Source organism: Actinoplanes regularis (genome assembly GCF_900188005.1).
GTDB classification, from domain to species: Bacteria; Actinomycetota; Actinomycetes; order Mycobacteriales; family Micromonosporaceae; genus Actinoplanes; species Actinoplanes regularis.
On the sequence record NZ_FZNR01000005.1, the window covers coordinates 451,384 to 506,691 of the forward strand.

Genomic DNA, 55,308 nt, shown 5'->3' on the forward strand with positions numbered 1-55,308 from the left:
GGCCAGCACCAGCCGCTGCGCCAGCCAGCCGGGCACGATCAGCGCGGAGAGGCCGACAAGCGCGTCCTGCGGGACGGCCCGGGGCAGTACGCCGGACGGTGCGACCAGATCCCACGTCAGCGACTGCCGGGGCACGAAGACCATGTCGTAGCGCAGCACGTAGCCGGCCCGGGCCAGCGGCGCCAGCACGGCTGTCACGACCAGCGCCGCGCAGCCGTAGATCGACCATCGCGGAGGCACAGTGGACTCCTCACCGGGCACCCGGGACTCCCTCACCGCTCTCGGCCGCGCGGGGCTCGCCGTCACCGCGGCCACCGCGACGGCGAATCTGCTGGCGTACCTCCCGCCGGTGCTCGGCGCCCGCCGGCTGGCCCCGGCCGACCTCGGCGCGCTCGCCGCCGCGCTGGCCCTGGTCGCGATCGCCACGATGCCCGGCATCGGGCTGCAGACCGCGGTCGCCGTCGCGGTGGCGCGCTCGGGGGGCCGGGTCGTGGCCGCCCGGCAGGCCTGGCTGACCGCGCTGATCTGCGGGGCGGGGGTGCTGGCCGCCGCTCCCGTGCTGCGGCTGCCGGCGCTGCTGGCCCTGCTGACCGTGCCGGCGGTCCTGGCCGGCCTGCCGCTGGGCGTGCTCCAGGGCAGCGAGCGCTTCGGCCGCCTGGCCGTCGGCACGGTCCTGCTCGCCGTCGGGCGGTACGCCGGGGTGCTGGTGGGCCTGGTCGCCGGGTTCGGCCTGACCGGCTCGTTCGCGCTCGGCGCGCTGGTGGCGTGGGCGGTCGTACCGGCGCTGTGGTGGTCGGCGCGGTCGCGGACCCGCGCCGGCGGGGTACGCGGGCGGGCGGTGTTCACGGCGGCGAGCGCGTCGCTGGCCATTCTGGTGGCCTCCTACGCCGATCTCATCCTCGCCCGGTGGCTGCTGCCGGCGGGCGAGTCCGGGGCGTACGCGGTCGGTGCGGTGCTCACCCGGGCCGCGATCTGGGGGCCGCAGGTCGTCACGATCGTGGCGCTGCCGAGGCTGGTGCGCGGCGGCGCCGCCCTGCGGGTGGGTCTCGCGTCGGTGGCCGCGGGCGGCGCCGTGCTGGTCGCCGGGGCGGCGCTCGCCGGTGACCTGCTGGTCCGTGCGGCCGGCGGTGACCGGTACGCCGCGCTCGGTGGCCTGGCCCCGTACTTCGTGCTGGTCGGCGCCCTGTACGCGATCACCGTTTTCCTGGTGAACGCGCTGATCGCCGCCGGTGCCCGCCGCCCGGCCGGGTGGGTGTGGGCGGTCGCCGCCGGCCTGGTGCTGACCGTCGTGCTCGTCCGCCCGGCGACCGTGGGCCAGTTGCTCGCGTGTGCCCTCGCCGCGGCGGCCACCAGCGCCCTGACGGTCGGCGTCACCGTCCTCACGGGATCCGCTCGATGATGGTCGCCGTCGACATCGCGCCGCCCGCGCACATGGTGATCAGCGCGGTCGAGCCGCCCGAGCGCTCCAGTTCGTGCAGCGCCGTGGTGATCAGCCGGGCGCCCGTGCTGCCGACCGGGTGACCGAGGGCGATCGCGCCGCCGTTGACGTTGACCCGGTCCGGGTCGGCCTTGTGCACGCTCAGCCAGGAGAGCACCACACTGGCGAACGCCTCGTTCACCTCGACCAGGTCGAGGTCCTCGATCTTCATGCCGGTGCGGGCCAGCACCCGGTCGGTGGCGTCGATCGGCCCGTCTAGGTGGTAGCAGGGCTCCGCGCCGATCAGGCACTGCGCCTTGATCCGGGCCCGCGGCCGCAGTCCCAGCCGCCGGGCCAGGTCGGCGTCCATGAGCAGCACCGCCGCGGCGCCGTCGGAGATCTGCGAGGAGGTGCCGGCGGTATGCCGGCCGTCGGGCAGCACCGGCCGCAGCCCTGACAGGCCCGCCAGGGTGGTGTCGCGCAGGCCCTGGTCGCGATCGACGGACCCGACCGGTGTCACCTCACGGTCGAAGCGCCCCTCCCGCCACGCGCGGGCCGCGTTGGCCTGCGACCGTACGCCGAACCGGTCCAGGTCCTCACGGGTGAGCCCGCGCCGGTCGGCGATCCGCTCGGCCGCGACGTACTGGTTCGGCAGGTCGAGCTCCCACGAGTCCGGCCGGGGCAGGCCGGCGTCGCCGAGATTGGCCCGCAGCGGGACGCGGCTCATCGACTCCACCCCGCAGGCGACGCCGGCCTCGATGGCGCCGGCCGTGATCAGCCCGGCGATCAGGTGGGTGGCGTGCTGTGCCGAGCCGCACTGGGCGTCGATGGTCGCGCAGCCGGTGGTGTACGGCAGGCCGGCGTGCAGCCAGGCGGTCCGGGTGATGTTGTTCGACTGCTCGCCGCCCTGCGTGACGCAGCCGCCGATGGCCTGCTCGACCCGCGCGGGGTCGAGCCCGGTGCGGTCGAGCAGCGCGCGCTGTGCCGCGCCGAGCAGCTCGGCGGGGTGCAGGCCGGACAGCAGGCCGCCGCGGCGCCCGATCGGCGTGCGCACCGCATCGACGATCACCGGAACGCCCACGACGCCTCCCGAAACTAGAACGTGTTTCCATATCAAAGCACAAGAGGCGTACCGATAGCGGGCTCTGGCGTGCTTGAATCAGTAGAACCTGTTATCTAGGAGGAGCCGTGATCGACCTCACCGACCCGGAGATCTACGTCCACGGCATCCCGCACGAGCAGTTCGCCGAGCTACGCCGCACCACTCCGGTGTGCTGGATCCCGCAGGCGCGCCGCAGCGCCGGCTTCGACGACGACGGCTACTGGGCGGTGACCCGGCACGCCGACGTGATGGCCGTGTCCCGGGACAGCGAGACGTTCTCCAGCTGGGAGAACACGGCCATCGTCCGATTCCAGGCGGACATGCCCCGCGACCGGATCGAGATGCAGCGGGCCGTCATGCTCAACATGGACCCGCCGCAGCACACCCAGCAGCGCGCCATCGTGTCCCGCGGCTTCACCCCGCGCGCGATCAACAGCCTGCGCACGGCGCTGACCGCCCGGGCCGAGCGGATCGTCCGGGAAGCCGGCGGCTCCTCCGAAGGGGACTTCGTCACCGAGGTCGCCTGCGAGCTGCCCCTGCAGGCGATCGCCGAGCTGCTCGGCGTCCCGCAGGAGGACCGCAAGAACGTCTTCGACTGGTCGAACTCGATGATCGGCTACGACGACCCGGAGTACGGCGGCACCGCCGACCCGCTCGAACCGGCCATGGAGCTGCTCGGCTACGCCATGACGATGGCCGAGGACCGGAAGGCCTGCCCACGCGACGACATCGTGTCCACGCTGGTGCACGCCGAGATCGGCGGGGAACACCTGTCCACCGACGAGTTCGGTTTCTTCGTGCTGATGCTCGCCGTGGCCGGCAACGAGACCACCCGCAACGCGATCTCGCACGGCATGCTGGCCCTGCTCGAACACCCCGACCAGTGGGCGGCGTTCAAGCAGAACCGGCCGCGTACGGCGGTCGACGAGATCGTCCGCTGGGGCACCCCGGTCAACGTCTTCCAGCGCACCGCGACCCGCGACACCGAACTCGGCGGGCAGCGCATCCGCAAGGACGACCGGGTCGCGCTCTTCTACGGTTCGGCGAACTTCGACGAGGAGGTCTTCGACCACCCCGAGCGCTTCGACATCACCCGCAGCCCCAACCCGCACCTCGGCTTCGGCGGCAGCGGCGCGCACTTCTGCCTCGGCGCCAACCTGGCCCGGCTGGAGATCGACCTGATCTTCAACGCGATCGCCGACCACATGCCGGAGATCAGCCTGACCGGTCCGCCCGAGCGGTTGCGCTCCGGCTGGCTCAACAGCATCAAACACCTGCCGGTACGGTACCGCTGACCCGATCGTGGAATCCTGGGCGGCATGACCGACCTGGACGCCAAGGAAAACCTCCATCAATACCTGCGCGAGGCGCGCGAGGCGCTGCTCGGCAAACTCGACGGCCTTTCGGAGTACGACGTGCGCCGCCCGCTCGTGCCCACCGGCACGAACCTGCTCGGGCTCGTCAAACACGTGTCCATCGTGACCGCCGGATACTTCGGCGAGGTGTTCGATCGGCCCTTCCCCGGTGCCCTCCCGGCCGTCGGCGAGTTCGCCGAGCCGAACGCGGACATGTGGGCCACCGCCGACGAGTCCCGCGACGACATCACCGGCCTCTGGCACCAGGCCTGGGCCCACGCCGACGCGACGATCGAGGTGCTGCCGTTCGACGCGCCCGGCTCGGTCCGCTGGTGGGGCGACGTGCCGGTGACGCTGCACCACATCCTCGTGCACGTGCTCGCGGAGCTGAACCGGCACGCCGGGCACGCCGACATCGTGCGCGAACTGATCGACGGCGGGACCGGCTGGCGGCACCCCGGCGACAACGTGCGCGACGTCGCCGACTGGCCCGCCCACCGCGAGCGACTGGAGTCCACCGCCCGATCGTTCGAGTCAGCTACCCGCCCTTGAACGGACGGGCTTGTGGGTCTCGCCTACTGGCTTGCCAACACCGACCAGCCGTGCAGCATCCCGGCCCGCCACTCTGCGAGTTGGTCGGCAGCGAGCCGGTCCTGCTCGGCCATGGCGCCGATCAGTTCGGCTTCATCGGCGCCGTGTGCCCAGCGGTAGTATCGGCGGCGCTGAAGATGCACGGCGCGGAAACTGGGCGTAGGCCCATAGATGCCAGCCGGGAGCCAATGAACAGCCCATCCAGGGTGCACGAGCTCGATTCGCTCGCAGTCCTCCAGGGAACCGGCTGGCCAGCGCAGCCGCTCAGCGATGAGCCGCCGGTTACGCCACGCCAGGCTGGTGCCTTCCAGCTCGGTCATCCGGTTCTCCAGTGGATACGGATCCAAGCCTCTACGTCGGCCTCCAGCCATACCCGCCCCATCCGTAGTTCCTGATAGGGCTCAGGGAAGTCTTCGCCTTCAGTCAGCTGCTGGACCCGCTGGCGCGAGCGAGCCAGGCGCGCGGCGATCTCGGCAGCAGCCATCAGGCGCGGGCGCCGCGAGACCGCGGTGCAGCCGGTGCACCGGACTTCGGAGACACAGCTTTGCGGTTCGGTCATCGCAGTACGACCGCTTGGAGATGTCGCCAGGCCGTGGGGGTCGCATGCGTCCGGCAGCTGATCGCTCGCCGATTGGACAAGCTGTTGCGCTGCCGACAGGTCGAGGTCTTGCTCAGTGCGCGAAAGCTGCATCAAGCCACCTCGCTCCAATGCTCCACCACTCGAGGGACACGTGCCCAGGCGTCGACGGTATTGAGAGGGCGCACGATGACCAGCTCACGTAGGTCCGGCAAGGCCATGGTCGGCAGGAGGCGGACTGCATCCTCAAACTGGTCCCAAAGGTGCGCGGCGAGTCGCCAGCCGTCGCCGTACATGGAGACCAGTTCGACGACCGCTACCCCGCAGGGCCATGAGGTCGCGTTGGCGTGAGCGGTGCAGAGTCCGAGCGGCCAGACCGGCCGGTGGTCGCCCTGGTGAGACGACGGAGTTGGCATGCCCTTCGCCGGCCCCTACCCGATCCCGGCGCGAAGCAGCTGGGCGACGTACGGCTGCCGCACGGCCGGGCAAGGGTAGGCGTCGATGCCGCAACGGCACCCGACAACCCAAGGGCGGCCTCGGCGCCATCGACGGCACTGACCGTGCCTGATCACCGTGCTGCGCATGCTCATCGCCTCCGATCGCGGGAACGTGATCGGAAAGGTACTCAGTGTGCATGGGCAGGCTATTGCTTGCTGCTATCAGTCCTTCACCAGCTGCCGCAGGCTCACGGCCACGGCAGCGCTGCGCATCTGCTTCGTGAGCGCATTCCGCTTGGTACGGCGGATGATCGATCCAATCGTGTCGCGGACGGTGGGGCGCAAACGCACCCACTGTGGACCGACCGCCTCAGCGCGCAGAAACGCCGCGATGGCCTCATGGTCGCGCCCCACCTGAGCGAGCGCGGTGGCCACATCGGCGAAGTACGGCGCCTGTCGGTTCGCAAGCGGGATCCACCCCGGGGCAACCAGTTCCGACGCCTCGATCGCGAGCTGCGGCTCCCCGAGCTCCAGTTGGACGGACACCGTCCAGAACCCCACGTTGGTCGGGCCGAACGCGAACCGTGCCAGGCCCAGATCTTCCGGCTCGCCGAGTGACTGAGCTGCCTCGCCCGCCTCTCGCAGATGGTCAAGCGCAACGTCGGAGCGCCGATCCACAGCGGCGCGGAGCGCGGCATGTAGATGCAACATCCCATATGCCTGGCGGGCCTGCGGGTCGCCGATGTGTGGCTGAATCTCATCGGCCACGCGCTGCGCAAGCCGTGTTGGTGCGCCGGGCATCTCCGGCGGCATTGCCAAGATCCGGACGAATTCTGCGATCCCGATCCAAGCCGGGTCTCCAAGTTCACGCGCCTCGGCGACAGCCAGCCGGGCGGCGTCGCGTGCCAAGTCGGCGTAACCGAGATGCTTGAGGGTGTAGGTGCCTACGTGTGCGACCTGGACCAGGTCGCCGCCGTGAAGGCCGCCCAGAAGGTTCGGGAGCATCGGCGCCGCGGCCGCGAAGTCGTAGGCGCCGCCGGCCGCCATCAGCTGGCGCACCTCGTGGTGCGGTTCCTCCAACTCGCCCACCTCGCGCCGGATCAAAGCCTCGCGGATAGCCGGCACGTGGGCGGCCGCAGCCGCGCGAACTGGATCGGTGGGATCGCCGGGCTGCCCGGTGAGGTCTGCGATCGACACGTCCAGGGCGCCGGCGAGAGCGACCAGGGTGGCGCGCCGCTCGACCGGCCGGGTGCCGGTCTCGATCTGGCTGAGGTAGGGCTGGCTCATGCCTGCAAGATCCGCTAGTACGCGCTGACTCTTGCCACGCCGTCGCCGCCAGTACGCGACCTGTGCGCCGATATATAGATTGTCGCCAACGGTTGAGGCCACTTCTGCCCCCAGGGATCGTCAGGGTTGGGTCAAGCTACCGCTACCGGTGCCCCTGCTGATCGACGGTACCCCTGCCTACCGGCATGCGGCGTAAGCCTGTCGACGGAATCCGATCATTCATCTTGTTGGACAGTGTTCCGGGCGGCCGCGTGGATCGTCCGGCTTCCGGAACGCCCACCGGCCGACGGCACGAAGTAGACCTGCGTGGACGCTCGCGCTGCGGAGGGGCGTGATGCGCTCGGCTGCCCGTTGCCGGTGAAGCCGCTGCTAACCTGCTCGTCGTGAGCGAAGCAGTTGAGGAGGTCTGGGCACTGCAGCGGCGAAGCGATGCTCAAACCGTCGCCGAGTTCGTGGTGTACGGCGGTGACTTTCCGTGGCTGAACGCCCGCATCGAGCCCAGGGCCGGGTTCGAGGAAGTTCGGCCCCTCTTCGCGGAGGTGCTGTCCCGCCTGGATGGCGTTGGCGCTGATGGCGGCTCTTGGGAGCAGTCATATAACGCCGTCCGGGCTGCCGTGCTGCTGCGGTATCCGGATGGTGGCGAGGTCCCGGAGTTCCTGCTGCACATCGATGGTGATGAGGCGTGGTGGCGCTGGAGCAACGAGCCATTCGAGGAAGACTCATAGCCCACGTACATGTTCAGCGTCTGTTCAGAACTCCAGAACCAGCCGGGCCGGCACCTTCCCCGCCAGCACATCGTCGAAACAGGCGTTGATGTCGTCGAGCTTGCATCCTGTGGCGATCACCTTCGTACGACCCGCCTTGTGCAGTTGGAACACCTCGGCGAGATCCTGCCGGGTACCGACGATCGAGCCGATGATCGAAATGCCGAACAGGACGGTCTCGAAGATCGGCACCGCCATGTTTCCGTCAGCGGGCAATGCCACGCAGACCAGCCGGCCACCCCGGCGAAGACTCTGGTAAGCCTGCTCGAACGACCGTGGGGCCGCGGCCAGCGCGACAGCCACGTCGGCGCCGCCAAGCCTCTTGATCTGCTCGACGGGATCCGAGGTTCGCGCGTTCACCACGTGGTCCGCTCCGAGCGAGGTGGCCAGCTCCAACTTTGCCTGTTCCACGTCGACGCCGATCACGATGCCGCCGACGATCCGGGCGTACTGGAGCGCGAGGTGGCCCAGCCCGCCGATGCCGAAGATCGCGATCCGTTCCGCCGGACGTACCCGGGCCATTTTGATGGCTTTGTAGGTGGTGACTCCGGCGCAGGTCAGCGGGGCGGCATCGAACGCGCTGACACCCTCCGGGACCGGTACCGCGTACCGGCCGTCGGCCAGCGCGTACTCCGCATACCCTCCGTTGATCGAATAACCGGTGTTCTCCTGCTGCTCGCAGAGGGTTTCCCAGCCGCTGACGCAGTAGTCGCAGTGCCCGCAAGCCTTGCCGAGCCAGGCCAGCGCCACCCGTTCACCGACGTGACGCCCGGTGTCGCCCGGTCCCAGCGCCTCGATGATGCCGACGGCCTCGTGCCCCGGAATGAACGGAGGCGTCGGCTTCACCGGCCAGTCTCCGTGGGCGGCATGGATGTCCGTATGGCAGATGCCGCTCGTCTCGATACGGACGAGGATCTCGTTGGTGCCCGGTTCCGGCCTGGGAAGATCCTGAATCTGAAGCGGTGCCTTGAACTCGGTTACGACCGCGGCCTTCATCCTGCCCGTCCTCCTGACCGTTGCTCAGTCGGCGCGCGCACCGGGCGATTCCCGCCCTCCGGCGACCCTGATTCGTCAATATGTCAGCTTATGCCCGCCTAGCACACTTTGCTGAAGGTCCCGTCTCATATCCTCGGCTTCATGGAAGAGACCGCGGTGGGCCAGTTACTGCATCAGCGGGGCTGGCGCAAAGCGTTCACGGTCGAAGATCGGGTCAACGACTGGGCCTGGATGGTGACCACCGTCGAGAACGGCTACAGCGACGTCGTCGAGGAATACGCCAACGATCTCTACTGCCGTAACTGGCTCCATGAGGCGTGGCTACTGCTCGATGACCAAACGCTCGTCCGCTGGAACGACCGGATAAGAGACCTGGACGACAGGTTCCGGATGGCGACCGTCGACGACGACGGTTACGTGCTGTCGCAGTTCCATCACGGCGGTAAACCGGGAATGTAGTGGTGGCAACGCTATCCACACGTTCTCACCGGCCACCTTGGCGAGGCACTGCGTGCTGCGGGTGCTGTCTGACCGACGGCATGCTCGGGATGTGGCAGGGTCGGACGGACGTCAACTACTGCTGACGACCCACATCGAGAAGAATTGGGAGCCACCGCCGTACGCGTGGCCGAGCGCCGTCCGCGCCCCGGCCACCCGGTGCTCGCCGGCCCGGCCCATAACCTGCATGGCCGCGTCGGCGAAGCGCAGCATCCCGGAGGCGCCGATCGGGTTGGTGCAGAGCACCCCGCCGGACGGATTGACCGGCAGCCGCCCGCCCAGGAACAGCGAGCGAAGAGACGCCGGCGGTGACGGCGGAGTCGCGACCAGACGCGACTCTCGGATGGCTTACGCCCTTCAGCCGGAACCTCAGTCGATCCGGGATCAGCTCAAGCACCCGGATGAGAAACTCCTGCCAGCGTTGATTTCATCGCACGCGTATGCGCCCTCCGGCGCCGGGGGCGATTGGTAGCCCCCGGTCAGGACTGGGCTGGCGGGCGCTGGCCCAGGTGGCCGCGCTCGGCTGCGACGAAGTTCGCCCAGTCCGCAGCGGCATCGGCCAGTTGCGTCAAGTGCGGTGCCGACGACTGGCGCGCTCGTTCAGCGCCTAGGTTGGCACATGCGGTCGCGAAGACCTGCACTGCTTCCAGCGAGGCTATCCGCCAGGCTGGCACCTGTTCTGCCCACTGTGCTGCTTCGGCGGGAGTGTGGCCGGCGCGGATGAGGCGGATGACTGTCAAGGCCGTATCGAGCCAGTCGGCGCCACGACAGGGAATCGCCCAGTCCACGACTGTGACATTCCCGCCGTCGATCAGGAAATTCTTGGTCGTCATATCGGAATGGACCAGCGTGTCACCGTCGACCAGTTCCGGTGCCACCCAGTTAGCCCATCGGGCCGTAGCAGCTTGAATCTTGACCGGAGGAGCCGGCGCGGGGATGGTCGACATCGCAGTCAAGGTCGCGACTAATGGTCCGAGGTCCGGTGACCCGGGCGTTACGTCGATGTGCCGGCCTGGCGCGCGGTCGAAACCCAGGATCGACCAGCCGGTAGCCTCTGCCTGCCACCGCAGCCGCGGCGCGAACGTAGGCATGTACGGGTTCAGCTGCGCCTCGCGGCGCTGCATCCACGCGCGGGGATTGTCATCGCGGGCACCTTTGGCGCAGAAAGACTTCCCGGTGCTGGTGTGCAGGATCGCCACGACATCGGCGACGGATCCGGCCCCGACCAGTTCCACGTCCGTAACGGTGCCGATCTGCTCGTACACGGCGGCATGTACCTCGGCGGGTAGCGCATGCCAGGGAGTGTGAGGCACGGGACCCGGTCTCCTTCGTCGGCGGTGTGCGACCAGGGTAGGCCGCACACCGCCGACGAGGCGATTACCCGCGGGTAGGGCTGTCGTGGCACCCGGCGTGGCATTGGTTGCAGTCGATCGCAGAAGCGTCGACGGGCCACAGGTCTGGGTCGATCCGGTACCCGGCGGCCCTGATCGCGAGGACGGTCGTCTCCAGGCTTCCCCGCATAGGGGAGACGGTGGCGACGCCTTCATGCCCAGCCTGGCCATTCAGCGACGGCGGGTTCGTGTACCGGCAGTCGCCGGTCTCGCAGTCAGCGGTCATCTGGCCCCCGCTGAGCTGGCGGCCGCCGTCGTCGTCGGGGACATGGTGGATGAACCTGCCGGCGATTCGGTCACAGAACGCGGCGTAGTCGATGCTGTAGAGGATGAACGTGTGCCAGCCAACGTCGACGATCGGACTGGGCCCGATCGGCTCTGTCGTCACCGCGCAGGCACCCAGGAAGGCAAGCGCCTGGTCCAGGATGCGGGCGGGCATGTCCGGTGTCATTTCGGGGTGCTCGGCCCTGATCCGGCACTCCAGCCGGGTGAACAGGTCGTCGGGCAGCAGGGTCTTGCCGTTGGCCAGGGCAGGCGCGTTGGTGATGGTGGACATGTGATCCTCCTTCAATCAGGGACGCAAGGGAGGTGGCCGGGGCGTCGTGATGCCAACCCGGAACCGCCGCATGGATTCATCAATCAATGCGAATCCGATGTGACTAAGCGGACCACGCCGGCCTCCGGTCGCGGCAGGTTGCGCGTCTTGCGAGGCCGCTGCCGGAAGTTGTGAGGGGTTGTGCTGAGTTGCGTGCCTCCTGACCGTTGAGCAGGAGCCCACTATCCTGAACACGCCGTGCAACGGAGCGGATACACGGAGGAGTGGGATGGCTCGTTCGGTCACCAACCACGCTCTGCACGGCCTGCTCATCGAGGCCGACTACAGCCACGGCGCCTTCGCCCGGCAGGTCAACCACGCCTGTAGCAGCGGCTATGACGCGGCCAGCGTGTACTGGTGGTTACGGGGCCGCCGCCCCGACCCTGCCACTCGCGCCGCCATCACCGCGGTACTCACTCGACGGCTGCATCGCACCGTCTCCGTCGACCAGCTTGGCTTCGACTACGACCTCAGTGTTGGCCTGGCCTATCCCGGCACCCCCGACGAGACTGTCGAGATCACCGCCAAGCTGTGGGGCCTGGGCGTTCGCCATGCAGCCTTATTGGCCCTCGCCCCGTACACATCCGACGCCGCCATGCAGACCGCGTTGGCCTGGCGCTATGACCCCGACGACCCGGACTGGTCACGGACCGGCCCGCGTACCGTCACCGCTGTCGACGTCGAAGCGCTCACCCTGTACGCCAGCCACTTCACCGACCTGGACCGGCGCGGCGGTGGAGCCGCCCAAACCCGGATTCTGGTCGCCGACTTCCTGCATCGGCAGGTCGGCCCGATGCTGCACGCCGCCTACACCGACAGCGTGGGCCGGGCGCTCATGGGCGCCGCGGCCAATCTGGCCGGGCAACTCGCCTACATGGCCTATGACGCCGGGGAACACGGCGCCTCGTTGCGGCACTACACGACCGCCTTGCGGCTTAGCCGGGCCGCTGGCGACCGCTTGTACGGGGCGCATCTGCTGGCGAACCTCGCCACCCAGGCCGTCTATCTCGGTCATCCCCGCAACGCCGTCCGGCTGGCTGCCGCTGCCATCGACGGCGCCGGCCGCGCTCCCGCCGCAGTGCGCGCCCGACTGCATTCCGCAGCCGCTTGCGCACACGCCGTTGCCGGTGACCGCCGTTCCTGCACCAAAGCCCTCGGCGAGGCTCAGAAGGCCATCGATCGGGCGCTTCCCGGAAGCGGACCTGCCTGGTCGGCCTACTTCAGCCCGGCCCACTTCGCCGGCACCGCGGCACGCTGTTACCGCGATCTGCAGCTACACCGCAAGGCTCTGGTCCACGGGCCGGCCGCGCTGTGCCTTCCAGCCGACAGCACCCGTACCCACGCCCTACACACGGCGTTGCTGGCCACCGTCCACGCCGCAACCGGCGAGTTGGACGAAGCCTGCCGCTACGGCGACCAGGCCATTCCACACCTACACACAGTGAAGTCCCAACGAGTCCGGCAACGGCTCGCCGAACTCACCAACCGTCTACGCCCACATCGCACGGAACCAGTTGTCGCGGAGTTCTTCGACCGGCACCATGAGCTGCTTGCCGCCGCATGACCAGGACCCCGAACGGGACGTCGGCTACCGTCATCCCGGTGAGTACCTGGATCGAACCTGACCAGTGGTATGCCCAACTCCCCAGCTTCTACGCGACCACCGCAGCCTTGATCACCGAGGCTGTCACCGGCCGGGTCCTACTGGTGAAACCGACCTACCGCGACCACTGGGCGCTACCCGGCGGCTATCTCGAGGCCGGCGAATACCCCCAGGACGGGTGCGCTCGAGAACTCTACGAAGAACTCGGTCTTCACTTCGATGTCGGCGCACTGCTCGTACTCGACTGGGCGCCGCCCATCGGACCACGGCCACGCGCCCTCATCAGCATGACCTTCGACGCCGGAACACTTCCCACCCCGGCCCCACTACGGTTACCCGCCGACGAACTGTCCGCATACGACTTCCTCGATCCGGACGTCGCCGCCGCCCGGCTACCAGCCGATGTCGCGCCCCGCATCGCCGCCGCCATCGAAGCACGCCGCACCGGGCGAGCCGTGTACCTCGCCGGAATGAAGTAGAAACCCGGGCTGTCACCACCGCACGATTCCTCCGCGCCGTGGACGGCATTCCGCAACTACTGATTTTGCAGGTGTCGGGCTCGGCCTCTGCTTCACGGACCGTTGAAAGATTCTCAGGAACTGCTGACGACCCACATCGAGAAGAATTGGGAGCCGCCGCCGTACGCGTGGCCGAGCGCCGTCCGCGCCCCGGTCACCTGGTGCTCGCCGGCCCGGCCCATCACCTGCATGGCCGCCTCGGCGAAGCGCAGCATGCCGGAGGCGCCGATCGGGTTGGAGCAGAGCACCCCGCCGGACGGATTGACCGGTAGCCGGCCGCCGATCCGGGTCTCGCCCGACTCGACGAGCTTCCAGCCCTGCCCGGGCTCGGCGAAGCCCAGATTCTCCAGCCACATCGGCTCGAACCAGGAGAACGGCACGTAGATCTCGGCGACGTCGACCTCCTCGAGCGGGTCGGTGATGCCGGCCGCCTGCCACAGCGCCCGGGCCGCCTCGGCGCCGGCCCGCGGGTTCACGTGGTCCTTGCCGGCGAAGAAGGTGGGCTCGGTACGCATCGCGGTCGCCCGGATCCAGGCCACCGGCCGCTCGCTCGCCTCGGCCGCGGCCTGATCGCCGATCACCACGGCGCAGGCTCCGTCGGAGGAGGGACAGGTCTCGTCGTACCGCACCGGGTCCCAGAGCATCGCCGAGGAGCGCACCGACTCCAGCGTGATGTCCGGCTGCCGCAGGTGGGCGTACGGGTTGAGAGCGCCGTTGCGCCGATCCTTGACCGCGACCAGCGCGCCGATGTGGCCCGGCGCGTGCGACCGCCGGATGTAGGCGCGGATGTGCGGTGCGAAGTAGCCGCCCGCCCCGGCGCCGATCGGCGCGGTGAACGGCGGCTGGATCGACAGCGCCCACATCGCGTTCGACTCGGACTGCTTCTCGAACGCGACAGCGAGGACCCGGCGGTGCACCCCGGCCTTGACCAGGGTGGTCGCCACGTTCGCGGTGGCGCCGCCCACCGAACCGGCCGTGTGCACCCGCAGCAGCGGACGACCGGCCGCACCGAGCGCCTGCGCCAGGAACAGTTCGGGCATCATCACGCCCTCGAACAGGTCGGGCGCCTTGCCGAGTACCACCGCGTCGATCTGCGGCCACTCGACACCGGCGTCCTCCAGGGCCCGGTCGATCGCCTCCCGGCACAACCCGGCCATCGACACGTCGGTGCGCCGCGTCCGGTGATGCGTCTGCCCGGTCCCCAGCACGGCCGCCCGCATCACCAAGCCTCCAGGTCGTCGTGTGTCCGCCCGGTCCTCAGCACGGCCGCCCGCATCACCAAGCCTCCAGGTCGTCGTGTGTCCGCCCGGTCCTCAGCACGGCCGCCCGCATCACTTCGCCTCCAGGACGCACACGAGATTCTGTTGCAGCGCCGGCCCACTGGTCGCGTGCCCGGCCGCTTTACGGGCCCGCCCGGACATCACCTGCTCGGCCGCCGCACCGATCCGGGCCAGGCCGGCCGAGAACATCGGGTTGCCGCAGAGCGCGCCGCCGGACGGATTGATCCTGACCCGGTCGCCCAGCCCGAGCGCGGCGCGCAGCAGCAGCTCCTGATGGGTGAACGGGGCATGCAACTCGGCCACGTCGAGGTCGCCGGGCAGGCCGGCCGCCTCGGCCGCGGCGGTCGCCGACGGCACGCGGGTCAGGTCACGCTCGCCGAGGCCCTGCGGGTCGATCCGGTGCGCCACTCCACTGATCCAGGCCCGTCGCGGCTGCCGCCGGGCACGTTCCCCGGCGGCCAGCACCAGCGCGGCCGCGCCGTCCGAGACCGGCGCGCAGTCGTGCGCCCGCAGCGGGTCGGCCAGATAGGGCGCGTCCAGCAATTCGTCGATTTTGAAAACCCCGGAGATCTGCGCGTACGGGTTTGCCGCCGCGTCCGCCCGGCTGCGCGCCGCGACCTCGGCCATCGCCCGCTCGGTGACGATCCCGGCGTCCAGCGCGAAGCGGGCCTGCAACGCGGCCACGCTCACCGAGTCGGGCCACAGCGGCGCGGTCACGTACGGGTCCAGTTGCAGCGCGAGGACCCGGCGCAACAGACCGGCCGACGACTTCCCGAAGCCGTAGACCAGCGCGGTCTCCGCCTCCCCGGCCAGAATCTTCACGTACGCCTCGTAGAACGCCCAGGCCGCGTCCATCTCCACGTGCGACTCGCAGATCGGCGGGTACGCCCCGATCGCGTCGACCGCGTTGACGAACGAGAACGCCCGCCCGGCCAGGTAGTCCGACGAGCCGGAGCACCAGAAGTCCACCTCCCGCCGGTCGAGCCCCGCCGCGGCGAGCGCCCGCTGGAAGATCGGCACGAGCGTCTCGACGCCGCTGGTGGTGCCGGCCGACGGCAGGCACGGCGCCTGCGCGAAGCCGATGACCGCGACCTCCGGCGTACTCACCGGACCCTCCGGAGGGTGTCTTGGGTTTCATGTCGGGGAGGAATTCGGACTCCGCCCGAAGCAGACGACTCGAGAAGATGATTCGGTGGTCGGCGGTATGTCGCCCTTTGCCTACCATCCGTTGTAGATTTTCGAACATGCGTTCGGCGTACAGGTGTCGGGCTTACCCGACACCTGAACAGGCTGCGGTGTTCAACCGCACCTTTGGATGTGTACGCCTGGTGTGGAACAAGACTCTCGCCGACTGACGTGCGGCCTACCGCCTGCGTGGTGAGTCGACCTCGTACAAGCAGACTGACGCGGCGTTGACAGACTGGAAGAAGACGCAGGAGTTGGCGTTTCTGTCCGAAGTGTCCTGCGTCCCGTTGCGGCAGAGGTTGCGCCATCAGCACACCGCTTTCAAAAGCTTCTTCGACGGCCGAGCGCGGTATCCACGGTTCAAGAGCCGTAACGGCCGGCAGCCGGCGCACTACACCCGCTCTGGGTTCCGGATGAAGAATGGCCAGCTGCATGTCGCGAAGATTGACGGGCCTTTGGCGGTGACTTGGTCGTGGCCTGGTATCGACCTGGTTCGCCTGGATCCGAGCATGGTCGCGATCTCCCGCGAGTCGGATGGCCGTTGGTATGTGGCGTTCGCCGTTGACGCCGACGAGCCTGCCTCGATCGAGTCGACCGGGCATGACGTTGGCGTCGACCTCGGCATTAAGGACTTCGCGGTGACATCCGATGGCCAGCGGATCAGCAACCCGCGGCACCTGGAACGTAAGGCTCGCAGTCTCGCGCGTTACCAGCGGCGGCTGGCCCGCTGCCGGGACGGGTCCGCGAATCGGCGCAAAGCCAAGGCCAAGGTCGCTCGTGCGCATCGTAAGGTCCGCAACGCCCGCGCTGACTTGCTGCACAAGACCAGCACCAGCCTGGTGCGACGCGCTGATCTGATCGTGGTCGAGGATTTGGCCGTGAAGAACATGCTCGGCAACCGGCGGCTGGCGCGGGCCGTATCCGACTGCGGGTGGGGCGAGTTCCGGCGCCAGCTTACCTACAAATGCGAGCGTACTGGTCGGACCCTTGTGGCGATCGACCGCTGGTACCCCAGCTCGAAGACCTGTTCGACGTGTGGATATCTGCTCGCCGAACTGGACCTTTCTGTCCGGGCGTGGACGTGCCCGGGCTGTCGCGCCCGGCACGACCGGGATCTGAACGCGGCCAAGAACATTCTTGCGGCTGGTCGAGCCGTAGCCCAGCATGCGCTGGGCGATGCCTGCGGAGCTGATGTAAGACGGCAAGGGTCATTCCTTCCGCGATCGGCTATGAAACAGGAAGCCCCCGCCGCAAGACGGTCGGCGTAAGCCGGATCGGCCGCAAGGCCGATGGGAATCCCCATTCCTTCAGGAAGGGGGAAGAAGTCAAAGATGCTCCCGATAGGACTCGTACGGCGAGTCCGGCTCGCCGGTGGGGCGGAAGTGCGCGATGTTCTCCGGGGTGGTCGTCCAGCTCTGCGGGTCGCGCCAGACCGCGGCCACCCGCATGCCCATCCGCACCTGGTCGGCGGGCAGGCCGACGATCAGGTGCGGGATCGGGATGTCGGCGCCGTCCAGCAGGATCTGCGCGACCACGTACGGCGGCTCCAGCCGCTGCCCGGCGAACGGCACGTTGACCACGCAGAACGTGGTGACCGTGCCGTGGTCGTGGACCGTCACCTCCTCCTGGGTCGGCACGCCGTCGGCGGGACACACCCGGGGCGGCACGTAGACCTTGTGGCAGACCGGGCAGCGCTGCCCGAGCAGCCGCCCCTCGGCGAGGGCCCGCAGGTATCGGCTCTCGTCGGCGGAGGTGGTGTGGGTGTACGACAGCCGGATCGGGGTCGTCATCACGGTGACGGGCTCGGCGGAATCGGGCTCCGCCTGGGGAAAAGGCTCGCCGGAGTCGGGCTCGAAGCACTCGATGTCGCGAATGTGCCCGGACCGTTGCGCGGCCCAGCGGATCCGGACGCGCAGGCCGGTGTGCATCCGGTCGCGGGCGCCCGCGTCGACGGCGTGCAGCAGGGCCGTGTCGGCCCCGTCGAGCAGGATCAGCGCCCAGCCGAACGGCCGGTCGAGCGGCTGCCCGTCGAGCGGCCGATCGGTCCAGGTCCAGCTCCGCACGGTGCCGGTGGGTCGTACGCCGACCAGTTCGGTCACCGGGGCGTGGGTCACCGGATCGTATTCGAGTGGGGGAACATGGACCCGGCCGTCCGCGGTGCGGCTGCCGAGCACTCGCCGTTCGCGCAGGCCGGTCATGAACCGGCTCAGCACCGGGCCGAGCGAGCGTGTGTAGTCGAAGCCGATGTTCAGCGGGGCGGAGAGCGGGGGCGCATCCACGTCAGCCAGTGAAACATGTTCTAAGTCAGCGAATCAAGCCTGCTGCGAGACGCCTGTTCGGTAACTGGAACGCGTTATAGAGTGACGTTCATGAGCGACATCGGACTGTGGAACATCGCGGGTCGCGACCCGGAAGCGGTCGCGATCGTCGACCCGGACGGCCGGACCGTGACGTACGGCGAACTGGCCGCCGAGTCCGACCGGATCGGGCGTGGCCTGCGGGAGCTCGGCCTCGCCCCGGGCGACACCGTGGCGATGCTGCTGCCCAACGGCGCCGACCTGCTGGCCGTCGAGTTCGCGACGCTCGAGACCGGGCTCTACTCGGTGCCGCTCAACTGGCACCTGACGGCGGCCGAGATCGCCTACATCCTGCGCGACAGCGGCGCCCGGGCGTTCGTGGCCCACGAGCGCTTCGCGCCGGCCGCGGTGGCCGCCGCCGCGCAGGCCGGGGTGCCCGCGCTGCTCGCGGTCGGGGAGGTGCCCGGCTTCCGCCCGCTCGCGGAGCTCGGCGCGGACGGCTCCGGCCGGCCCGAGCCGCGGACGGCCGGCGCGCTGATGGTCTACACCTCGGGCACCTCGGGGCGGCCCAAGGGCGTACGCCGGCCGCTGACCGGGGCGGACCCTGACGTCGTACCGCCGGTGTCGCTGTGGTTCTTCGGTCTTTTCGGTCTTTCGCCCCTCGATGGGCACGTGCATCTGTGCTGCTCGCCGCTGTACCACACGGCGGTGATGAACTTCGCCGTCATCTCGCTCCAGTTCGGGCACCCCGTGGTCGTGATGGACCGATGGGACCCGCACGAGATGCTCCGGCTCATCGAGCGGCACCGGGTCACCCACAGCCACATGGTGCCCACCCAGTTCCGCCGCCTGCTCGCCCTGCCCGAGGCGGTCCGCACCGGCTACGACCTCACCTCGATGCGGGTGATGATCCACGGCGCCGCGCCCTGCCCGCACGAGGTCAAACGCCGGATGCTCGACTGGTGGGGCCCGGTCGTGGTCGAGTACTACGCGGCCAGCGAGGGCGGCGGCACCCTGATCACCGCGGCCGACTGGCTGAAGCGGCCCGGCTCGGTCGGCCAGGCCTGGCCCGGCTCCCGGGTGCGGGTGCTCGACCCGGTCGGTGAGGACGCCCCGGCCGGCCGGCCGGGCACGGTCTATCTGCAGATGGGCGACGCCACCTTCGAATACCACGGCGACGCCGAGAAGACCCGGCGGTCCCGGCACGGCCGCATGTTCACCGTCGGCGACATCGGCTACCTCGACGACGACGGCTACCTCTACCTCTGCGACCGCAAGAGCGACGTGATCATCACCGGCGGGGTGAACGTCTACCCGGCCGAGATCGAGGGCGAGCTGGTCACCCACCCGGCCGTCGCCGACGTCGCGGTCTTCGGGGTCCCGCACGACGAGTGGGGGGAGGAGATCAAGGCGGTGGTGCAGCCCGAGGCGGGCGTGACGCCCGGCCCCGAGCTGACCGGTGAGCTGCTGGCGTTCCTCGCCGACCGGTTGGCCAAGTTCAAGCTGCCGCGCAGTGTCGACTACGTCGACGAGCTGCCCCGGGACCCCAACGGCAAGCTCTACAAGCGACTGCTGCGTGATCCCTACTGGGCCGGCCGCGAACGCGCCATCTGACCGGCGGTCACCCGAACGGGTGACGCCGGCGACCTCGCGCCGGTCACCCGGGAGGAGGACAGGCCGATCCCGACGCCTGGTCGCAGGCGGCCGAGTGTGAGTCGTTGACCTGGGAATCTCCTCCGGCGGCCGCAGGATGTGTCAAGCATCGGACTCACCTCATGAGTGCTCCGCTGTCTAGCGTGTTGCGCGTCGTGTGCCCGAGAGAGGTAGGTCCTGTGGCCGTCGAGCTTGCTGAACTGGTCGGTCAGTTGCGATCCGCGCTCACCGACGCGATGAACGCCGGTGATGATGCGGACCTGCGGTTCGAGCTGGGGCCGGTCGAGCTGGAACTGACGGTGGGCGTCAACAAGGACGTGCGCCCGGGCGCCAAGGTGCGGTTCTGGGTCGTGGAACTCGGCGCCGAGGGCACGATGTCGTCCCAGGCGCTCCAGCGGATCAAGCTGACCTTGGATCCGCGGAAGGCGGGCCAGGACGGCAGACCGTGGATCGGCGGCGACGAGATCGAGGGTGAGCGCTGACGTCGTGACGGCCGATCCCGGCACGGTACCGGGTGTCGTGGCGCGTCAGATCGCCGAGGTTCTGGTCGTCACCCAGCGGTCCACGCGACGCCGGGGGTCCGGATACCGGGTCGCGGCCGGCGCGGTGCTGACGGCGGCACACGTCATCGACGGGGCCTCGACCGTTCGGGTGCGATTCGACGCGGACCTGCCGACCGAGTGGTCCGCGGAGGTGGCTTCCTGGTGGGCCGACCCCGCCTCCGACCTCGCGGTGCTGACCATCGCACCCCGCGAGTCGGAGCCACCGGTCGTCCGGCCCCGGTTCGGCGGCATCGGTGCGGAACGAGCGGCGGTGCTCGCTGTCCGGGCCGTCGGCTTCCCGCGTTTCAAGGTCCGGCACGGCGAGGAGCCGCCGGGGCGGTATCGCGACTCCCATCAGGCGGACGGGTCCGTCGCGGTGCTGTCCAACCGGCGCGAGCGCACCCTGGAAGTCACGGTGACTCCGCCGGAGGCCGACCCGGATCCGGGTGTCTCCCCGTGGGAGGGCATGTCCGGAGCCGCTCTGTGGGCGGGCGAGCGAATCGTGGGTGTCGTCGCCAAACACCACCGCTCGGACGGGCTGGGCCGCCTTGCCGCGGTCCGCCTCGACCTCGCCCTGGCCGGTGCCGATCCCGACCGGCGTGCCGAACTGGCGGCCCTGCTGGATCTCGGTGGCGGCGAGTTGCCGGACGTGCTCGTGCCCACGGCGGACACCACAGTGCTGCGGGCCTACTGCGCTCAGGTGCGCGACATCGCGCCGGACCGCCTGCTGGATCGCGACAGCGAGTTGGAGGAGCTGGTCAGATTCTGCGCGGCGGATCTTCCGTACGCGTGGTGGCAGGCCGGGCCCTGGGCGGGAAAGTCGGCGTTGATGGCCTGGTTCGCGCTGCACCCGCCGAGCGGGATCGACGTGGTCTCGTTCTTCGTGACGGGCCGGCTGGCCGGCCAGTCCAGTGGCGACGCGTTCGTGACAGCGCTGATCGAACAACTGGCGGCCCTGCTGCACCAGCCCGCCGCCGGCCTGATCTCGGCCGGCGCCCGGACCGGCGTGATGCTCCAGCTTCTGGAGGACGCCGCGGCCCGCGCCCGGCAACACGGCCGGGGCCTGCTGCTGGTGATCGACGGGCTGGACGAGGACACCGGCGCCGCCGGGACGGCGAGCATCGCCTCGCTCCTGCCACGCCGGCCACCCGCGGGCGTCCACGTGCTCGTCGCCGGCCGGCCACGGCCCGTGCTGCCCGAGGACGTCCCCGCCGATCACCCGCTGCGCACGGTCCGTGCCCGCGATCTCTCCCGGTCGCCGCACGCCGGCGCGATCGAACGGCGCGCCGGCCTGGAACTCGGCACGCTGCTGACGGGCCCGCGGTTCCAGCGTGACCTCCTCGGGTTGCTCGCCGCGTCGGGCGGCGGCCTGACCGTCCGAGACCTCGCCGAGCTCACCGGCGAACCGGAGTACGACATCTCCCAGCAGGTCGACCGCGCGTTCGGTCGCAGCGTGTCGGCCTGGGTCGGAGCCTCGGTGGCCGGATATCCGGACGAGCCGGTCTTCGTCTACGCCCACGACACCCTGCGGGAGGTGGCCGAGCAGCACATCGGAGCCGCCGGGCTGGGTGCGTACCGCGGCCGGCTGGGTTCCTGGGCGGACACCTACGAGCAATCGGGCTGGCCGCCACACACGCCGCGCTATCTGCTCCGCGGCTACGTCCAGGTCCTCGCCGCGGAGCCCGACCTCGGCCGGTTGGCGCGGTATGCGTCCGACAGCGCGCGCCATCGGCGCATGCGGACCGTCACCGGCGGCGACCTGCTCGGCCTGACCGAGATCCGCACCGCTCAACAGGTCCTTCCCGCCCGACGCGGCCCCGACCTGATCGCCCTCACGTCCGTCGCCCTCGAACGGGACGACCTCACCGATCGCAGTACGTCCGTACGGCCGGAACTGGCCGCCGTCTGGACCTTGATCGATCAACGGGCGCGTGCCGAAGGCTTCACCGCCGGAATCCAGGACGAGTCGACCCGCCGAGACGCCCTGCTCATGCTCATCGGGGCGCACGCGAGCCTGGGCAACCACGACGACGTGGTCCGGCTCGCCGCCGATGTGGAGGCGTACTGCGGCGATTGGTATCCCGTGGCGAAGGCGCACGCTCTGGCCAGGCTCGTGCGGGCGATCACCGGGATCGAGAGCGCACGCACGATCACCGACCGGCTCGTCGACGACCTCGTCGCGCTGGCCGGCAAGGTCGGAAGAAGAGACCAGGACCGGGTGCTGGCAAGCGTGGCGGAGGCGATCGCGTACGGCGGGGACCCGGCCCGGGCGGAACTCGTCATGAGCGGCATCAGGGACGAGAAGGAACAGGCCGACGCCCGTACCGGCATCGTCCGGGCCATGGCTGTCAGGGGCGACACCGCGTACGCGGTCCGAGTGGCGCGGGACGCCGACAGGCAGATCGATCGGCTCGTGGATTCGTTCGACCGCAACTGGCGGAGGCTTCAACTGGTGAGCGCCGTCAACGAAAGCGGTGATACCGCAGCCGCGGAGGCCATCGCGGTGAGAATCGACGACCCCGGCTACCGGGCCAGCGCACTGGCCCGAACGGCAGCCGCCGCCACCGACCGCGAGCGCGCCGTCCACCTGGTCGTCGAGGCTCAACGCCTGGTGGAGGAGGCTGACATGGTCAGTGCCCGGGCGGCCGCGCCGGCCGACGTCGTCAAGGCCCTGCTCGCCTGCGGGGATCATGAGGGTGCGGCCCGTAGCTCTCGCGAAGCCGAGGCGCTCGTCGAGTGGTCCATGGGTGGCGACCGATACCTGGTGGACAGCTTCATCGATGGTCTGGCGAAGGCGTGGTCAGCGAACCGGCATTACGATCAGGCTGAGACGCTGGCCCGGCGGTTGCCGGACAGGTACGGGCAGCGGCTGGGTGCCCTGGCCGAGCTGGCACACGCCGCGGCACTCGCCGGCGACCACGCCCGCGCGGCAAGGCTCGCGGACGAGGTGGACGCGAACTGGGGACGGAGGCCGGCCGACTACCGCGTGGTGGCGCCGCTGGCCGAAGCGCTGGCCACGGCCGGCGACCACCCACGTGCCCTTCAGGTTCTCCCGCATGCCGAGTGGTTGGCGCGCCAGGCCACCGAAAATTTCGATCGACCGGAGGCGATCGATCGCCTGATGGACGCCGGAAACATCTGCCACGCCTACGAGGGGGTCCGGCAACTGGCGGGCGAGATGGAAGACCTGATCGGCGAGCGCACGCGCTCCGAACGTGCCCGCCACCTGGCGCATCTCGCGGAGGTGCACGCGGTCACGGGAGACCGGAAGAGGGTGCTGCGGCTCATCGGGAAAGGGGAGCGGTCGGCGCGCGAGGACCAGTACTTCGACGAAGGCCGCGCCGACCTGCTGGCCCGGCTCGCCGCCGTGGCGGTCGGCTGCGGGGAGAGGGCCTTGGCCGCTCGGCTGGCCGATGAGGCCGCCTCGTTCCTGGAGCGGATCTGCTTTCCCAGCTCCCGTGAGGAGGCACTGGCGACGGTCGGCGTTGCGGTGGCGACGGGTGGCGACCTCGAACGCGGCGAAGCACTCCTCCGCGGGCTCACCGACCGCGAGCAGTGGGTGCAGCACATGACCACGCTGGTGGACATCTCGGCGCGACAAGGGGACCGGGCGCGCGGCCTGCGGCTGGCAACGGAGACGGAAGCCCGTATCCACCAGTTGGATCGGCTGATTCCCGACGGGTGGACCACCACGCCGCAACTGCGGGCCAGGGCGCTGACCGCCCTCGCCGGGGCGGTCGCCGCAACCGGTGATACCGCACGGGCCGCCCGCCTTGCCGACAGCGCCGAACGCTATATCAGCAAGATCGGCATCGGCTCGCGGGCGTCGCACATGGGAAGCCTGGCTCGGACGGTGGCGGCTTACGGGGATCGCGTGCGGGCGAAGCGGCTCGCACGGCGTGCCGGGAAGCTCAGCAAGAAGAAGGCTGCTTGGGCTCCGTGGGCGGATTTGGCGGGGGTCGAAGCATTCGAAGGAGACATCGATCGGGCCGAAGCCCTGGCCGTCAAAGTCAAGGGCCGGTGGTCCGTCAACCTGCCGCGAGCTCACGCGCTCGCCGCCGTCGCGGAGATCGTCGCGACGACCGGCGGCGACCCCGGCCGAGTCGAGAGGCTCGCCGCGGAGGCGGTGTCGCTCGCGCTCCAGGATCGGATCGGTGCCGCTCCCGGCACCCTGTTCGCCCACCTGATCACGCTTCTGGCCGGCGCCGGCGCCAAGGACAGCGCCATCCGTCTGGCGGAGCGGGCCGAGCAGTTGCTGCTGCAGGCCGACAGCGCCGGGGATCAGATGCGGGGACTCGCACAGCTGGCCAGAGCGGTGGCGGCGACTGGTGACGTCGAGCGGTGCCTGCGCCTGGTCGGCCAGGTCGAGACAGTGTCACGGCAGGACGACATGCTGATCTGGCGAGCCGAAGCGATGGGCGAACTGATCGAGGCGCTGACCACGATAGGTTTCCAGGACCACGCCGCACGGTTGATCGACCAGACCGTGGACGCCATCGAACACAGCGACCACCTGGAATTCCAAGCCCTCGCCCAGTCCTCACTCGTGCGGACGGCGATAGCGATCGGCCGGCCCGACCTCGCCGCGCTCCTCACGCCCCGGGCGCTCGAACTCATCACGCGGATTCCGTACCCGAAGGAACGTGACAGTTCGTTGGCGAACCTGGTCCTCACCGACGCCACGCTCGGACGTTTCGAGCGTGCCGAACACCACGCCGGGCTGATCACCAAGCTTCCGGAGCGGGCCGAGGCCCTCGCCCGGATCGCGCGGCACCTGACCACCACCGGCGACGACTCTCGAGCAGACTCCTTCGCGGGCCGCTGCGAGTCCGTCCTGGCGCGGATCGACGATCCGCAGGTACGCGCGCGGACCACGATGGCCGTCCTCCGTACCCTCGCTCCGTTCGGTCCTGTGCGCGTCCGGCGCCTGCTCGCCGAAGCCGAGGGACTCGTCGAGAACGCCGACGCCAGGCCCGGCATCGTCGAGAGCCTCGTCACCGAACTCGCGAACACGACGGCCTGGCTGGCCATGACGATGCCGTCGCCGGCCGGCGCACGCACCAGCGACGCCGAGCTCACCGCACGGGCAAGACGGCACCTCGCGACGGCGCTGACCACCAGTTCGTGGTGGGACGCGATCACCGGCCTGGCCCAGGTCGAGCCGTCGGCGATCACCACGATCGCCGACAGGCTGGCGGCCCGCTGGGGCGTCACCTACTAGGAACCGGGCGCTACGCGGTTCTGCCGCTCACCGACGCGGCACGAGCACGAGGGCGAACTTCGTGCGCTTGCCGCCGTACCGGGAAATGATTCTGCTGTTCTTCGTCTTGCTGGTTGGAGGAACGGAATCTGCTCCGCGCCGGCTGCTGACTCCGGCTCCGGACCGTTGCCGGGACACGTCCTCGGCGGAACAATCTACGGTCGCGTTGGTCATCCACATTCACCAGGGAGACGCACTTGGCGACCCCGCGATCGGAGTACCAGGCCGTGGTGATGGTGATCGCCCTGGTCCCGCGGACACCGCCGGTGAGGGCCGCCCGGTAGACGCCTGACGCGTCTCACGGCACGAGGTCGATCAGTGCTTTCCGGGCATCCCCGTCGAAGGGGACGGGTGGCGAGCCCGGCCCGAAACAGCGTTCGGCGATCACGTCCCGCAGCGCTTGCTGGGCGGCGCTCAGCGGCCCGGCGGACGGGAAGGCCCTTGCGCGTAACAGGGTGCACCAGTCGACTTGGTAGATGACGGGCGGCGCACCGGCCAGGAGCAGGTCGAGGGCGGGGATCAGATCGTCCAGCGACGCCCGTTCGATGACCGTGGGCAGGAAGCGGGACATGAAGATCGGCCCGAAGTGCGGATAGTCGCGCTTGCAGGAAGCGTGCGCGGACGGTGCCGACAGCACGTCCAGCAACGCCCGGGTGCCATGAACGCTGCCCGCGATTGCCGGTGTGAGCGCGGCGGCCGCCCGGACCAACGGATCCGGATCCGTCTCCATCACTGACGTCGTGTCGCCTCCCCAGCTCTGCAGCGTCAGGATCGCCATCACCCGGGAATACCTGTCGAGACCGGCGAGTGCGTGGCCGTCCGACCAGGTGGCGGTCCCGGCGCGATGGTGTGCGAGCTCCGGGGCATCGAGCAGGCAGGCCAGCGCCGCGCCCGACGCCGCGGAGGCGATCACCGGGTCGGGGTCGCTTCGCATCGAGCGTACGACCGGGAAGACCGACGGACGCAGAGCACGGCACGCCTCGACGTCGGCCGGGAAGCCCCTCCGGCGACCGTCATAGTCATCAGCGGCATGCTGCATGACCGACGTCAGCCAACACAGCAAGGCGACCCGGAGCGGCACCTTGACGCCACGCACACCAGTCCGGGGCAGGACCGGCGTCAGTGTGCGCCGGTCATCGAGCACCGCGACGACGAACAGCACCGCCGGCGCTGTCGCACCGGAGATCATGCCCTGGTGATGAACGACGTCGTAAAGGTCGGCCAGCGCCCGGCCCTGACGGTCGGCATCCTCGTCCAGTAGTCCCGCCAGAATCTCCGGCGAGGAAGGAAAATCCGGATCATCGCCGTACGCGTGCTCGACAGCGGACCAGTCGGTCCGCGCCAGAAGATCCTCGGGTTGCACGGGCGGCTTCCATCCGCGATGGCAAAGGGTCACCAGCGCTGATCGGTCGGTGGAAATCGTTAGGCTACCGGCATGGTCCGGGATGAGCTGTTGCGACTGCGCGCGAGCGCGGAGGCCGAGGCGGCGACGCTGGCCCGGGATCTTGAGGCGCTGTTCGTCGCCTCGCGGGATTCGAACGCCGACGACGAGCATGACCCGGAGGGCGCCACCATCGGGTTCGAACGCGCCCAGCTGACCGCGCTGCTGGCCGCGGCGCGGGAGCGGATCGACGAGGTGGATGCCGCGCTGCGCCGGGTGGACGCGGCGACCTACGGCATCTGCGAGGGGTGCGGGCGACCGATCGCCGAGGAGCGGCTCGCCGCTCGGCCGTTCGCCCGCCTCTGCATGGCCTGCGCGTAGAACTAGGCCCGCGACCGCCTTGAGCCACCGTAGAGGTGGACGCGCTGGTCGGCATCGTGGTCCGGCTCGCGTGAGATGAACCCGTCGGTCCTCACCTCGCCGTTGGCGATGAGGACCAGCCATTCCTCGTAGTACCAGCTCGGATTGCACGGGCAGGTGGTGAAGGTGAACCGGAAGTTTGCCCGGTAGCGGCCGATCTGCCCGGGCCCGAGGGTGAAGAGGCGGGTCGGACCGTACTCCCGCGGGTAGGCGAAGCCACCCGGCAACCGGTCGACGACCAGTCCCGAATCCTTCACGGACAGGGACAGGCCGAGGTCGCGGGCTCGCTCCAGGTCGCTGCTGACCACGTCTTCGCGGTGTACGTAACGGGCCGCCTCGTCAGCGAACACTTCGTGGATGACCACGTCACCGACGGGCATCGGAGACGGAAGCTGCGCCGGACGGTACAGCCCGCGGCGGGCGTTCGCCTGCGGGGCGCCGCGGGCTGCCGCACTCCACCGCACACGTACCCGCTGAATCGTGATCACGCCCCACCTTGACGCCTCGGGCCACCGGCGCGCCACCCGTTATCCGTATTCAGCTGGACATGACCATGAGCATGGCCATCATTCCCTCGTCCTCGTGGACCGTGTTGTGGCAGTGCAGCATGTAGCCGTAGGTGTTGTCCGCGTAATCGGTGAATCGCATCGCGATCACATTGGTGCTCTGCGGTGAGATCAGGATGGTGTCCTTCCATTCCGCGTACGCCCCGGTCGGCGCCGAACCGTTGATGCTCCGCACCTGGAACGGCACGTCGTGCAGATGGAACGAGTGGATCAGGCCGGTGGCGTTGGTGATCGTCCATACCTCGGTGGCGCCCAGGGTCGTCATGATCTCGCTGCTCTCCATGGCGGTCATGGTGGTCCCGGCGACGCCGTTGATGTACATGGTGTTGCCGCTGTTCGACAGCGCGATGGTGCGGGTGGCGGACGGGCTGCTCACGTCCAGTGCCGTGAACGTGTTGAGGGAGCTGGGCAGGTCGTCCGCGACGGCGGTCGCGGTGGAGGTGAGGGTGAGGATCGAGGACGTGCCGCTACCGCCGCGCGCGCCGCCGGCCGTGACCGTGGCCTGCAGGGTGACGCTCTCGTCCTGGCTGGTGACGTCGACACAGATCTCGGCCCGCTCGCCGCCGACGAGCTTGAGGCTGGTGACCGAGAGCGGCGCGGACAGCAGGGCGGCGTCCGTGGCCACCTGGGTGAAGCTCGCCCCGTCGGAGCGGGTGATGGTGATGATGTCGGCGATCGAGGCGTTGAGGACATGGAAACGCACCCGGTTCGCGGTGACCTCGAGCGTCGGCGTTCCGGCGACACCGACGTTGGCGCCGTTGACCAGCAGCGGGAAGGACGTGCTGGTGGCCAGTTCCGTCGCGGTCGTGAAGCGGATGACGCCGGTCGAGCTGATCGGCAGCGACTGGACGATCAGCGGGAACTGGTCGGTGCCGTAGTCGCTGGGCAGCGCCGCCGCGCCGTCGGTGTCGTCGTCGACGATGAGCATGCCGGCCAGGCCGCGCGCGACCTGCTCGGAGGTGGTGCCCAGGGCGTGCGGATGGAACCACAGCGTGCACGCCCCCTGGTTGATCTCGAAGGAGGGCGAGAACGTCGCGCCGGCCTCGATCGTGTTCTGCGGACCGCCGTCGACCGAGGGCGGGATGTGCGCGCCGTGCCAGTGCACGGTGCTCACGTCGTCGAGGTTGTTGGTGAGGTCCATCCGGACGCTGTCACCGCGGCTCACCTTGATCACCGGACCGAGGAACGCTTGATTGAAACCGCAGGTGGAGCTGCTGATACCGCTGAGGATCTCGGTGGTGCCGGTTTCCATGCCGAGCGCGTACGCCTTCGTCCCGTCGCTGTCCGTCGTGGGCTCGAGCAGCGTCGGGATGGCGAGGGTGCCACCGGCGGTGGCGGCGCGAGCCGGAACCGCGAATCGCATGCTCATGCCGACGGCGGCGCCGGTGAGACCCAGGGCGCCGAAGCCTCGGAGCAGGGTGCGCCGGGTCATGGCCGGGCGGCCGGGACGGGTGGGGGTGGGGGAGGCCGGAGTGGACACCGGCCGCTGGTGATCGGTCATGGACCGGGAAGTTAGAAATCGACTCTGTGATTCCGGTGTGGACTTGTTGTCAAAATGCGTGGACCGGCCACAGAAAAGTGCCTCGGAATGGGTGCGAGCTGTAGGGACGCTCGATCGAGCCTGAGAGTTATGAATTCGCTGTGCATTCCGCACATTGCTTCTTGACAGCGCACTCCGGCAGTCCTCAAAGGAATGACAACCACGGTGATGCGTTGTTCAGCCCGATCACGGACGGAGAATCCCCATGCGCAGAAGAACCCTGGGCAATGCCGCGGTCCTCACGGCCTCCCTGCTCGCGCTCACCGGACTCGGTGTGACGATCGCCTACGCCGCGACCGACGGCGAGGACCCGGCCGCCGTCGCCGGCGAGTGCGCGGACGTGTTCCTCACCATCGATCCCGCCGGGGATCCGGTCGGGAAGCTCTGCACCGCCGCGGACGCCGACGGCACCACCCTCAGCGGCGTGGCGCTCACGTTCACCGCGTCGTCGAACTGCAGCGGCACCGTCATGCTGCGGGTCTCGGGCCTCGACGCGTCCGGCGCCGAGTTCGGCGAGGTGGAGAAGGCCAACTGCGGCTCGGGCACGGCGACCGCCTCGTTCACCCCGGCGTCGAGGACGGCGCCGGACACGTACCTGTGCGGGACCCTGCTGGCCGACAGGTACACCGCGGCCCAAGCCTGCGTCGCGCTCTCCTGACACCCGGGCCGGATCCGGATGGCCGCCCCCGGCGACATCACCCGAACTTCGTCCACTGCCCTTCAGAGATCACTTCGACGGAGCCGTCGACGACCTTGATGGCGGTCTGTTCGTCGATGGCGTAGGCCGGGACGCCGAGACCGGCGGCCCAGCGCTCCGCGTCGGCCGGAGTGTTGGTGGGGAAGAGGTTGAGGTGCGGGAAGATCGAGAAATCGACGACTCCCAGAGTGCGGTCGTCGGGCGCGGCCGGCCACTCGACGAAGTAGTCGCCGATCCGCGGCGTCATCACCATGCTCCCGGCGCTCACGCCCACCCAGACCTTGTCGGTCAGCGACGGCAGCAGATCGGCCAGGCCGGACTCGCGCATCCAGTGACACAGGTACGTCGCGTCGCCGCCGTCGACCAGGAGCACGTCGGCCTCCCGGACCCACGGGATCCATCGCTCGGCCCCGATCGTGGGCAGTGCGGTGAGCTCCAGGACCCCGAGCGATCCCCAGCCGAGGCCGGAATGGTACCGCCAATCGGACGCGGGGTCGGCGGCTACGAACCCACGCACCGAGGTCGGGCCGCACATCGGGTGACCCCACTGCGCTGTCGGGATGAGGAGGGCACGGCACTCGGCGATCGGCTTGCCGAGAAGCTGCACGAGCGCCGAGCGGATGCTGGGATTCGTCACCCCGCCCGACGTGAGTAGGAGCTTCACGGCAAACCTCCGAGATGGGCGGGCTGCAGCTTACCTGCGGATAGAACGATCATGGGGTCGGTCCCTGCGGGTATCGCATGAGCAGGGTCCGGGCCTGCTCGATGACGTCGGCTGCCGCCGCACGTAACCTGACCGGTCGGTCGACGTCCCACACCGCCCAGGAGGTGGCTTCGTCGTCGTACTGCACCAAGCTGGAGATCAACGGTCGCAAAGGCTCGAATTCGGCGTCCGGGATATCCGACGAGGCGCACCAGTAGATGTAGTGCCCGGCTGCTCGCACATCAAGGTCGCCGTCGACCATCAAGCGCGCCCACCACAAGATCAGGACCCAAGCTCGGCGTACGCCTTCCGCCGGCAGGTAGACCGGCACGAGGCGGAGCTCGACGACAACCCGGTCGAACAACTCTGGCGCGTCCGGCTCCTCGGAACGGCCCAATGCTGCGAGAAGAGGCAGGGAAGGCGCGTCGACCCCGGCCAGCAGAGCGTCAAGCCCGACCTGGATGAGCTGGTCGGACCCGACGTGGCGTCCTTCCAACCGGTCGATCGCGGCCATGCGCAACCTCTGGACTGCGATCTCGGACTCCATGATGTCTCGCAGTATCGCCCACGCCCGCAGCGGGCGTGCCCGCACCGGCCGTACGATCATCGTCGTGTTGGGTGTGTACTTCGCGATCACGGCAGAGCAGGAACGATCGCTCCTCGTCGCTGCGGATGGCGGGGACGACGAGGTGGGCGAAATCCTCGAGGTGCTCGAGGAGTCGTGGGATGACGACAGACTGAAGGCCGACACCGACAAGGCGTGGGACGCCATCCACCGTTGCCTTGCCGATGGCACGCTCGATCCTGACGGCGGCGAGTTCCCGTTGTCCCACGCGGTGCTCGGTGGGCGGCACCTGCACGACGAGTACTACGTCGTTTACCTCACCGCGGATCAGGTCCGTGACGTGTCCGATGCCCTTCAGGCCGTGGATCGGGCGTGGCTTCGTCGCCGGTTCGACACCATCGATGATCCCGACTACCGCGGTGCTCGCGACGAAGTGGATTTCGACTACACCTGGGTCAACTTCGTCGATGTTCGGGAGTTCTACCAACGGGCCGCGGCCGCCCGGCGTGCGGTGATCTTCACCGCCACCTGATCCGATCGAAGCAACGCACGTTACCGCGATCCGGCGGTGAGTTGCTCGGACAGGGGGATGCCAGTCCCGCGGGCCGAGGCGGGCCGGTTCGTGAAGCCGCCGGGATGAACTGCGATCATGCCGGCGTGGGAGGAGAACTGGTCGACGTGCTGTGGGCGCGGCGCCTGCATCTGCGTTCGTACGCGATGGCGGTGGGGTTCGGCTCCGTCGTCGTCGCGGAGCGTAACTCGCGTCTGGTCCGGCTGGACGCGGTCAGCGGGGAGCCGTACTGGGACCGGCGCGTCGAGGATTGCTGGGGTACGCCCGTCATCGCAGGCGGCCACTGCCTCTATCTCAGTCAGGCGGGAGTCCTGCACTGCTTCGACCTCGCGACCGGGCAACCGCTGTGGTCAAGGCCGGGCCTGTATCTGCGGGGGCACCTCACGGTCAGCGGCTCCGCGGTGTTCGTCGGCGGCTGGCGCGGGTATCACCCGTTGACGCGGGTAGCCCTCGCTGACGGCAGTTGCCTGCCGATCGACGAGGCGGCAACCGCCGAGGCCGGTCCACTTGCCCGGCCCTTACCGCTGTGGGTGGAGCCGGAGCGAGATGCGGGCGGTCCTGCGGTGCTGGTCGCGGGCGCAGCCCGGCCCGCGCTGCTGGTGATGGCCGCGTCCGGCGTCGTTCTCTCCGAATGGGCGCTGCCGCAGCCGGTCCTCTTCCCTGACGCCGGCGAGGGTTACCGGGTCAGCGCCGACGGCCGGGTCGTCTTCCTCAGCGGTCCCCGCACCGTCATGACGTTCCATCCGGCCCGCGGCGTTCAGGTCTTGTGGCGGCATGTTCGTGACATCCACCCGCTCCCGCCGATCCTCGACGAGCAGACCCTCTGGCTGCTCGACGACACCGGCATCACGGTCGTCGACGTGGACCGTGGGGTCGTCGTCGACGAACAGCGTCTACCGCACCGTGCGGTGCACACCGCGACGCTTACAGCGAACCGCGCATTGTTCGCGTTGGCAGACGGTTCCATCATCGCAGTGGATCGAATCGGCGGCCGCAGCGCTCCCGCACGGGTACCGCGGCGAGTCGACCGCCTGTCCGCTGGAGAGGACGACCTGGTCCATGCGATCGGCAAGGGGCATCTCGTAACGTTTCGTGGCTTCGGTCGCGAGGGGGATGACGATCACCACCAGTAGTTGTCCTGCGGCTGGTACGGGGTCTCCAACTCGGCGATCTCGCTGTCGGTGAGGTTGAGCTCGAGCGTGGTGGCCTCCTCGTCCAGGGTCCACTGGTGCATGCCGGCCGTACCGCCCGGCCTCACACATGCGGGACGACCCGTAGGGGCGCTCATTGATTGACCGACTTCACTGACGATGGCAGCGTCTGAGCGGTGACCGTCACATGGGGGGAGACTCACTATGCCTAGTCGTCGATCCATTCTGGCCGGCTCAGCGGCGGCGGCGTTCATGGCCGGCGCGGGAAGCGTGTCACCGGCTGAAGCGTCGCCCGGCGGCCTGGACCGGGCCGCGTTGCAGGAAGCGCTGGACCGGATCGTCGCCACCGGGGCCACGGCCGCGCTGGCCCGGGTGGACGGCCCGGCCGGGACCTGGCGCGGGGCCAGCGGGGTGGTGGAGCTGGGGCGGCCGGCCCGGCCGGTGGCCGGAGGGCGGTTCCGGGTCGGCAGCATCACCAAGACGTTCGTGGCCACCGTGGTGCTCCAGCTCGTCGGCGAGGGGCGACTGCGCCTCGACGACACGTTGGAACGGTGGCTGCCCGGGGCGATACCCAATGGCGCCCGGATCACGATCCGCGATCTCCTGCAGCACACCAGCGGGGTGTTCAACTACACCCAGGTCCTGTTCGAGACCGTCGAGGAGGTCCTGAGCGCGCGGTACCACACCTTCCGGCCGGAGGAGCTGGTCGCGCTCGCCGCCGCGCAGCCGCCGGTGTTCGAGCCGGGTACCGCCTGGGAGTACTCCAACACCAACTACGTCCTGCTGGGCCTCATTGTGCGGAGGGTCACCGGGCACGCGTACGGCAAGGAGGTCGACAGGCGCATCCTGCGGCCGCTCCGCCTGCACGGCACCGAGGTTCCCGGCACCGACGTCACGATCGACGGGCCGCACGCGCACGGGTACGAGCCGTTCGAGCAGGACGGCGAGATCGTGCCGCTCGACTTCACCGACCTCAACCCGTCGATGGCCTACTCCGCGGGGGAGATCGTCTCGACTACGGCGGATCTGAACCGGTTCTACCGTAGCCTGCTGGGCGGCCGGCTGCTGCGCCGAGCCCAGCTTGCCGAGATGCTCAACCCGGTGGGCGAGGAGAGGTACGGCCTCGGCATCTACCAGCAGCCGTTGCCCGGCGGCCCGACGCTGTGGGGGCACAGCGGCGGCATCTTCGGGTTTGTCACCTTCTCGTTCTCCACGCCGGACGCCGCGACCCAGGCGAGCGTCTCGATCAACCCGTGGCTCGGCGATTTCAGCCCGGCCCTGATCGACCTGCTGCTGGCCGCGTTCGGGGTGACCGCGCCGGCAGCCAGGGCCGCGGCGCCGGCCGTACGGCTGCCGGCACCGGGTTTCCGCCTCCCGGGAGCATGACGTGGAGGTCAGCCGAGACCGGCGGCCTTGCACAGCAGTACTGAGCGTTCGCGCTGGTTGGCGCAGAGCCGGGCCGCCAGTTCCAGCTCGGCGCGCGCCTCCGGGCGCCGCCCGAGCCGGGCGAGCAGTTCACCGCGTACGGTCGGGACCAGATGCGAGCCGGGGAGCCGGTTCGAGGCGATCAAGTCGTCCACGATGGCCAGGGCCTGCGCCGGGCCCGAGGCCATCGCGACGGCGACGGCCCGGTTGAGCTCGACCACCGGCGACGGTGCGACCCGGCCGAGCGCCTCGTAGAGCACCACGATCCGATCCCAGTCGGTCGCCTCGACGGAGGGTGCCGACGCGTGGACGGCGGCGATCGCGGCCTGCAGGCCGTAGGGGCCGAGGCCGCGGGTCGACGCCCTGGCCAGCGCGGCCAGCCCACGGCGGATCGCCGAGATGTCCCACAGCCGCCGGTCCTGCTCCTCGAGCAGGACCGGCGAGCCGTCCGGGGCGGTCCGGGCCGGGAAACGCGCGGCCGTCAGCTCGCACAGCGCGAGCAGGCCGTGCACTTCCGGCTCGTCCGGTTGCAGCGCGGCCAGCGTCCGGGTCAGCCGGATCGCCTCGTACGCGACGTCGGGACGCACCAGGCGGTCGCCCGACGTGGCCGTCGACCCCTCGGTGAAGATCACGTAGAGGACGCTGAGTACGCCGCCCAGCCGTTTCCCGCGCTCGGCGGCCGGTGGCAGCTCGAACGGCACGCCCGCCGCCGCGATCGTCTTCTTGCCCCGGGTGATGCGGGCCTGCACGGTCGGCACCGGTACCAGGAACGCGCGGGCGATCTCCTCGCTGGACAGGCCGCCGACCACGCGCAGGGTCAGCGCGACCCGGGCCTCGGGGGAGAGCACGGGGTGGCAGCTGATGAACATCAGCGCCAGCACGTCGTCATCGATCCGGTCGGGATCGGGGTCGTCGGCGACCTCGGAGCCGCCCGCCAGGTCGGCTGCCAACAGGACGTATCGGTCCTGCAGAGCGGTCCGGCGGCGGATCGCGTCGATCGCCCGGCGCCGGGCCGTGGCCATCAGCCAGCCGGCCGGATTCGCCGGAGCGGTGAGCGGCCACGAGACCAGCGCCTCGGCCACCGCCTCCTGGGCGGCGTCCTCGGCCAGCCCGAAGTCGTCGGTGAACCGGGTCAGCGCGGCGACGATCCGCGCCGACTCGATCCGCCAGACGGCCTCGACATCGGCCGTGACCATCAGAGCCGTCCGGCCCGGTCCTCGACGATCACTTGTCGACCTGCGGGACCTCGTCGCTCCCGGGCACCCGCCGGATCTCAATCTTGGAGCCGCGGGCCGACGGGACCCGCTTGGCCCACTCGACCGCTTCCTCTTTCGAGGCGACGTCGAGCAGGAAGAACCCGCCGAACAGCTCCTTGGTCTCGCCGTACGGCCCGTCCGTGACCACCGGGGTCTCACCGCTGAAGTCGACCACGACGCCCTTGCCCGGATCGTCGAGCCCCTCCGCGGCGAGGAGCACGCCGGCCTTGATCATCTCCTCGATGAACTCGCGGGTCGTGGCCATCATCTCGTCGATGTCGGCCATCATCGCCGCGTTCGACTCGTCGGTACCCCGCATGATCAGCAGGTACTTCGCCATCGCGTTCTCCTCGTCCGGCAGGGCCGTCCCTCGGCCCTCGCACCCACAGGTCGAACGGGTGACCCGCGGATCGACACGGCCCCGGAGAAATCTGAGGAACAGCCTACTGCTGAGGCTCGGCGCCGGAACGACTCGGAGCAACATCGACATCCTGCGAAGTGCGCTCGGGGCTCCTCGGGGCCGGCGCGGACGGTACCGCCCTACGACCGGACAAGCGCCGATCCAACCCCCACAGCAGCGTCCCGAACAGGAGCGCGATCATCACGACGAAGGTCATGTTGCGGGCCGCGGCGCCGTAGCCGATCTCGGTGACGTCGGCGAACGGGTACGGATACCAATCGGTGGCCGCCCCGTGGGCGAAGGTGTAGCCGATCCACAACACCGGCCAGGCAGCAGCCAAGAAGATGGTCCGCGTGTCCAGTCGCGACCGTGGCCCGAAGAGCAGCCAGCCGAGCAGCGCCCACCACGGCGCGATGTAGTGGAAGCCCAGGTTCGACCACCACCCGGCGCCGGTCGGGTGTGCCGTGCCGGCCAGCACCGTCGCGTACACCAGTCCGGTGATGATGATCCCCAGAATCGCGTTGAGACGGATCACCCGCCAGAGTCGCCCGTCGCGATCGGGATTCAGCGTGAGCGTCGTGGAGACGATCAGCAGCAGAATGTTGCTCTGGATCGTGAAGTAGCTGAACAGGCGAATGAACCGGGTGACCGCCGGCTGTACCAGGCCGTCGGCGTCCGGGGCACCCTGAGTGGTCAGCACGAGCTGGGTCATCAGCGAGCCGAGCACGACGACGGCGAGAAGCCCGTGCCAGAGCCGGGCGCAGACACGGGATCCGTTCACCCCGGTAGTAAAGCTTGATCTTGCGGAAAGCGCCACGGCACACCGGTGCCGAGATCAGCGGTGCCGGCGCCGCTTTCTGCGGATCTTCTCCAGCCGGGCCGCCGCTGTCTCGGCAGGCCGACGGGCGAAGCCGAGCGCCTGAGACCCGTGCTGAAAGGGAGACGAAACTACCAAACCACCGTCGATCAGTTGCACCCAGAGGCCGTCGCTGTCGCACCCGCATCGAGTTATCTGCGCCCATGGCAGATGCACCGTTCGGAACCAGTTGACCAGTACCAGCCCGTCCGGGGAGACCTCGATGCGGAGCATCAGGCTCCGTGCGGCGCCCACCATGCCGATGGCCGCCCCCGCGAAGCCGACAGGCAACACCCAGCCGCCCTGGTCTACACCGCCCGCAGCCGCGATCGCGGACAGCCCGAGCATCGCCACTGTCGGCATCCCGAGTTGCCAGAGTGGTGGGCGAAGGATGACCGGCACCCCAACATGGTGCCCCGGAGAGCGTCCGGCCAGGGGCGTTCTCGGAGGCTAACGCCCCTGGAAGCGGGGGGTTCGCTTCTCGATGAAGGCGCGCGGCCCCTCCTTGGCGTCGTCGCTGCGGAACACCGCCATGCCGATCTTCGACTCGACGGCGAACGCGTCGTCCTCGGCCAGGCCCTCGGTCTCCCGGATCGTGCGCAGAATGGCCTGCACCGCGATCGGGCCGTTCGCGGCGATCGCCCCGGCCAGTTCGAGGGCCTTGTCGAGGGCCTGGCCGTCGGGCACCACGTGGCCGATCAGGCCGACGTCGCGGGCCTCGGCGGCGCTCAGCCGGCGGCCGGTAAGCAGCATCTCCGCCGCGATCGTGTACGGGATCTGGCGCACCAGCCGCACGGCCGAACCGCCGAGCGGGAACAGGCCCCAGCGCGCCTCGGAGACCGCGAACCGCGCGCTCTCGCCGGCCACCCGTACGTCGGTGGCCTGAAGGATCTCCGTGCCACCGGCGACCGCCGGGCCCTCCACCGCCGCCACCAGGGGTTTGCTCAGCCGGCGTCCCTTGAGCAGCGCGTCGATCCGGGACAGGTCGGCGTCGTCGAAGTTGTCGCCGGGGTGCGACTCGGTCATCGCCCGCAGGTCGGCCCCGGCGCAGAACGCGCCGCCGGCTCCGGTGAGCACCGCGACCCGGATCTCCGGATCGCCGTCCACCCGGTCCCAGGCGTCGCGCATGATCGCCATCATCTCGGCGGAGAGTGCGTTGCGGACCCGCGGCCGGTTCATCGTCACGATCAGGACCGGTCCACGTTGCTCGACGATCGCGTGCGGCTCCACGGTGACTCCTCCGGCATTGCGTTCGGGGGCTTGTGATGAACAGTAACAGGTTCTACTTTCTGATGATGGCGGCAAATATTGCGGACCTTTTCGAGCACGCGGTAGACGCCTTCGGGGAGCGGATCGCGGTCTGCTTCGACGAGCGGGAGATCAGCTACGCCGAGCTGGAGGAGCGGGCCAACCGTCTCGCGCACTTCCTGCATGATCGCGGCGTACGCCCGGGAGACCACGTGGGGCTGTACGCGGGCAACTCGATCGAGGCCGTGGTGGCCATGATCGCCATCTACAAGTTGCGTGCCGCGGTCGTCAACGTCAACTTCCGTTACGTCGAGAACGAGTTACATTTCCTCTTCGCCGACGCCGAACTGTCGGCGCTGGTCCACGACCGCCGGTTCGCACCCCGGGTCGCCGCGGTGCTCCCCTCGATACCCGATCTGCACACCGTGGTGGTGCTGCCCGACGGCACCGAGGAGGAAGCCGGCGGCGTCCCCTACGCGGACGCGTTGCTCGCCGGCGACCCCGTCCGGGACTTCGGCGAACGCTCCGCCGACGACCTCTACCTGCTCTACACCGGCGGCACCACCGGTTACCCCAAGGGCGTGCTCTGGCGGCACGAGGACGTGTGGCGCACCCTCGGCGGCGGCGTCGACTTCATGACCGGCATCCCCCTGGAAGACGAATGGCAGCAGTCCCAGCGCGGCGCCGTCGCCGACGGCATGGTCCGGCTCTGCCTGGCCCCGCTGATCCACGGCAACGCGCAGTGGGCCGCGCTGATGGCGCTCTTCGCCGGCGACACCGTGGTGATGCTGCCGCACTTCGAGGCGCACGAGGTCTGGCGCGTCATCGACCGGCGCCGGGTCAACGTGGTCGTGCTGATCGGCGACGCGATGGCCCGCCCGATCATCGAGGCGTACGCCCGCGGCGGCTACGACGGATCCTCGATGGTCGCGGTCTCCTCCAGCGGCGCCCTGTTCTCCCCGGTGGTCAAACGGCAGTACCTCGAACTGCTGCCGAACGTCCTGGTCACCGACGCGATCGGCGCCTCCGAGACCGGCTTCACCGGGCTCGGCGTGGTCGCCGACGTGCCCGGCGGCGCCGTCGAGGACCCCCGGGTCATGCCCGGCCCGGACACGGTGGTGCTCGACGCCGACGGCCGCCCGGTGCCACCCGGCGGGGTCGGCCGGCTGGCCAAGAGCGGTTACCTACCGCTCGGCTACTACAAGGATCCGGAGAAGACCGCCGCCCTGCTCACCGAGATCGACGGCGTGCGTTACGCGTTCCCCGGCGACCTCGCCCGGCTCGAGGAGGACGGCACCATCACCCTGCTCGGCCGGGGCAGCACCTGCGTGAACACCGGCGGAGAGAAGGTCTTCCCGGAGGAGGTCGAGGGCGCGCTGAAGACCCACCCCGACGTCTTCGACGCGCTGGTCATCGGCGTCCCCGACGAGCGGCTCGGGCAGCGGGTGGCCGCCCTCGTGCAGGCCCGGCCCGGCGTGAAGCTCGACCTGGCCGGCGTCGAGGAACACCTGCGCGAGCGGATCGCCGGCTACAAGGTGCCCCGGGCGATCTGGCTGGTCGACGAGATCCACCGCACGATCAGCGGCAAGGCCGACTACCGCTGGGCCCACCAGCACGCCGCCGACCACCCGGCCGAGGAGCCCACCCATGCGGACTGAGCTGTGCGAACGTCTCGGCATCGAACACCCGGTGGTCGGCTTCAGCCCCTCCGAGCAGGTGGTCGCGGCGATCAGCCGGGCCGGGGGCCTCGGCGTGCTCGGCTGCGTGCGGTTCAACGACGCCGACGAACTCGACGCGGTGCTGACCTGGCTCGACGAACAGACCCAGGGCCGGCCGTACGGCGTGGACGTCGTGATGCCCAGCCACGAGCCGACCGAGGGCGTGGCCGCCGACCTGGACCGGCTGATCCCGGAAGGGCACCGCGACTTCGTCGAGCGGACCCTGCTCCGCCTGGGCGTCCCGCCGCTGGGCGTCGAGGCCGAGAAGCGGGCCGGCGTGCTCGGCTGGCTGCACTCGGTGGCCCGCTCGCACGTCGAGGTGGCGCTGACGCACCCGGTCCGGCTGATCGCCAACGCGCTCGGCCCGCCGCCGCCGGACGTGATCGCCCAGGCCCACGAGCACGGCCTGCTGGTCGCCGCGCTGGCCGGCCGGGCCGACCACGCCCGCAGCCACGTGGCGAGCGGCGTCGACATCGTGGTGGCCCAGGGCTACGAGGCCGGCGGCCACACCGGTGAGATCGCCAGCATGGTCCTGGTGCCGGAGGTGGTCGACGCGGTGGGGGAGGGCGTGCCGGTGCTCGCCGCCGGTGGGATCGGCAGCGGCCGGCAGGTCGCGGCGGCGCTCGCGCTCGGCGCGCGCGGCGTCTGGATGGGCTCGGTCTGGCTCGGCACCGCCGAGTACCAGAGCGCCCCCGCGCTGCGCGAGGCCCTGCTCAAGGCCCGTTCGTCCGACACGGTCCGCAGCCGGATCTACTCCGGCAAGCCGGCCCGGCTGCTGCGCAACCGCTGGACCGAGGCCTGGAACGCGGAGCAGGCGCCGAGCCCGCTGCCGATGCCGCTGCAGAACCTGCTGGTGGCCGAGGCGCACACCCGGCTGATGGAGTCCGGTGACCCGAGCGTCGTGCCGATGCCGGTCGGCCAGATCGTGGGCCGGATGAACGAGGTCCGCCCGGTCGCCGACGTCCTCGCCGATCTGGTCGCCGAGGCCGACGAGACCCTGACCCGCCTCGGCAAGCTCGCCGTCTGATCACCACCGCAACGGCGTCAGCGCAGTTCCGCGATCCTGGCCCGGGTGTCGGCCGGAGACTCCGGGTGCGCCCGCTCGACGTCGGCGCGGATGTCGGCCACCGTCTTGCCGGCCAGTTCCCGGCGCCAGGCCAGATCCGCCCCGCGCATGGCGTGCGCGAACGCGCAGGACTGCCGGTAGTCGACGCCGGTGTGTTCACCCGGGCCCTTGTCGAGGATCTGGTCGCAGCGGAACAGCTCCTCGGGGCCCTCGATGGCGGTCACGATGTCCAGCAGGGAGACCGCTTCCGGGGCCCGGGCCAGCTGGAAACCTCCGCGCGGCCCGGAGGTCGACGTCAGGATCCCGGACCGGGCCAGGGCCTGCAGTTGCTTGTTCAGGTAGGCCGGCGGTAGTTCGTAGAACGCCGCGAGGGTGCTCGTCGGCACCGGGGCGTCCAGCCAGCTCAGGTTGAGGCACGTGTGGAGTGCCCATTCGACGCCCTGACTCATCCGCATAGTCCTGGACTCTACGTGTCCAGAAACTGTGACGCCCGCCATGCTCCCTGGCGGTCCCGATTCTGGACATCTAATGTCTAGGAATCGGCGAACAGCGATAGGGAGTCGGCAATGACACTGATCCGCGCAACGCAGGCTGAGGTCCTCGACAGCGACCCGACCAGCGTGATCACGCTCCTGCTCGATCCGGAGCACACCGGCGGCGCCCTGACCAGCAACCGCACCCTGCTCAAGAGCGGCACCGCCGGAGCCCCGCCACACCTGCACACCCAGTCGGGCGAGCTGTTCTTCGTGCTCGACGGCGCCCTCGAGATGCTTGTCGGCGACGCACTGCACACGCTGCACAGGGGGGACGTGCTCTTCGTTCCGCCGAACACCCCGCACGCCTTCGCCCCCGCTGACGGGCAGGATGCGGACTTCCTCGTCGTGATCACTCCCGGCAAGCCTCGGTTCGACTACTACCGGCTGCTCGACAAGGTGCACCAGGGCGAAGCCACCTGGCAGGAGGTCGGCGAGACCCAGGACCGCTTCGACAATCACTATGTGGACAGCCCCGTGTGGGCGGGCCGTACGGCCGGATGAGGGTCGTGGGCGGGATTTCCGAGGCTTGCCGCTCAGTCGTGGTATAGGTCTTTCGTGGAATCGAAGGGTGCTCGGCCAAATACCCGGGAGCCCTTCGGCTCCACGGGTGGAGGGTGGTTTCCTGGCACCGGTCGGCGACCCCGGGTGAGGTGAGCATTTGCGAGCATCAGAGCGGACCATCAACGAAGTCGCCCAAGGGCTCCGGAGCTTGGCGGACGCTGCAGCCTGGTTCTCTCTGCTGGACGAGGCTGAGCAGCGAGAAGTACTGCGCGACGTTGTTCACTGTGCGATGCAGGCCCGCGCGACAGCGAACGACGGGCGTGAGGGGTTGCCTCATTCCGGTGTCAAGCCGACCATGACCCCGGCGGTGTTGATCGTCCGAGAGCCGATCAACGAGAAAATGGGAAAGATCATCAATCTACCTCCCGATGAGTACGTGAAGTCATTCCGCGTTCTCTTGTCCATGTTCGCGGTGGCCGACACGCGACGAAGGGAAACGAAATGCCGAGGTTCTTGTAGCCACGCCTGGCACAACCTGTCATAGGCGCAGTGCTACAGGAGGACGACGGCGCGGCCGGTGAGGGTGCCGGCCGCGAGTTGCTCGTACGCCTCGTCGACCTTCTCGAACGGGAACTCCTGCACCTGGTTGCGGATCAGGCCGGCCCCGGCCAGCGCGATCACCTCCTGGGCGTCGGCGATCGACGACCCCTGGAAGGTGAACACCTCGCCGTCGCGGGGCAGGACCCCGAACCAGGCCCGGTCGAGGCGGCCGCCGGCCGAGCCGATCAGGCCGTACGCACCGCCGGGACGGACCGCCGCGATCCCGGCGGCGATTGTCTCGTTCGTGCCGACGAAGTCGAGCACGGCGTCGGCCTTCTCGGTCAGGGACGATGCGACCTCGTGGGCGCCGACCGACTTCGCGTACGCCAGGCGAAGGTCCGAGATGTCGACGGCCACCACCCGGGCGCCGGTCAGGATTCGTAGGAACTGCACGGCGAACGCGCCCAGCCCGCCGGCGCCCAGCACCACCGCGGTGCCGCCCGGCGCGATCCGTGGCCGGGCCCGCCGTACGGCGTGGTACGCCGTGGCGCCCGCGTCGGTCAGCGGCCCGGCGTGCCGCGGATCCAGTTCGCCCAGCGGCAGCACGGCGCGCCGGTCGGCGACCACGTACTCGGCCAGGCCGCCGTCCTGGCCGTAACCGCGCCCGGCCAGACCGCGCGGGCAGGCGTTGTCCATCCCGCGCACGCAGAGCCGGCAGGTGCCGCAGGAGGTGGGGGAGACCAGTGCCACCGGTGTCCCGTCGGCCAGCCAGCCGGCCGTCTCGTGGCCGAGCGTGAACGGCATCCGCCAGCCGAGCCGCTCGCCGGCCGCCCGTGGCATCTGCCGCATGGTGAGGTCGGAGCGGCACAGCCCGCACCCGGCGACCCGGACCAGCACCTGTCCCGGTCCGGGCGTCGGCTCCGCCACCTCGACGTGTTCCCCGGGGGTGCCCCAGGCGGTCATCCGGTAAGCGCGCATGACTCTCAGAGTGGAACGCGTTCTATCGATGGTCAAGCCGCCGGATAACCGAAGTTGACCCCAAGTTAGAACGCGTTCTAGCATGAACCGTGCTTACTCAGCCGTTCGCCGACGCCATCGCGCACGCCGAGCGCGTCGTCGCCGAAGCTCCCCACATCCGCGGCGAGCAGGACCTGATCGAGGGCTACGACTACCTGGCGGGCGGCATCCGGGCCTCGATCCAGATGGCCTGGGCCTACGACCGCGACTTCCCCTATTTCGTACGATCCACCGGGCCGTACACGAAGATGGGCCTGGACAACCCGGACACGCTCTACTTCCACGCGTGGCTGCGCGACGACGCCGAATACGTGGTGACCGGCCGCCGTGGCAGCACGACCGACCTGAGCTTCCAGATCCTCGACGGTTCCTACTCGCCGGTCAACGTCCCGGGCAGCCTGGCCGCCTTCGACGACCGCGAGATCGACATCGCCGCCGACGGCAGCTTCGAGCTCCGCTTCGGACCGGGCCTGACCGGCCGCAACGCGTTCCCGCTCGGGCCCGGCTCGGCCATGCTCGTGGTGCGCGAGGTGTTCAGCGACTGGGCGAGCGAGGAACCCGGAACGCTGCGCATCCATCGGGCCGATCGGCTCGGCGCCGCACCCGCGCCGCTCACCACCGAGATCCTGACCAGGCGGTACGCCGTGGCGGGCAAGATGCTGGTCGGACGGATCCGCACGTTCCTGGCCTTCGCCGAGCGCTTCTACCTGAAGCTGCCGGTCAACACGCTGACCCCGCCCCGGCTCACCCCCGGCGGCCTGGCCACGCAGTACTCCTCGGTCGGCCACTACGAACTCGCCGACGACCAGGCCATGGTGGTCACCGTCCCGGTCGCAGGCGTCCCCTACCAGGGCCTCCAGCTCGGCACCATGTGGTACGTCTCGCTGGACTACAGCAACCACCAGACCAGCCTCACGGTTCCACAGGCGAAGATCGACCCCGACGGCATGATCCGGTACGTCATCAGCGAGCGCGACCCGGGCGTGGCGAACTGGATCGAGCGCACCGGTCACGACCGCGGTTACGTGCAACTGCGCTGGCAGCGGCTGTCGCGCGCGCTGACCGAGGCGGACGGTCCCCGGGCGGACGTGGTCGCCGTCGACGACCTGCCCAAGCAGTTGCCCTATCACGAACCGATCGACCAGGCCACGTGGCGGGAGCGGATCGCCGCCCGGCAGACCGCCACCGCGGCCCGGATGCTGGCGTGAGCGATGCTGACCGACAAGGTGGTGCTGATCGCCGGGGTCGGCCCCGGCCTGGGGCAGGCGGTCGCGGTGCGGGCCGCCCAGCACGGCGCCGACGTGGTGCTGGCCGCCCGGACCGAGTCCTATCTGACCGAGGTGGCCGGGAAGGTGACCGCCGCCGGCCGACGCGCGCTGGTCGTGCCCACCGACCTCACCGACGACGACTCCAGCACCGCTCTCGTGCGGGCCGCGCTCGACGAGTTCGGCCGGGTCGACGGGCTGGTGAACAACGCGTTCGTGATGCCGCCGATGTGCAGCCTCGGCAAGGTCGACCTGGACGACCTGCGGGACAGCTTCGACGTCAACGTGCTCGCCGCGCTGCGGTTGACCCGGCTGCTGAGGCCGGCCCTGATCGAGGCCGGCGGCGCGGTGGTGATGGTCAACTCGGCGGTGCTGCGGCACTCCCGGCGCCCGTTCGGGCCGTACAAACTGGCCAAGGCCGGACTGCTCGCGGTCGCGCAGAACCTGGCGAGTGAGCTCGGCCCGCACGGCGTACGGGTCAACTCGGTGGCGCCCGGCTGGATCTGGGCGGACAGCCTGCGCATGTGGTTCGACTTCCAGGCGAGCCAGCGCGAGGTGCCGCCCCAGCAGATCTACGACGAGATCGCCGCGACCACCGACCTGCGGCGCCTGCCCGAGCCGGACGAGGTGGCCGACGCCGTGCTGTTCCTGCTCTCCGGACTGGCCCGCGGCATCACCGGCCAGTGCCTGGACGTCAACTGCGGCGAATTCCACCACTGAGCCCCCGCGGAGGCGAGCATGCGCGGCGCGCGCACCGACGTCGGCACCCTGGCAGACCTGCACGCCTCGGCGACCCGGCTGACCGGGCTCGACGACTTCGGTGTGGACGACTACCGCGAGGGGATGGGGGTGCTGCTGAGTTCGTACGCGAAAGAAGCAAGCCTGACCCCGGACGGCAGCAAGGTGACCAGGGGGTTGTTGCGCACGGCGCTGGTCTCCCGGCTGCTCAGCGAGGCCGCCTGGCGGCAGTTCCCGGAGCACGCCGGCGTTCCGCTGACCCGCCCGGTCTTCGTCACCGGGCTGCCCCGAACCGGGACCACCGCGCTGCACCGGCTGCTCGCCGCCGACCCGGCCCATCAGGGGCTGGAGCTGTGGCTGACCGAGGCGCCGCAGCCGCGCCCGCCGCGTGCGACGTGGGACCAGAACCCGGTGTACGCGATGTTGCGGGCCGCGTACGAGCAGCACCACGAGACGAACCCGTCGTTCGCGGGCGCGCACTACACCGCGGCCGACCAGGTCGAGGAGTGCTGGCGGCTGCTGCGGCAGTCGATGACGTCGGTGTCGTTCGAGTGCCTGGCCCACATCCCGGGCTACTCGGAGTGGCTGGCCGAGCGGGACTGGACCACCGCGTACCGCCGGCATCGGCGCAATCTGCAGTTGATCGGCCTGCACGACCGGGATCGCCGCTGGGTCCTGAAGAACCCCAGCCACCTGTTCGCGCTCGACGCGCTGCTCGCCGCCTATCCGGACGCCGTGGTGATCCAGACGCATCGCGCGCCCCGGACCGTGATCGCCTCGGTGTACAGCCTCAACGCGCAGGCGTCCGCCGGATGGTCGACGCTGTTCCACGGTGAGGTGCTCGGGCGGGCACAGCTCGCGCTCTGGTCGCGCGGGCTGCGCAAGTTCGCGGCCGACCGGGCCCGCCACGACCCTGCGCACTTCGTCGACGTCGACTACGACGATTTCGTGGCCGACCCGATCGGGACGGCCGAGGCCGTCTACGACCGCCTGGGGACGCCGCTGACCCCGGCGGCCCGCACCGCGATGACGATGCTGCAGGCCGAGGGGAGGGGGCCGGCGCACCGGTACGCCCTTGCCGACTTCGGACTGACCGTCGCGGACGTGGACGCGGCGTTCGCCGGCTGAGCGCGGCAGCGGACCCGGGCCGGCGGTGGATGGGCCGCCGGCCCGGGCCGGCGGTCAGCGCCTGCCCTGCAGGGTGTTACGAGCCTGCACGTTCCCGCCGTACCAGAACGGTCCGTTCTCCGGAACCTTGTTGCCGTGGGCCTCGGCGTCGGCCACCCAGGACGGCGCGTCCGCGGCGATACCGAGGGCCGGTCGGCCACTGCCGGCGATGATGGACACGGTGTTGTCCACGACATCCACGGTGGTGATCGGGTTCTCCGGGCTCGCCTTCACGTACACGCCACCCGCGCAATCGGTGACAACGTTGTTGGCCACCAGAACCTTCTGGGTGTTCGTGGGGGCGATCGCATCCCACTTGGTGCGTTCGACGGTGTTGAACTCGATCTTCACGTCGGAGTGGACGAATCCCGCCTTGGCCGTGTGCGAGCCGATGAAACGCCCCCAGCCCGGCCTGCTGCCGGAGAGCCCGCAGTAGTTGTTCTGAACCCGGACACCCTTGCACGGCGTGTTGTCCCTCAGGCCACCCCAGGTGTTGCCGGAGCCCGCCAGGTCGAGCTGGACGGCCTCACCGTGCCACAGCGGCTTGGTGGGGTCCTCGATCCAGCCGCGGAACTCGCAGTTGCGCACGACGGCGTTCTGTACGGCGTTGAGCTCGACCGCGTGCCACCACTTGACGTTGCGGACGACAACGTCCTCGATGGTCACCCCGGTGGTGTGTTCGATGGTGATCACGTTCATCGCCGGGGCCGGGGTGGCCCGCAGGAAGGCGTCGATCTCGCTGGGCACGGTGCTGTTGTGGTACTTCTTGACGTAATACCACGAGGGGTCCCACGCGCCGCCGGAGATCAAAATGTTCCCCTGAGCGTTGTAGCCGCCGGTTCCGCTCTCCACGTGATTGATCAGCATGGTGGCGCGCAGCCCACTCTTGACGGCTCTGGTCCGGTAGTCGGATTTGCTCAGGTCCCACTTCGGGTCGTGCGTGGTCAAGGTGTCCAGGTCGCCGGCCTCGAGCACGAGCTCCTGGGTCTCGAAGTTGGCGTAGAACGTGGCCGCGGAGGCGTCCAGATGGGTGCTGCCGCCGATGACGAGCGGCCTTGTCAGGACATGAGTGCCCGCCGGCGCCGTGACGACGACCCGTCCGTCCCTGACCGGCCCCTCACCCCGGGCCGCGTTGTTGAGCGCCTTGCGGAGGTTGATGACCGCGGGCTCCTCGCCGGTCGCCACCGGATTGATGTCCGCCACCGCGGCAGAAGCGGCGCTGGGCGCCAGGCCGAGCGCCGCGGCGCCGCCGGCGATTCCGGCTCGCAGAACGGCACGCCTGCTCAGGGAAACCATCGAGGGTGACTCCTTTGTCCTCATGGAACGGCGCTCCCTCCTATCACGACAGAAAGGAGCGATGATCGCGTTGTGAGGTGATCGTAGAAATCCGTGACCAATCAGGATCGGCGGCTGTCATTCCTGTGTTCTACGACAAATTTTGCCGACGCCCGGTGTTCTTCCCGTAGGATCGGCCGCGAAATTCGAACGACGCATCCGCGGGCGTCGCACTTGAATTCAAATTCCATTGCCCGGTACGGCAACGAGGCCGCGAGGCCTGGCCACGGGACCCCATCGGCCGTACCAGGGAATATGGATCTTGAAAGCCTATCGCCGGTCGCTCCTGCTGAACGCTCTGACCGCGGTAGAAGTGGACACCGCTTTCAGGGGCTGAGTTCGTCGAGGTTCGCCGCCTTGAGGCGAGCGGTGAGCTGTTCCAGTGCGGACAGTTCGGCGCGCAGGGCCCGGCGACCCTCACGGGTGAGCTTGACCCAGGTCCGGGGCCGGTTGCCGGCATAGCCCTTGTTCAGGCTGACCAGACCGGCGTCGACGAGGACCTGGATGTGGCGGTTGAGGTTGCCGTCGGTGAGTTGCAGCTCGGTCCGCAGGGTGGAGAACGCGCACTCGGGGATCTCGGCGAGCATGACGAGCACACCGAGGCGTACCCGTTGATGGGTGACATCGTCGAGCCCGACGGCCGGGTGTGGCAGTGCTTCGCTCATCTCAGCCGGCCGTCCGCGCGCGGGCGGCGTGGTAGAGGCCGAGCAGGGCCAGTGGCAGCGTCATGAGCAGCAGGGCGGGCGCGGGACGGTCCAGGCCGAGCAGGGTCAGCTGGCCGCCCAGCGCCGGTCCGGAACCGCCGCCCAGCGCCCACGATTGCCAGCCGAGCAGCCCGCCGACCCGGCCCGTGGCGCAGAACTGCCAGGCCAGTGCCGCCATCCAGACGCCGGAGACCGTGATGGCGGTGCTGCGCTCGACGACCCCGAGGACGACCGTGACGGCGGCGACGCTGAGCAGTGGGGTGAGCAGGCCCTGCCACCCGGAGGTTCCCGAGCCGTGCCCCGTCGGGGCGGCGAACAGCGCCAGCAGACAGAGCAGCCCGGCGGCTCCGGCGGCGACCGGAACGCGCCAGGGGACCCGGACGCCCTCGCGCTGTTCCCGGTGGCGGTACCACTGCGCGACGAGAGCGAACGCGAGTGGTGCGGCCACGAGCCAGAAGAGGTAGGACCCCAGGCTGGTGCGCTGCTGCTCCGGCAGGCCGGCCCAGTAGGGGTACTCGATGGCGCCGCTGCCGGTCTCGTTGATCGACGAGAAGGGGTTCCGGTAGAGCGCGATGCTCAGCAGCGGCAGGGCGGCCAGGACGAGGGTCGGGAGCCAGAGGCCGCCGTGCGCGAGTCTCCGGCTCCTGGCTCTGAGGACGTCCATCTCGGCAAGCATGGCGGCGGCTTCGGACGCGTTGGTACTCACGGCTCTCCTCTGCGACACAGGACACTCTGGATTACAGAGTGGATGGTCGAGACGGTCGAGTCAATCCCTTCGTCTTCACGAAAAGCGCTCCCTCCTGTCATGACACTCGTGGATGGTCCGGCGCGCAGGGCCGGCGGACCCAAGGTGTAGAGCGACCGCTGACGTCAGGCCCATGATCTACTTTGGACATGACGACGCTCACGAAGCTTCAGCCTGCTCTTGTCATCAACGAGACAGCCCGGCTCCTGGTCGAGCACTACGTTTTCCCCGAGATAGCCGAGCAGCTCACCGATCTGCTGCAACGACGCCTCGACGAGGGTGCCTATGACGTCGACGGCGCCGAGGACCTCGCCCGGCTGGTCACCGCGGATCTGCAGTCCGTGAACGGCGACCGGCACCTGAGCCTGAAATACCACGCCGATCAGGTTCCCCCGGAGCAAGGGGCGGCCGCCCTGGAGGCCATGCGCCGGGACTTCGACACCTCGCTGGGTGGTGCTCCCCGGCTGCAGTTGCTCGACGGCGGGGTCGCCGTGGTGGAGCTGGCACCGATGCTGTTTCCGCTGGAATGGGCCGCCGAACCGCTGAGCGCCGCGCTCACGCTGGCCTCCCGTGCCCAGGCGCTGATCGTGGACCTCCGCGCCAACCGGGGCGGCGACCCGGACACGGTCGCCTTCGTCTGCAGCTACCTGCTGGACAGGCGAACCCACCTCAACTCCATGTACTGGCGCGACGGCGAGCGTAGCGAACAGTCCTGGAGCCTGCCGCACGTTCCCGGAGCGCGCTTCGGTGGCAGCAAGCCGCTGTATGTGTTGTCCAGCAACAGCACCTTCTCCGCTGCCGAGGAGTTGGCGTACGACCTGCAGCAGCTCGCCCGCGCGGTAGTCGTCGGTGAGCGCACCCGCGGCGGAGCGCACCCGCGCAACGGCTGGACCGTGCATCCACACCTGGAAGCCGCCATCCCTGTCGGCCGCGCGATCAACCCCGTCTCCGGCACGAACTGGGAGGGCGTCGGCGTGCAGCCGGACATCCCTTGCGCCGCTGCCGACGCTCTCGACCGTGCTCACGCGATGGCCCTCGCCCGGCTGGCAGGCTGATCCGGAGTCGTGGTCGTCGGAGCGAGCGGCGCGCTGCCCGCGTCACCGGACGGAGACCGCGCCCTCGATGCTTCGCAGGATGAGGCGTAGCGCCTCGTGGCGTGAGACGCACTGGTCGCCGATGTAGCTCCAGCCGGCGTAGAGCTGGCTCCAGATCAGGCTCTGGATCCAGGTGGCCGGCAGCTCCGGGTCGATGGTGCCGTCACGGTGGCCGCGTTCGACCATCTCGCCGAACGCGGCGTCACCCTCGGCGGCCTGCTGCCAGTCGGCATCGGTGAGCAGGAGCTGCTGGTTGAAGATCAGCGAGAGGACGTCACCCAGGTCGAAGTATTCCTGGCAGAGCCGGCGGATCGCGGTGGCCCCGGTGCCGTCCGCGATGCGGGCCCGCTCGGTCGCCTGGCACAGGCGGTCGACGGCTTCGGCGCGCAGGGCGGCGGTCAGGTCGGCACGCTCGGCGAAGTATCGATGCAGTGTGGTCCGGCCGACGTTCGCGGCGGCGGCCACCTCGCCGAGCGGTGCCGCGGGGTTGCGGGCGAGGACTTCGATCGCGGCATCCACGATCGACTGCCGGGTGCGCGCGCGACTGCCCGACGCTTGGATCTCCGTCACCAGGGAAGAATAGCAGTTGCCTATTTTGGAACATCAGTGTTCCACTATGGATATGGCAGAACCCACGAGAATTCGTACGCTGCTCGCTCTGCTCCGGCCTCACCGCCGCACCATGCTGCTCGGCCTGGTGCTCGGCCTCGTCGCCAACGGGTCCGGCCTCGCCACCCCGATGGTCACCAAATGGGTCCTCGACTCACTCGGTGACGGCGTCGAGCTCGTCCGGCCCGTCGCCGTGCTGCTCGCCCTGGTCGTCGTCGGCGCGGCGATCACACTCTGGCAATGGCTGCTGCTCGGCCGGCTCGCGCAGCGGGTCGTGCTGGACGCCCGGACCTCGGTCATCCGCCGGTACTTCCAGGCCCGTGTCGGCGAACTGCAGCGCCGCTCCACCGGGGAACTGGTCACCCGGGCCACCTCCGACACCGCCCTGCTCAACGAAGCCTCCGGCAGTATGATCGGCCTGATCAACTCGGGAGTCGGCCTCGTCGGCACGCTCATCCTGATGGGGGTGCTCGACCTGACCCTGCTCGGCTGGACCCTCGGGGCCGTCGTGGTCGTCAGCGCCGTGATGGCGGTCCTGATGCCCAGGATCGGGGCGGCGCAGTCCGCGGCCCAGGAGTCGGTGGGTCAGCTCGGCGGGGCGCTCGAGGGCGCGCTGCGTGCGATCCGCACCGTGAAGGCGAGCCGCGCCGAGGCGCGGCAGAGCGCGCAGATCATCGACCGGGCGCGTGACGTCGCCTCCCACAGCGTCCGGGCCGCGCAGATCACCGCGACGGTGTGGACCATCGCATGGAGCGGAATTCACCTCGCCGTCATCCTCATCCTCGGCGTCGGCGCCTGGCGGGTGCACGTCGGGTTGCTGGAGGTGTCCGCGCTCGTGGCGTTCCTGCTCTACGTGTTCCAGCTGATGGGGCCGATCACGGAGCTGACCCAGAACGTCACCGCCCTGCAGGCCGGGATCGCGGCCGCCGGCCGGCTCAACGAACTCGGCGCGATCGAGCTGGAGCCGACCGGCCGCCAGCAGCCGGTGCCGTCCGTCATCGACGCCCCTGACGGCGGTCCGGTCCTCACTCTGCACGCGGTCAGCGCCCGGTACGGACCGGACGCCCCGCACGCCCTGCGGGGTGTGGACCTGGAGATCGCCCGACGTGGACACACCGCCATCGTCGGGCCGTCGGGTGCGGGCAAGACCACGCTGTTCTCCCTGCTGTTGCGCTTCCTCGAGCCCGACGGCGGAGAGGTGCTGCTCGACGGCCGGCCGTACGCGACCTACACCCACGACGAGGTGCGGTCCCGGCTCGCGTACGTCGAACAGGAGACCCCGGTCGTGCCCGGCACGATCGGCGACAACGTGCGGTTCACCCACCCCGACGCCACGGACGCCGAGGTGCGCGCGGCACTGGAGGCGGTCCGCCTCGCCGACAAGGTGGACGAGCTACCCGACCGGCTGGAGACGTCGCTCGCGTCGACGGACGTGTCCGGCGGCCAGCGGCAGCGGATAGCGCTCGCCCGCGCGCTGCTGCGTACCCCCGACGTGCTGCTGCTCGACGAGGCGACCGCTCAGGTCGACGGGTTGACCGAGGCGGCGCTGCACGACTGCGTCAGGCAACGGGCGGCCGGTGGAGCCGTCGTGACGATCGCGCATCGGCTCTCGACCGTGCTCGACGCGGACCGGATCATCGTCCTGGAGGAGGGCCGGGTGCGGGCGCAAGGAACACACCGGGAGCTGATGGCGTCCGACGAGCTGTACCGCCGGCTGGTGGCGGCCCTGCGCATCGCCGCCGACCAGCCCGCCCTCATCACCGCGGGATCTCCGCCGGCAGCGCTCAGCTGATCTTGGCGATCACCCAGCCGGCGAAGCGCCTCATCATCGCGCGGCCAGGGCCATGCCGAGAAGGTAGCCGAGGGCCGCCCCGATCAGGCCGGCGCAGCCGGCGACGAGCAGGATGTCGCGAAGGATCGTTCCACGGCGCCGGGCCAGCCGGGTGAGCAGCAGATCGGCGAGGACATAGCGCGGCGCGAGCAGAGTGCGGCTGTTCAACGGGACTCCAAGGATGTGAGGTAGGCGAGCCAGCCACCGTGGCCGGTGATGTCGGGAGCGTCCTGGGTGGCGACAGGTTCGCAGAGGAAGCCGGTGACGGACGTCCCGTCAGCGAGTCGCACCTTTCCCAGGAGCATGGGCTCGGGAAGGCCGGCCAGGAACGGGCCCAGCGCGGCCGACGGCAACTCCCAGACCTCGCCTTCGATGCTCGCACCGTCGGTTGCGGCCCGGACCAGGCCCGGCTTCGGTGGCTGGGTCGGCAGGGCGTACAGGCGGTACTCCGGTGTGGTGCGGACCCGCCCGGCGAATCGGCCGCCGACCGCGGTGAGCTGGTGGTTGAGCGGCTGGCCGGTCAGGTGCGCGCCGAGGACGAACAACCGGAGCCCGCGTACGGCCGGGTCCGGCGCGCGGGCTCCGGTCAGCAGCGCGGCCACGTCGGTGGCGACCGCGTCGGCGAAGCCGCGGGTGATCACCTGAACCCCGAAAGGCCCGGTGCTGGTCTCGCCGGCGGGGACGGCGACGGCGGCGAGGCCGAAGAGGTTGCAGAAGTTCGTGTACGTGCCGACGCGTGAGTTGACACCCACGGGATCCGCCGCGACCTCCGCGATCGTGGGGTGGATCGGGGCGGTGGGCAGCAGCAGCGCGTCCGCGTCCCCCCACTCCCGCATCGCCTCGGCACGCAACTGCCCCAGGCGCTCGGTGTCCGCGAGCAGAACATGCGCGGGCACGTCCCGGGCCGCACGGATGATGGCCCCGACCGTCGGGTCGACGCCTTCCGGATGCGCGTCGACGAACGCGCCGACGGCCGCATATCGCTCGGCGACGAAGCCGCCGTTGTACAGCAGCTTCGCGGCGTCGAGGAACGGCGCGAGCCGGATCGGCCGCAGTACCGCACCGGCGGTCTCCAGCGTCTTGGCCGCACGCTCGAAGGCGCCGAGCCACTCCTCGGACATGCCGCGGAGTTCGTCGCGTTCCGGCACCGCGACCACGGGCTGTGGGGGCGCCGCCAGGGGCGCGTCCACCGGCCACCCCGGGTCGCTCATGATCGTGATCGCCTGTTGGGCCGCGCCGAGGTCGCGGGCGAAGACGGTGACGCAGTCGAGGCTGCGGCAGGCCGGCACGACGCCGTCGACGGGGACGAGTCCGCGGGTCGGTTTGATCCCGACGATGCCCTGGAAGGCGGCCGGCACCCGGCCGGATCCGGCCGTGTCGGTGCCGAGGGCCAGGTCGGCGATGCCCAGCGCCACCACCACGGCCGAGCCCGAGCTGGATCCGCCGGAGACCCGCTGCGGGTCGCGGGTGTCCCGTACCGCGCCGTACGGGCTGCGTGTTCCCACCAGTCCGGTGGCGAACTGGTCCAGGTTGGTCTTGCCGAGCAGGAGCGCGCCGGCGTCGACGAGCCGTTGGACGGCCGGGGCGCTGCGGGCCGGCAGGTAGGCGTACTCCGGACACCCCGCCGTGGTCGGAAGCCCAGCGGCGTCGATGTTGTCCTTGACCGCCAGCAACGATCCGGCCAGGGGCAGGGTCTCACCCGCCGCCAGCCGGGTTTCGAGGACCGCGGCCTCGGCCAGCACCTCCTGCTCCTCGCGCAGCGTGATCCACGCTTCGGGGCGCTCCCCGCGGGCGATCCGGGCGTACGCTGCGCGGACGCGTTCCTGAGGGGTCATGCTGTCGCCCTTCCGGCGAGTACGAGCAACGGGCTTCCGGGCGCGACCTGGCTTCCGGGAGTGACGAGGATGTCGGCAACCTCGCCGTCGCGGGGTGCGGTGATCACGGTCTCCAGCTTCATGGCCTCCAGCGCGAGCAGCGGATCCCCGGCGGAGACCCGATCGCCGGGGCGCACGTCGACGCGCCACACGCTGGACACGAACGGTGCCTCGACCAGCGTGCCTCCTTCGGGCACTGTCACCTCGCCGGTGACCGGCGGTGCCTCGGGCTCGGGCCGCGGGTCGAACTCGCCGGCCGCCGCCCACGCCGCGCGTTCCTGTCCGAAGGCAGCCGACTGGCGCCGGCGGAAGTCCGCGATGGAGGCGTCGTTGGCGGCGAGGAAGTCCTCGTGGTCGGCGAGCCGGAAGGTGCCGTCCTCGATCCGCACCCGGTGCCGTCCCGCGGCGACGTCGGCGCGCAGGTCGAGCAGTTCCTCGGCA

At 69.9% G+C, this 55,308-nt stretch carries 56 protein-coding genes and 1 pseudogene (2 of these 57 cut by a window edge); 26 read left to right on the top strand and 31 right to left on the bottom strand.

All coding sequences use genetic code 11. From position 1 onward, the window contains the following. Positions 1-240, bottom strand: the beginning of a protein-coding gene (locus tag CHC09_RS17170; RefSeq protein ID WP_239138259.1) for an MmpA family trehalose lipid delivery protein. The gene continues 1,413 nt to the left of window position 1, outside the view; 240 of the gene's 1,653 nt are visible here — the first part of the coding sequence; its start codon is at positions 238-240; its stop codon lies beyond the left edge, outside the window. Between the two features lies 1 nt (position 241). On the opposite strand from CHC09_RS17170, the gene CHC09_RS17175 reads away from it, so the two are divergent. Further along, positions 242-1,399: an MATE family efflux transporter gene (locus CHC09_RS17175; protein WP_143232389.1), complete on the top strand. Its 1,158-nt coding sequence runs from the start codon at positions 242-244 to the stop codon at positions 1,397-1,399. On the opposite strand, the gene CHC09_RS17180 is transcribed toward CHC09_RS17175, so the two are convergent. Continuing rightward, positions 1,380-2,498: a steroid 3-ketoacyl-CoA thiolase gene (locus CHC09_RS17180; protein ID WP_089294093.1), complete on the bottom strand. Its 1,119-nt coding sequence runs from the start codon at positions 2,496-2,498 to the stop codon at positions 1,380-1,382. The genes CHC09_RS17175 and CHC09_RS17180 overlap by 20 nt on opposite strands. A 107-nt stretch (positions 2,499-2,605) precedes the next feature. On the opposite strand from CHC09_RS17180, the gene CHC09_RS17185 reads away from it, so the two are divergent. After that, on the top strand, positions 2,606-3,814 hold the full coding sequence (locus tag CHC09_RS17185; protein ID WP_089294094.1) for a cytochrome P450: 1,209 nt from the start codon (positions 2,606-2,608) through the stop codon (positions 3,812-3,814). A gap of 24 nt (positions 3,815-3,838) precedes the next feature. Further along, positions 3,839-4,426, top strand: coding sequence for a DinB family protein (locus tag CHC09_RS17190; protein ID WP_089294095.1), 588 nt, complete (start codon positions 3,839-3,841; stop codon positions 4,424-4,426). A gap of 23 nt (positions 4,427-4,449) precedes the next feature. Here CHC09_RS17190 and CHC09_RS17195 read toward each other — a convergent pair whose 3' ends face one another. The 3 genes from CHC09_RS17195 to CHC09_RS17210 all read right to left on the bottom strand — a co-directional run bounded on the left by CHC09_RS17195 (position 4,450) and on the right by CHC09_RS17210 (position 6,868). After that, positions 4,450-4,785 (bottom strand): hypothetical protein, encoded by a 336-nt coding sequence (locus CHC09_RS17195; RefSeq protein ID WP_089294096.1) that lies wholly within the window; start codon positions 4,783-4,785, stop codon positions 4,450-4,452. After that, on the bottom strand, positions 4,782-5,156 hold the full coding sequence (locus tag CHC09_RS48700; protein WP_307833932.1) for a hypothetical protein: 375 nt from the start codon (positions 5,154-5,156) through the stop codon (positions 4,782-4,784). Before CHC09_RS48700 ends, CHC09_RS17195 begins: the two co-directional genes overlap by 4 nt. Before the next feature lie 545 nt (positions 5,157-5,701). Beyond that, a complete protein-coding gene (locus CHC09_RS17210; RefSeq protein WP_179277145.1) occupies positions 5,702-6,868 on the bottom strand; it encodes a helix-turn-helix domain-containing protein in 1,167 nt (388 codons plus the stop codon). Positions 6,869-7,149: 281 nt separating this feature from the next. Here CHC09_RS17210 and CHC09_RS17215 point away from each other — a divergent pair, with 281 nt between their 5' ends. Then, complete coding sequence (locus CHC09_RS17215) at positions 7,150-7,491, top strand: hypothetical protein (RefSeq protein WP_089294099.1); 342 nt, start codon at positions 7,150-7,152, stop codon at positions 7,489-7,491. Between the two features lie 24 nt (positions 7,492-7,515). On the opposite strand, the gene CHC09_RS17220 is transcribed toward CHC09_RS17215, so the two are convergent. Further along, the gene (locus CHC09_RS17220; RefSeq protein WP_089294100.1) at positions 7,516-8,526 is read right to left on the bottom strand and encodes a zinc-dependent alcohol dehydrogenase; all 1,011 of its coding nucleotides are present in this window, start codon (positions 8,524-8,526) and stop codon (positions 7,516-7,518) included. Positions 8,527-8,667: 141 nt separating this feature from the next. Here CHC09_RS17220 and CHC09_RS17225 point away from each other — a divergent pair, with 141 nt between their 5' ends. Further along, positions 8,668-8,985: a hypothetical protein gene (locus CHC09_RS17225; protein WP_203833096.1), complete on the top strand. Its 318-nt coding sequence runs from the start codon at positions 8,668-8,670 to the stop codon at positions 8,983-8,985. Between the two features lie 111 nt (positions 8,986-9,096). On the opposite strand, the pseudogene CHC09_RS17230 reads toward CHC09_RS17225, so the two are convergent. The 3 genes and pseudogenes from CHC09_RS17230 to CHC09_RS17240 form a co-directional block, all read right to left on the bottom strand. Further along, positions 9,097-9,306, bottom strand: a pseudogene (locus CHC09_RS17230) (thiolase C-terminal domain-containing protein); the annotation flags it as partial. A gap of 197 nt (positions 9,307-9,503) precedes the next feature. Next, on the bottom strand, positions 9,504-10,289 hold the full coding sequence (locus CHC09_RS17235; protein WP_179277146.1) for a BUD32 family EKC/KEOPS complex subunit: 786 nt from the start codon (positions 10,287-10,289) through the stop codon (positions 9,504-9,506). Between the two features lie 112 nt (positions 10,290-10,401). Further along, positions 10,402-10,971 (bottom strand): glycine-rich domain-containing protein, encoded by a 570-nt coding sequence (locus CHC09_RS17240; RefSeq protein WP_089294101.1) that lies wholly within the window; start codon positions 10,969-10,971, stop codon positions 10,402-10,404. Positions 10,972-11,239: 268 nt separating this feature from the next. Here CHC09_RS17240 and CHC09_RS17245 point away from each other — a divergent pair, with 268 nt between their 5' ends. Both CHC09_RS17245 and CHC09_RS17250 read left to right on the top strand, forming a co-directional pair. Next, positions 11,240-12,574 (top strand): NsdA family TPR-like regulatory protein, encoded by a 1,335-nt coding sequence (locus CHC09_RS17245; protein ID WP_089294102.1) that lies wholly within the window; start codon positions 11,240-11,242, stop codon positions 12,572-12,574. A gap of 38 nt (positions 12,575-12,612) precedes the next feature. After that, positions 12,613-13,092, top strand: coding sequence for an NUDIX domain-containing protein (locus CHC09_RS17250; protein ID WP_239138260.1), 480 nt, complete (start codon positions 12,613-12,615; stop codon positions 13,090-13,092). 113 nt (positions 13,093-13,205) lie between these two features. Here the strand turns inward: CHC09_RS17250 and CHC09_RS17255 are convergent, their stop codons facing one another. Together CHC09_RS17255 and CHC09_RS17260 are read right to left on the bottom strand one after the other, a co-directional pair. Further along, positions 13,206-14,354, bottom strand: a complete 1,149-nt coding sequence (locus CHC09_RS17255; protein WP_089294104.1) for a thiolase domain-containing protein — start codon at positions 14,352-14,354, stop codon at positions 13,206-13,208. Between the two features lie 108 nt (positions 14,355-14,462). Further along, the gene (locus CHC09_RS17260; RefSeq protein ID WP_089294105.1) at positions 14,463-15,518 is read right to left on the bottom strand and encodes a thiolase domain-containing protein; all 1,056 of its coding nucleotides are present in this window, start codon (positions 15,516-15,518) and stop codon (positions 14,463-14,465) included. Between the two features lie 137 nt (positions 15,519-15,655). Between CHC09_RS17260 and CHC09_RS48840 the strand changes: the two genes are divergently transcribed. Beyond that, on the top strand, positions 15,656-15,766 hold the full coding sequence (locus tag CHC09_RS48840; RefSeq protein WP_203833097.1) for a helix-turn-helix domain-containing protein: 111 nt from the start codon (positions 15,656-15,658) through the stop codon (positions 15,764-15,766). Between the two features lie 15 nt (positions 15,767-15,781). Further along, a complete protein-coding gene (locus tag CHC09_RS17265; RefSeq protein ID WP_275407868.1) occupies positions 15,782-16,864 on the top strand; it encodes an RNA-guided endonuclease InsQ/TnpB family protein in 1,083 nt (360 codons plus the stop codon). Between the two features lie 57 nt (positions 16,865-16,921). Here CHC09_RS17265 and CHC09_RS17270 read toward each other — a convergent pair whose 3' ends face one another. Further along, the gene (locus tag CHC09_RS17270; RefSeq protein ID WP_089294106.1) at positions 16,922-17,884 is read right to left on the bottom strand and encodes a Zn-ribbon domain-containing OB-fold protein; all 963 of its coding nucleotides are present in this window, start codon (positions 17,882-17,884) and stop codon (positions 16,922-16,924) included. Between the two features lie 81 nt (positions 17,885-17,965). Here CHC09_RS17270 and CHC09_RS17275 point away from each other — a divergent pair, with 81 nt between their 5' ends. The 3 genes from CHC09_RS17275 (at position 17,966) to CHC09_RS17285 (ending at position 25,309) form a co-directional block, all read left to right on the top strand. Continuing rightward, positions 17,966-19,507, top strand: a complete 1,542-nt coding sequence (locus tag CHC09_RS17275) for an acyl-CoA synthetase (RefSeq protein WP_089294220.1) — start codon at positions 17,966-17,968, stop codon at positions 19,505-19,507. Positions 19,508-19,725: 218 nt separating this feature from the next. Next, complete coding sequence (locus tag CHC09_RS17280; RefSeq protein ID WP_203833099.1) at positions 19,726-20,028, top strand: trypco2 family protein; 303 nt, start codon at positions 19,726-19,728, stop codon at positions 20,026-20,028. Next, positions 20,018-25,309, top strand: a complete 5,292-nt coding sequence (locus tag CHC09_RS17285) for a trypsin-like peptidase domain-containing protein (RefSeq protein ID WP_143232390.1) — start codon at positions 20,018-20,020, stop codon at positions 25,307-25,309. Before CHC09_RS17280 ends, CHC09_RS17285 begins: the two co-directional genes overlap by 11 nt. A gap of 337 nt (positions 25,310-25,646) precedes the next feature. Here CHC09_RS17285 and CHC09_RS17290 read toward each other — a convergent pair whose 3' ends face one another. Further along, positions 25,647-26,711, bottom strand: coding sequence for a hypothetical protein (locus tag CHC09_RS17290; protein ID WP_089294108.1), 1,065 nt, complete (start codon positions 26,709-26,711; stop codon positions 25,647-25,649). A gap of 72 nt (positions 26,712-26,783) precedes the next feature. Here CHC09_RS17290 and CHC09_RS17295 point away from each other — a divergent pair, with 72 nt between their 5' ends. After that, positions 26,784-27,110, top strand: coding sequence for a TraR/DksA family transcriptional regulator (locus CHC09_RS17295; protein ID WP_089294109.1), 327 nt, complete (start codon positions 26,784-26,786; stop codon positions 27,108-27,110). A 2-nt stretch (positions 27,111-27,112) separates the two neighbouring features. Here CHC09_RS17295 and CHC09_RS17300 read toward each other — a convergent pair whose 3' ends face one another. Beyond that, complete coding sequence (locus tag CHC09_RS17300; RefSeq protein WP_239138261.1) at positions 27,113-27,637, bottom strand: hypothetical protein; 525 nt, start codon at positions 27,635-27,637, stop codon at positions 27,113-27,115. A 49-nt stretch (positions 27,638-27,686) separates the two neighbouring features. After that, positions 27,687-29,216, bottom strand: coding sequence for a multicopper oxidase family protein (locus tag CHC09_RS17305; RefSeq protein ID WP_089294110.1), 1,530 nt, complete (start codon positions 29,214-29,216; stop codon positions 27,687-27,689). A 244-nt stretch (positions 29,217-29,460) separates the two neighbouring features. Between CHC09_RS17305 and CHC09_RS17310 the strand changes: the two genes are divergently transcribed. Continuing rightward, complete coding sequence (locus CHC09_RS17310) at positions 29,461-29,913, top strand: hypothetical protein (RefSeq protein ID WP_089294111.1); 453 nt, start codon at positions 29,461-29,463, stop codon at positions 29,911-29,913. A gap of 37 nt (positions 29,914-29,950) precedes the next feature. Here the strand turns inward: CHC09_RS17310 and CHC09_RS17315 are convergent, their stop codons facing one another. Together CHC09_RS17315 and CHC09_RS17320 are read right to left on the bottom strand one after the other, a co-directional pair. Then, positions 29,951-30,616 (bottom strand): Type 1 glutamine amidotransferase-like domain-containing protein, encoded by a 666-nt coding sequence (locus tag CHC09_RS17315; protein WP_089294112.1) that lies wholly within the window; start codon positions 30,614-30,616, stop codon positions 29,951-29,953. 49 nt (positions 30,617-30,665) lie between these two features. Beyond that, positions 30,666-31,169, bottom strand: a complete 504-nt coding sequence (locus CHC09_RS17320; protein ID WP_143232391.1) for a hypothetical protein — start codon at positions 31,167-31,169, stop codon at positions 30,666-30,668. Here CHC09_RS17320 and CHC09_RS17325 point away from each other — a divergent pair. The 3 genes from CHC09_RS17325 (at position 31,168) to CHC09_RS17335 (ending at position 34,328) form a co-directional block, all read left to right on the top strand. After that, the gene (locus CHC09_RS17325; RefSeq protein ID WP_179277147.1) at positions 31,168-31,752 is read left to right on the top strand and encodes a YfbM family protein; all 585 of its coding nucleotides are present in this window, start codon (positions 31,168-31,170) and stop codon (positions 31,750-31,752) included. The genes CHC09_RS17320 and CHC09_RS17325 overlap by 2 nt on opposite strands. Before the next feature lie 146 nt (positions 31,753-31,898). Continuing rightward, a complete protein-coding gene (locus CHC09_RS17330; protein WP_179277148.1) occupies positions 31,899-32,924 on the top strand; it encodes an outer membrane protein assembly factor BamB family protein in 1,026 nt (341 codons plus the stop codon). A 222-nt stretch (positions 32,925-33,146) separates the two neighbouring features. Further along, complete coding sequence (locus CHC09_RS17335) at positions 33,147-34,328, top strand: serine hydrolase domain-containing protein (RefSeq protein WP_239138262.1); 1,182 nt, start codon at positions 33,147-33,149, stop codon at positions 34,326-34,328. Between the two features lie 8 nt (positions 34,329-34,336). On the opposite strand, the gene CHC09_RS17340 is transcribed toward CHC09_RS17335, so the two are convergent. The 5 genes from CHC09_RS17340 to CHC09_RS17360 form a co-directional block, all read right to left on the bottom strand. Further along, a complete protein-coding gene (locus CHC09_RS17340) occupies positions 34,337-35,563 on the bottom strand; it encodes an RNA polymerase sigma factor (protein WP_089294116.1) in 1,227 nt (408 codons plus the stop codon). Positions 35,564-35,591: 28 nt separating this feature from the next. Continuing rightward, on the bottom strand, positions 35,592-35,963 hold the full coding sequence (locus CHC09_RS17345) for a YciI family protein (protein ID WP_089294117.1): 372 nt from the start codon (positions 35,961-35,963) through the stop codon (positions 35,592-35,594). 103 nt (positions 35,964-36,066) lie between these two features. Beyond that, a complete protein-coding gene (locus CHC09_RS17350) occupies positions 36,067-36,804 on the bottom strand; it encodes a Pr6Pr family membrane protein (protein WP_239138263.1) in 738 nt (245 codons plus the stop codon). A gap of 54 nt (positions 36,805-36,858) precedes the next feature. Then, positions 36,859-37,227: a PH domain-containing protein gene (locus CHC09_RS17355; RefSeq protein WP_239138273.1), complete on the bottom strand. Its 369-nt coding sequence runs from the start codon at positions 37,225-37,227 to the stop codon at positions 36,859-36,861. Between the two features lie 102 nt (positions 37,228-37,329). Further along, entirely contained in the window at positions 37,330-38,109 is a 780-nt protein-coding gene (locus CHC09_RS17360; RefSeq protein WP_089294119.1) for a crotonase/enoyl-CoA hydratase family protein, read from the bottom strand. A gap of 65 nt (positions 38,110-38,174) precedes the next feature. Here CHC09_RS17360 and CHC09_RS17365 point away from each other — a divergent pair, with 65 nt between their 5' ends. Beyond that, positions 38,175-39,785: an acyl-CoA synthetase gene (locus CHC09_RS17365; RefSeq protein ID WP_089294224.1), complete on the top strand. Its 1,611-nt coding sequence runs from the start codon at positions 38,175-38,177 to the stop codon at positions 39,783-39,785. Beyond that, a complete protein-coding gene (locus CHC09_RS17370; protein ID WP_089294120.1) occupies positions 39,775-40,872 on the top strand; it encodes an NAD(P)H-dependent flavin oxidoreductase in 1,098 nt (365 codons plus the stop codon). The genes CHC09_RS17365 and CHC09_RS17370 overlap by 11 nt, the downstream gene beginning before the upstream one ends. A gap of 17 nt (positions 40,873-40,889) precedes the next feature. On the opposite strand, the gene CHC09_RS17375 is transcribed toward CHC09_RS17370, so the two are convergent. Then, a complete protein-coding gene (locus tag CHC09_RS17375) occupies positions 40,890-41,366 on the bottom strand; it encodes an RrF2 family transcriptional regulator (RefSeq protein ID WP_239138264.1) in 477 nt (158 codons plus the stop codon). A 111-nt stretch (positions 41,367-41,477) separates the two neighbouring features. Between CHC09_RS17375 and CHC09_RS17380 the strand changes: the two genes are divergently transcribed. Both CHC09_RS17380 and CHC09_RS46330 read left to right on the top strand, forming a co-directional pair. Continuing rightward, on the top strand, positions 41,478-41,948 hold the full coding sequence (locus tag CHC09_RS17380; protein WP_089294122.1) for a cupin domain-containing protein: 471 nt from the start codon (positions 41,478-41,480) through the stop codon (positions 41,946-41,948). Between the two features lie 157 nt (positions 41,949-42,105). Beyond that, on the top strand, positions 42,106-42,492 hold the full coding sequence (locus tag CHC09_RS46330) for a DUF5958 family protein (RefSeq protein ID WP_275407865.1): 387 nt from the start codon (positions 42,106-42,108) through the stop codon (positions 42,490-42,492). 8 nt (positions 42,493-42,500) lie between these two features. Here CHC09_RS46330 and CHC09_RS17385 read toward each other — a convergent pair whose 3' ends face one another. Further along, on the bottom strand, positions 42,501-43,466 hold the full coding sequence (locus tag CHC09_RS17385; RefSeq protein WP_179277151.1) for an alcohol dehydrogenase catalytic domain-containing protein: 966 nt from the start codon (positions 43,464-43,466) through the stop codon (positions 42,501-42,503). A gap of 89 nt (positions 43,467-43,555) precedes the next feature. On the opposite strand from CHC09_RS17385, the gene CHC09_RS17390 reads away from it, so the two are divergent. From CHC09_RS17390 to CHC09_RS17400, 3 genes are read left to right on the top strand one after another with little or no spacing between them, the layout of a single operon-like run. Continuing rightward, positions 43,556-44,713: a hypothetical protein gene (locus CHC09_RS17390; RefSeq protein ID WP_089294123.1), complete on the top strand. Its 1,158-nt coding sequence runs from the start codon at positions 43,556-43,558 to the stop codon at positions 44,711-44,713. 3 nt (positions 44,714-44,716) lie between these two features. Then, positions 44,717-45,490, top strand: coding sequence for an SDR family oxidoreductase (locus CHC09_RS17395; protein ID WP_089294124.1), 774 nt, complete (start codon positions 44,717-44,719; stop codon positions 45,488-45,490). An 18-nt stretch (positions 45,491-45,508) separates the two neighbouring features. Beyond that, complete coding sequence (locus CHC09_RS17400; RefSeq protein ID WP_089294125.1) at positions 45,509-46,636, top strand: sulfotransferase family protein; 1,128 nt, start codon at positions 45,509-45,511, stop codon at positions 46,634-46,636. A gap of 54 nt (positions 46,637-46,690) precedes the next feature. Here CHC09_RS17400 and CHC09_RS17405 read toward each other — a convergent pair whose 3' ends face one another. The 3 genes from CHC09_RS17405 to CHC09_RS17415 form a co-directional block, all read right to left on the bottom strand. Beyond that, positions 46,691-47,971 carry a glycoside hydrolase family protein gene (locus CHC09_RS17405; protein WP_179277152.1) on the bottom strand — a complete coding sequence of 427 codons (1,281 nt, stop codon included), beginning with the start codon at positions 47,969-47,971 and terminating at the stop codon, positions 46,691-46,693. Positions 47,972-48,336: 365 nt separating this feature from the next. After that, complete coding sequence (locus CHC09_RS17410; RefSeq protein WP_089294127.1) at positions 48,337-48,675, bottom strand: transcriptional regulator; 339 nt, start codon at positions 48,673-48,675, stop codon at positions 48,337-48,339. A gap of 1 nt (position 48,676) precedes the next feature. Beyond that, on the bottom strand, positions 48,677-49,420 hold the full coding sequence (locus CHC09_RS17415; RefSeq protein WP_089294128.1) for a hypothetical protein: 744 nt from the start codon (positions 49,418-49,420) through the stop codon (positions 48,677-48,679). Between the two features lie 188 nt (positions 49,421-49,608). Here CHC09_RS17415 and CHC09_RS17420 point away from each other — a divergent pair, with 188 nt between their 5' ends. Next, a complete protein-coding gene (locus tag CHC09_RS17420; protein ID WP_089294129.1) occupies positions 49,609-50,514 on the top strand; it encodes a S41 family peptidase in 906 nt (301 codons plus the stop codon). Positions 50,515-50,556: 42 nt separating this feature from the next. Here CHC09_RS17420 and CHC09_RS17425 read toward each other — a convergent pair whose 3' ends face one another. Beyond that, a complete protein-coding gene (locus tag CHC09_RS17425) occupies positions 50,557-51,123 on the bottom strand; it encodes a TetR/AcrR family transcriptional regulator (RefSeq protein WP_089294130.1) in 567 nt (188 codons plus the stop codon). 52 nt (positions 51,124-51,175) lie between these two features. Between CHC09_RS17425 and CHC09_RS17430 the strand changes: the two genes are divergently transcribed. Then, the gene (locus CHC09_RS17430) at positions 51,176-52,954 is read left to right on the top strand and encodes an ABC transporter ATP-binding protein (RefSeq protein WP_239138265.1); all 1,779 of its coding nucleotides are present in this window, start codon (positions 51,176-51,178) and stop codon (positions 52,952-52,954) included. A 33-nt stretch (positions 52,955-52,987) separates the two neighbouring features. Here the strand turns inward: CHC09_RS17430 and CHC09_RS46335 are convergent, their stop codons facing one another. The 3 genes in view from CHC09_RS46335 to uca are tightly spaced (each overlapping or abutting the next) and all read right to left on the bottom strand, a layout consistent with a single transcriptional unit that may run on beyond the window. After that, positions 52,988-53,161, bottom strand: a complete 174-nt coding sequence (locus CHC09_RS46335) for a hypothetical protein (RefSeq protein ID WP_179277153.1) — start codon at positions 53,159-53,161, stop codon at positions 52,988-52,990. Beyond that, positions 53,158-54,828, bottom strand: coding sequence for an allophanate hydrolase (atzF, locus tag CHC09_RS17435; protein WP_089294131.1), 1,671 nt, complete (start codon positions 54,826-54,828; stop codon positions 53,158-53,160). The genes CHC09_RS46335 and atzF overlap by 4 nt, the downstream gene beginning before the upstream one ends. Continuing rightward, positions 54,825-55,308, bottom strand: partial view of an urea carboxylase gene (gene uca / locus CHC09_RS17440; protein WP_089294132.1) — the final stretch only. 3,080 nt of this gene lie beyond the right edge of the window; only the last 484 of its 3,564 coding nucleotides appear in the window; its start codon lies off the right edge, out of view; its stop codon occupies positions 54,825-54,827. Before uca ends, atzF begins: the two co-directional genes overlap by 4 nt.

What these genes read in the sequence shown, in the direction of transcription:
- CHC09_RS17190 (WP_089294095.1), top strand. Translation starts at nt 3,839, where the DNA reads ATGACCGACCTGGACGCCAAGGAAAACCTCCATCAATACCTGCGCGAG.
- CHC09_RS17195 (WP_089294096.1), bottom strand. Translation starts at nt 4,785, where the DNA reads ATGACCGAGCTGGAAGGCACCAGCCTGGCGTGGCGTAACCGGCGGCTC.
- CHC09_RS48700 (WP_307833932.1), bottom strand. Translation starts at nt 5,156, where the DNA reads ATGCAGCTTTCGCGCACTGAGCAAGACCTCGACCTGTCGGCAGCGCAA.
- CHC09_RS17220 (WP_089294100.1), bottom strand. Translation starts at nt 8,526, where the DNA reads ATGAAGGCCGCGGTCGTAACCGAGTTCAAGGCACCGCTTCAGATTCAG.
- CHC09_RS17225 (WP_203833096.1), top strand. Translation starts at nt 8,668, where the DNA reads ATGGAAGAGACCGCGGTGGGCCAGTTACTGCATCAGCGGGGCTGGCGC.
- CHC09_RS17240 (WP_089294101.1), bottom strand. Translation starts at nt 10,971, where the DNA reads ATGTCCACCATCACCAACGCGCCTGCCCTGGCCAACGGCAAGACCCTG.
- CHC09_RS17245 (WP_089294102.1), top strand. Translation starts at nt 11,240, where the DNA reads ATGGCTCGTTCGGTCACCAACCACGCTCTGCACGGCCTGCTCATCGAG.
- CHC09_RS48840 (WP_203833097.1), top strand. Translation starts at nt 15,656, where the DNA reads ATGCGTTCGGCGTACAGGTGTCGGGCTTACCCGACACCTGAACAGGCT.
- CHC09_RS17275 (WP_089294220.1), top strand. Translation starts at nt 17,966, where the DNA reads ATGAGCGACATCGGACTGTGGAACATCGCGGGTCGCGACCCGGAAGCG.
- CHC09_RS17295 (WP_089294109.1), top strand. Translation starts at nt 26,784, where the DNA reads ATGGTCCGGGATGAGCTGTTGCGACTGCGCGCGAGCGCGGAGGCCGAG.
- CHC09_RS17305 (WP_089294110.1), bottom strand. Translation starts at nt 29,216, where the DNA reads ATGACCGATCACCAGCGGCCGGTGTCCACTCCGGCCTCCCCCACCCCC.
- CHC09_RS17310 (WP_089294111.1), top strand. Translation starts at nt 29,461, where the DNA reads ATGCGCAGAAGAACCCTGGGCAATGCCGCGGTCCTCACGGCCTCCCTG.
- CHC09_RS17325 (WP_179277147.1), top strand. Translation starts at nt 31,168, where the DNA reads ATGCGCAACCTCTGGACTGCGATCTCGGACTCCATGATGTCTCGCAGT.
- CHC09_RS17320 (WP_143232391.1), bottom strand. Translation starts at nt 31,169, where the DNA reads ATGGCCGCGATCGACCGGTTGGAAGGACGCCACGTCGGGTCCGACCAG.
- CHC09_RS17335 (WP_239138262.1), top strand. Translation starts at nt 33,147, where the DNA reads ATGCCTAGTCGTCGATCCATTCTGGCCGGCTCAGCGGCGGCGGCGTTC.
- CHC09_RS17340 (WP_089294116.1), bottom strand. Translation starts at nt 35,563, where the DNA reads ATGGTCACGGCCGATGTCGAGGCCGTCTGGCGGATCGAGTCGGCGCGG.
- CHC09_RS17345 (WP_089294117.1), bottom strand. Translation starts at nt 35,963, where the DNA reads ATGGCGAAGTACCTGCTGATCATGCGGGGTACCGACGAGTCGAACGCG.
- CHC09_RS17355 (WP_239138273.1), bottom strand. Translation starts at nt 37,227, where the DNA reads ATGCTCGGGCTGTCCGCGATCGCGGCTGCGGGCGGTGTAGACCAGGGC.
- CHC09_RS17365 (WP_089294224.1), top strand. Translation starts at nt 38,175, where the DNA reads ATGGCGGCAAATATTGCGGACCTTTTCGAGCACGCGGTAGACGCCTTC.
- CHC09_RS17370 (WP_089294120.1), top strand. Translation starts at nt 39,775, where the DNA reads ATGCGGACTGAGCTGTGCGAACGTCTCGGCATCGAACACCCGGTGGTC.
- CHC09_RS17375 (WP_239138264.1), bottom strand. Translation starts at nt 41,366, where the DNA reads ATGCGGATGAGTCAGGGCGTCGAATGGGCACTCCACACGTGCCTCAAC.
- CHC09_RS17380 (WP_089294122.1), top strand. Translation starts at nt 41,478, where the DNA reads ATGACACTGATCCGCGCAACGCAGGCTGAGGTCCTCGACAGCGACCCG.
- CHC09_RS17385 (WP_179277151.1), bottom strand. Translation starts at nt 43,466, where the DNA reads ATGCGCGCTTACCGGATGACCGCCTGGGGCACCCCCGGGGAACACGTC.
- CHC09_RS17395 (WP_089294124.1), top strand. Translation starts at nt 44,717, where the DNA reads ATGCTGACCGACAAGGTGGTGCTGATCGCCGGGGTCGGCCCCGGCCTG.
- CHC09_RS17400 (WP_089294125.1), top strand. Translation starts at nt 45,509, where the DNA reads ATGCGCGGCGCGCGCACCGACGTCGGCACCCTGGCAGACCTGCACGCC.
- CHC09_RS17405 (WP_179277152.1), bottom strand. Translation starts at nt 47,971, where the DNA reads ATGGTTTCCCTGAGCAGGCGTGCCGTTCTGCGAGCCGGAATCGCCGGC.
- CHC09_RS17410 (WP_089294127.1), bottom strand. Translation starts at nt 48,675, where the DNA reads ATGAGCGAAGCACTGCCACACCCGGCCGTCGGGCTCGACGATGTCACC.
- CHC09_RS17420 (WP_089294129.1), top strand. Translation starts at nt 49,609, where the DNA reads ATGACGACGCTCACGAAGCTTCAGCCTGCTCTTGTCATCAACGAGACA.
- CHC09_RS17430 (WP_239138265.1), top strand. Translation starts at nt 51,176, where the DNA reads ATGGCAGAACCCACGAGAATTCGTACGCTGCTCGCTCTGCTCCGGCCT.
- atzF (WP_089294131.1), bottom strand. Translation starts at nt 54,828, where the DNA reads ATGACCCCTCAGGAACGCGTCCGCGCAGCGTACGCCCGGATCGCCCGC.